This is a genomic window from Nonomuraea sp. NPDC050540 (genome assembly GCF_044457485.1).
GTDB lineage: Bacteria > Actinomycetota > Actinomycetes > Streptosporangiales > Streptosporangiaceae > Nonomuraea.
In genome coordinates, this window is sequence record NZ_JBITHA010000018.1 from 100,282 (window position 1) to 157,682 (window position 57,401).

46 protein-coding genes (2 of these 46 only partly in view) are annotated in these 57,401 nt (G+C 72.7%); 14 read left to right on the top strand and 32 right to left on the bottom strand.

Features of this window, described 5'->3' with window-relative positions:
- From ACIBI5_RS43160 to ACIBI5_RS43170, 3 genes are all read right to left on the bottom strand, one after another.
- A protein-coding gene (locus ACIBI5_RS43160; protein ID WP_397255922.1) for an ammonium transporter crosses the window boundary here: on the bottom strand, positions 1-1,176 show its 5' portion. The gene continues 39 nt to the left of window position 1, outside the view; the window shows 1,176 of its 1,215 coding nt (coding positions 1-1,176); its start codon is at positions 1,174-1,176; the stop codon falls past the left edge of the window.
- 143 nt (positions 1,177-1,319) lie between these two features.
- Positions 1,320-1,679 (bottom strand): DUF4267 domain-containing protein, encoded by a 360-nt coding sequence (locus ACIBI5_RS43165; protein ID WP_397255924.1) that lies wholly within the window; start codon positions 1,677-1,679, stop codon positions 1,320-1,322.
- The gene (locus ACIBI5_RS43170; RefSeq protein ID WP_397255926.1) at positions 1,672-2,922 is read right to left on the bottom strand and encodes an FAD-dependent oxidoreductase; all 1,251 of its coding nucleotides are present in this window, start codon (positions 2,920-2,922) and stop codon (positions 1,672-1,674) included. Before ACIBI5_RS43170 ends, ACIBI5_RS43165 begins: the two co-directional genes overlap by 8 nt.
- 89 nt (positions 2,923-3,011) lie before the next feature.
- Between ACIBI5_RS43170 and ACIBI5_RS43175 the strand changes: the two genes are divergently transcribed.
- Positions 3,012-3,641 carry a TetR/AcrR family transcriptional regulator gene (locus ACIBI5_RS43175; RefSeq protein WP_397255928.1) on the top strand — a complete coding sequence of 210 codons (630 nt, stop codon included), beginning with the start codon at positions 3,012-3,014 and terminating at the stop codon, positions 3,639-3,641.
- A gap of 3 nt (positions 3,642-3,644) precedes the next feature.
- Here ACIBI5_RS43175 and ACIBI5_RS43180 read toward each other — a convergent pair whose 3' ends face one another.
- The 6 genes from ACIBI5_RS43180 to ACIBI5_RS43205 form a co-directional block, all read right to left on the bottom strand.
- A complete protein-coding gene (locus ACIBI5_RS43180; RefSeq protein ID WP_397255929.1) occupies positions 3,645-3,863 on the bottom strand; it encodes a hypothetical protein in 219 nt (72 codons plus the stop codon).
- A gap of 128 nt (positions 3,864-3,991) precedes the next feature.
- Positions 3,992-4,729 (bottom strand): lytic polysaccharide monooxygenase, encoded by a 738-nt coding sequence (locus ACIBI5_RS43185; protein WP_397255931.1) that lies wholly within the window; start codon positions 4,727-4,729, stop codon positions 3,992-3,994.
- Positions 4,730-4,819: 90 nt separating this feature from the next.
- Complete coding sequence (locus ACIBI5_RS43190) at positions 4,820-6,088, bottom strand: M20/M25/M40 family metallo-hydrolase (RefSeq protein WP_397255933.1); 1,269 nt, start codon at positions 6,086-6,088, stop codon at positions 4,820-4,822.
- Positions 6,085-7,938 carry a prolyl oligopeptidase family serine peptidase gene (locus ACIBI5_RS43195; protein WP_397255935.1) on the bottom strand — a complete coding sequence of 618 codons (1,854 nt, stop codon included), beginning with the start codon at positions 7,936-7,938 and terminating at the stop codon, positions 6,085-6,087. Before ACIBI5_RS43195 ends, ACIBI5_RS43190 begins: the two co-directional genes overlap by 4 nt.
- 4 nt (positions 7,939-7,942) lie before the next feature.
- Positions 7,943-8,938, bottom strand: a complete 996-nt coding sequence (locus ACIBI5_RS43200; RefSeq protein WP_397255937.1) for a C39 family peptidase — start codon at positions 8,936-8,938, stop codon at positions 7,943-7,945.
- A gap of 44 nt (positions 8,939-8,982) precedes the next feature.
- The gene (locus ACIBI5_RS43205) at positions 8,983-9,570 is read right to left on the bottom strand and encodes a TetR/AcrR family transcriptional regulator (RefSeq protein ID WP_397255939.1); all 588 of its coding nucleotides are present in this window, start codon (positions 9,568-9,570) and stop codon (positions 8,983-8,985) included.
- A gap of 77 nt (positions 9,571-9,647) precedes the next feature.
- On the opposite strand from ACIBI5_RS43205, the gene ACIBI5_RS43210 reads away from it, so the two are divergent.
- Positions 9,648-10,970, top strand: a complete 1,323-nt coding sequence (locus ACIBI5_RS43210; RefSeq protein ID WP_397255941.1) for an MFS transporter — start codon at positions 9,648-9,650, stop codon at positions 10,968-10,970.
- Between the two features lie 7 nt (positions 10,971-10,977).
- Here ACIBI5_RS43210 and ACIBI5_RS43215 read toward each other — a convergent pair whose 3' ends face one another.
- Complete coding sequence (locus ACIBI5_RS43215) at positions 10,978-11,742, bottom strand: IclR family transcriptional regulator (protein WP_397255943.1); 765 nt, start codon at positions 11,740-11,742, stop codon at positions 10,978-10,980.
- A 99-nt stretch (positions 11,743-11,841) separates the two neighbouring features.
- Here ACIBI5_RS43215 and ACIBI5_RS43220 point away from each other — a divergent pair, with 99 nt between their 5' ends.
- The 3 genes from ACIBI5_RS43220 (at position 11,842) to ACIBI5_RS43230 (ending at position 15,778) form a co-directional block, all read left to right on the top strand.
- Positions 11,842-12,993 (top strand): kynureninase, encoded by a 1,152-nt coding sequence (locus ACIBI5_RS43220; protein ID WP_397256107.1) that lies wholly within the window; start codon positions 11,842-11,844, stop codon positions 12,991-12,993.
- A 99-nt stretch (positions 12,994-13,092) separates the two neighbouring features.
- On the top strand, positions 13,093-14,784 hold the full coding sequence (locus tag ACIBI5_RS43225; protein ID WP_397255945.1) for a hypothetical protein: 1,692 nt from the start codon (positions 13,093-13,095) through the stop codon (positions 14,782-14,784).
- Between the two features lie 22 nt (positions 14,785-14,806).
- Positions 14,807-15,778, top strand: a complete 972-nt coding sequence (locus ACIBI5_RS43230) for a magnesium transporter CorA family protein (RefSeq protein ID WP_397255947.1) — start codon at positions 14,807-14,809, stop codon at positions 15,776-15,778.
- On the opposite strand, the gene ACIBI5_RS43235 is transcribed toward ACIBI5_RS43230, so the two are convergent.
- The 5 genes from ACIBI5_RS43235 to ACIBI5_RS43255 all read right to left on the bottom strand — a co-directional run bounded on the left by ACIBI5_RS43235 (position 15,673) and on the right by ACIBI5_RS43255 (position 21,013).
- Complete coding sequence (locus tag ACIBI5_RS43235; protein WP_397256109.1) at positions 15,673-16,224, bottom strand: DUF1850 domain-containing protein; 552 nt, start codon at positions 16,222-16,224, stop codon at positions 15,673-15,675. The genes ACIBI5_RS43230 and ACIBI5_RS43235 overlap by 106 nt on opposite strands.
- Complete coding sequence (locus tag ACIBI5_RS43240; protein WP_397255949.1) at positions 16,221-17,165, bottom strand: TAXI family TRAP transporter solute-binding subunit; 945 nt, start codon at positions 17,163-17,165, stop codon at positions 16,221-16,223. Before ACIBI5_RS43240 ends, ACIBI5_RS43235 begins: the two co-directional genes overlap by 4 nt.
- A complete protein-coding gene (locus ACIBI5_RS43245; RefSeq protein ID WP_397255951.1) occupies positions 17,162-19,126 on the bottom strand; it encodes a TRAP transporter permease in 1,965 nt (654 codons plus the stop codon). Before ACIBI5_RS43245 ends, ACIBI5_RS43240 begins: the two co-directional genes overlap by 4 nt.
- A gap of 103 nt (positions 19,127-19,229) precedes the next feature.
- The gene (gene thrS / locus ACIBI5_RS43250; RefSeq protein ID WP_397255953.1) at positions 19,230-20,405 is read right to left on the bottom strand and encodes a threonine--tRNA ligase; all 1,176 of its coding nucleotides are present in this window, start codon (positions 20,403-20,405) and stop codon (positions 19,230-19,232) included.
- A 140-nt stretch (positions 20,406-20,545) separates the two neighbouring features.
- Positions 20,546-21,013 carry an adenylyltransferase/cytidyltransferase family protein gene (locus ACIBI5_RS43255; RefSeq protein ID WP_397255955.1) on the bottom strand — a complete coding sequence of 156 codons (468 nt, stop codon included), beginning with the start codon at positions 21,011-21,013 and terminating at the stop codon, positions 20,546-20,548.
- A 161-nt stretch (positions 21,014-21,174) separates the two neighbouring features.
- On the opposite strand from ACIBI5_RS43255, the gene ACIBI5_RS43260 reads away from it, so the two are divergent.
- The gene (locus tag ACIBI5_RS43260) at positions 21,175-21,603 is read left to right on the top strand and encodes an ATP-binding protein (protein ID WP_397255957.1); all 429 of its coding nucleotides are present in this window, start codon (positions 21,175-21,177) and stop codon (positions 21,601-21,603) included.
- Here ACIBI5_RS43260 and ACIBI5_RS43265 read toward each other — a convergent pair.
- A complete protein-coding gene (locus ACIBI5_RS43265; protein ID WP_397096777.1) occupies positions 21,592-22,551 on the bottom strand; it encodes a response regulator transcription factor in 960 nt (319 codons plus the stop codon). The genes ACIBI5_RS43260 and ACIBI5_RS43265 overlap by 12 nt on opposite strands.
- 131 nt (positions 22,552-22,682) lie before the next feature.
- Between ACIBI5_RS43265 and ACIBI5_RS43270 the strand changes: the two genes are divergently transcribed.
- Positions 22,683-23,267: a hypothetical protein gene (locus ACIBI5_RS43270; RefSeq protein WP_397255959.1), complete on the top strand. Its 585-nt coding sequence runs from the start codon at positions 22,683-22,685 to the stop codon at positions 23,265-23,267.
- A gap of 53 nt (positions 23,268-23,320) precedes the next feature.
- Complete coding sequence (locus ACIBI5_RS43275; protein WP_397255961.1) at positions 23,321-24,040, top strand: DUF427 domain-containing protein; 720 nt, start codon at positions 23,321-23,323, stop codon at positions 24,038-24,040.
- Here the strand turns inward: ACIBI5_RS43275 and ACIBI5_RS43280 are convergent.
- From ACIBI5_RS43280 to ACIBI5_RS43290, 3 genes are all read right to left on the bottom strand, one after another.
- On the bottom strand, positions 24,037-24,951 hold the full coding sequence (locus ACIBI5_RS43280; RefSeq protein WP_397255963.1) for a hypothetical protein: 915 nt from the start codon (positions 24,949-24,951) through the stop codon (positions 24,037-24,039). The genes ACIBI5_RS43275 and ACIBI5_RS43280 overlap by 4 nt on opposite strands.
- Positions 24,948-25,286, bottom strand: coding sequence for a PadR family transcriptional regulator (locus tag ACIBI5_RS43285; protein WP_397255965.1), 339 nt, complete (start codon positions 25,284-25,286; stop codon positions 24,948-24,950). Before ACIBI5_RS43285 ends, ACIBI5_RS43280 begins: the two co-directional genes overlap by 4 nt.
- A gap of 62 nt (positions 25,287-25,348) precedes the next feature.
- On the bottom strand, positions 25,349-26,242 hold the full coding sequence (locus ACIBI5_RS43290) for a TIGR03620 family F420-dependent LLM class oxidoreductase (protein WP_397255967.1): 894 nt from the start codon (positions 26,240-26,242) through the stop codon (positions 25,349-25,351).
- 90 nt (positions 26,243-26,332) lie between these two features.
- Between ACIBI5_RS43290 and ACIBI5_RS43295 the strand changes: the two genes are divergently transcribed.
- Complete coding sequence (locus ACIBI5_RS43295) at positions 26,333-26,896, top strand: TetR/AcrR family transcriptional regulator (protein ID WP_397255969.1); 564 nt, start codon at positions 26,333-26,335, stop codon at positions 26,894-26,896.
- 34 nt (positions 26,897-26,930) lie between these two features.
- On the opposite strand, the gene ACIBI5_RS43300 is transcribed toward ACIBI5_RS43295, so the two are convergent.
- The 4 genes from ACIBI5_RS43300 to ACIBI5_RS43315 all read right to left on the bottom strand — a co-directional run bounded on the left by ACIBI5_RS43300 (position 26,931) and on the right by ACIBI5_RS43315 (position 31,180).
- Positions 26,931-28,262 (bottom strand): erythromycin esterase family protein, encoded by a 1,332-nt coding sequence (locus tag ACIBI5_RS43300; RefSeq protein WP_397255971.1) that lies wholly within the window; start codon positions 28,260-28,262, stop codon positions 26,931-26,933.
- A gap of 116 nt (positions 28,263-28,378) precedes the next feature.
- A complete protein-coding gene (locus ACIBI5_RS43305) occupies positions 28,379-29,620 on the bottom strand; it encodes a YibE/F family protein (protein WP_397255973.1) in 1,242 nt (413 codons plus the stop codon).
- Between the two features lie 64 nt (positions 29,621-29,684).
- Positions 29,685-30,662, bottom strand: coding sequence for an NAD(P)-dependent alcohol dehydrogenase (locus ACIBI5_RS43310; RefSeq protein WP_397255975.1), 978 nt, complete (start codon positions 30,660-30,662; stop codon positions 29,685-29,687).
- Positions 30,663-30,709: 47 nt separating this feature from the next.
- A complete protein-coding gene (locus ACIBI5_RS43315; RefSeq protein WP_397255977.1) occupies positions 30,710-31,180 on the bottom strand; it encodes an AAA family ATPase in 471 nt (156 codons plus the stop codon).
- Positions 31,181-31,233: 53 nt separating this feature from the next.
- Here ACIBI5_RS43315 and ACIBI5_RS43320 point away from each other — a divergent pair, with 53 nt between their 5' ends.
- A complete protein-coding gene (locus ACIBI5_RS43320; protein ID WP_397256110.1) occupies positions 31,234-32,061 on the top strand; it encodes a MerR family transcriptional regulator in 828 nt (275 codons plus the stop codon).
- A gap of 60 nt (positions 32,062-32,121) precedes the next feature.
- On the opposite strand, the gene pruA is transcribed toward ACIBI5_RS43320, so the two are convergent.
- Together pruA and ACIBI5_RS43330 are read right to left on the bottom strand one after the other, a co-directional pair.
- Positions 32,122-33,747, bottom strand: a complete 1,626-nt coding sequence (pruA, locus tag ACIBI5_RS43325; protein ID WP_397255979.1) for an L-glutamate gamma-semialdehyde dehydrogenase — start codon at positions 33,745-33,747, stop codon at positions 32,122-32,124.
- On the bottom strand, positions 33,748-34,665 hold the full coding sequence (locus tag ACIBI5_RS43330) for a proline dehydrogenase family protein (protein WP_397255981.1): 918 nt from the start codon (positions 34,663-34,665) through the stop codon (positions 33,748-33,750). It lies immediately after the preceding gene.
- A gap of 76 nt (positions 34,666-34,741) precedes the next feature.
- On the opposite strand from ACIBI5_RS43330, the gene ACIBI5_RS43335 reads away from it, so the two are divergent.
- The 3 genes from ACIBI5_RS43335 to ACIBI5_RS43345 are packed head-to-tail and all read left to right on the top strand — an operon-like array spanning position 34,742 to position 37,897.
- Positions 34,742-35,806, top strand: a complete 1,065-nt coding sequence (locus ACIBI5_RS43335) for a PucR family transcriptional regulator (RefSeq protein WP_397255983.1) — start codon at positions 34,742-34,744, stop codon at positions 35,804-35,806.
- A gap of 22 nt (positions 35,807-35,828) precedes the next feature.
- Positions 35,829-36,851: a FecCD family ABC transporter permease gene (locus ACIBI5_RS43340; RefSeq protein WP_397255985.1), complete on the top strand. Its 1,023-nt coding sequence runs from the start codon at positions 35,829-35,831 to the stop codon at positions 36,849-36,851.
- Complete coding sequence (locus ACIBI5_RS43345; RefSeq protein ID WP_397255987.1) at positions 36,848-37,897, top strand: FecCD family ABC transporter permease; 1,050 nt, start codon at positions 36,848-36,850, stop codon at positions 37,895-37,897. The genes ACIBI5_RS43340 and ACIBI5_RS43345 overlap by 4 nt, the downstream gene beginning before the upstream one ends.
- A 70-nt stretch (positions 37,898-37,967) precedes the next feature.
- On the opposite strand, the gene ACIBI5_RS43350 is transcribed toward ACIBI5_RS43345, so the two are convergent.
- Entirely contained in the window at positions 37,968-38,996 is a 1,029-nt protein-coding gene (locus tag ACIBI5_RS43350; protein ID WP_397255989.1) for an ABC transporter substrate-binding protein, read from the bottom strand.
- Between the two features lie 81 nt (positions 38,997-39,077).
- On the opposite strand from ACIBI5_RS43350, the gene entS reads away from it, so the two are divergent.
- Positions 39,078-40,325, top strand: a complete 1,248-nt coding sequence (gene entS, locus ACIBI5_RS43355) for an enterobactin transporter EntS (protein ID WP_397255991.1) — start codon at positions 39,078-39,080, stop codon at positions 40,323-40,325.
- A gap of 2 nt (positions 40,326-40,327) precedes the next feature.
- Here the strand turns inward: entS and ACIBI5_RS43360 are convergent, their stop codons facing one another.
- The 6 genes in view from ACIBI5_RS43360 to ACIBI5_RS43385 are tightly spaced (at most 51 nt apart) and all read right to left on the bottom strand, a layout consistent with a single transcriptional unit that may run on beyond the window.
- Positions 40,328-41,284 (bottom strand): ankyrin repeat domain-containing protein, encoded by a 957-nt coding sequence (locus ACIBI5_RS43360; protein WP_397255993.1) that lies wholly within the window; start codon positions 41,282-41,284, stop codon positions 40,328-40,330.
- A 51-nt stretch (positions 41,285-41,335) separates the two neighbouring features.
- On the bottom strand, positions 41,336-41,542 hold the full coding sequence (locus ACIBI5_RS43365) for an MbtH family protein (RefSeq protein WP_397255995.1): 207 nt from the start codon (positions 41,540-41,542) through the stop codon (positions 41,336-41,338).
- Positions 41,539-53,088: an amino acid adenylation domain-containing protein gene (locus ACIBI5_RS43370; RefSeq protein WP_397255997.1), complete on the bottom strand. Its 11,550-nt coding sequence runs from the start codon at positions 53,086-53,088 to the stop codon at positions 41,539-41,541. Before ACIBI5_RS43370 ends, ACIBI5_RS43365 begins: the two co-directional genes overlap by 4 nt.
- Complete coding sequence (locus ACIBI5_RS43375; RefSeq protein ID WP_397255999.1) at positions 53,085-56,090, bottom strand: amino acid adenylation domain-containing protein; 3,006 nt, start codon at positions 56,088-56,090, stop codon at positions 53,085-53,087. The genes ACIBI5_RS43370 and ACIBI5_RS43375 overlap by 4 nt, the downstream gene beginning before the upstream one ends.
- Positions 56,087-57,373, bottom strand: a complete 1,287-nt coding sequence (locus ACIBI5_RS43380) for a lysine N(6)-hydroxylase/L-ornithine N(5)-oxygenase family protein (RefSeq protein ID WP_397256001.1) — start codon at positions 57,371-57,373, stop codon at positions 56,087-56,089. Before ACIBI5_RS43380 ends, ACIBI5_RS43375 begins: the two co-directional genes overlap by 4 nt.
- On the bottom strand, positions 57,367-57,401 hold the end of the coding sequence (locus ACIBI5_RS43385; protein ID WP_397256003.1) for a GNAT family N-acetyltransferase. It continues 538 nt past the right edge of the window; 35 of the gene's 573 nt are visible here — the last part of the coding sequence; its start codon lies beyond the right edge, outside the window; its stop codon occupies positions 57,367-57,369. The genes ACIBI5_RS43380 and ACIBI5_RS43385 overlap by 7 nt, the downstream gene beginning before the upstream one ends.

Sequence of the window (57,401 nt, forward strand, 5' to 3'; positions counted from 1 at the left end):
CTCGCTCGCGCTGGCGCGGAGGCGGAAAAGGCGGTCCACGGCCTTGCCGATGAGAAACGTCAGCACGAAGGAATAGGCGCCGACGGCGAGAATGGCGACGATCTGCTTGCCGAGCAAGGCGATCGAACCACCGAAGAACAATCCGGCGATCGGGCTCCCGTACTGGCCGGTGGCGAAGAAACCGAGCAGCACGAGGCCGACGATGCCGCCCGCTCCGTGAATGCCCACGACGTCCAGGGTGTCGTCGTAGCCGACCGTGGTCTTGATCTCCACGGCGTACGCGCAGACCACCGCGGCCACGATCCCGATGACCGTCGCGCCGAAGAGGTTGACGTACCCGCAGGCCGGCGTGATCGCGACCAGGCCGGCGAGCGCGCCGGTGGTGCCGCCCAGCCGGGAGAACCGGCCGAAACGCCGGCGTTCGAGGAGCATCCAGACGATCATCGCCACGCAGGCGCACATCATCGTGTTCGTCACCGCGTTGGCCGCCAGGGCGCCGTCCGTCAGCGCCGACCCGCCGTTGAACCCGAACCAGCCGAACCACAACAGGCCCATGCCGGTCATCACCATCGGGATGTTCTCCGGCTGCGGCGGCCCTTCCCGGCGAAAGCGCAGCGACGGGCCGAGCACCAATGCCAATGCCAGCCCCGCCACCCCCGAATTCAGCTCGACGAGCAGGCCGCCCGCGAAGTCGAGCACTCCCCAGCGGTTGATCCAGCCGCCCTTGGAGAAGACCCAATGCGCGATCGGCACGTAGACCAGCGTCATCCAGACGACGCCGAAGACCATCCACGGTCCGAGCCGCACCCGGTTGGCCACCGCGCCGCTGATCAGCGCGAGTGTGATGATCGCGAAGACGAGCTGGAAGAGGGAGAAGACGTAGAGCGGGATTCTGCCGTAGGGGACGGACGGGCTGATCTGGAAGAACTCCCAGTCGCCCCAGCCGATCAGCCCGGCCCCGCCCAGGTCCCTGCCGAACGCCAGGCCGTAGCCGTACAGGAACCAGATCACCGTCACCACGGCGATGGAGACGAAGCTCATGTACAGCACGCTGATGACGTTCTTCGCGCGGACCATGCCCCCGTAGAAGAGCGCGAGGCCAGGCGTCATGAGCAGCACCATCGCGAAACTCACCAGCACCCACGCGGAGTCCCCGGTATTCAACCCATCCGCCATGTGAGAGCTCCTTCTCAATCGCGGGCCGCCCAGGGAATATGACCCCCGCCCGGCGACCGAAAACGCGCACTGAACTGTTTCTGCGGACGGCTTGATTATCGCGACAATTCTTTTACCGAATGGCAGGCAAAAGGCGGCTCGGCCTACGAGTCGCGGTGCAGCCACCACAGCGACCCGAACGCCACCGCCGCCAGCACCCCGGCGGACACGACGGCCGGGCTGCCGTTCAGCGCGTGGATCGCGGCGTCGCCCAGCTGGGTCAGCCCGCTCGCCCACAGCAGCGCGGTCAGTGCACCGCGCGCGCCACGGGCCAGTGACACCAGCAGCGCGCCGCCCACCGCCAGCGACCGGACCGCGCAGGCCCGCGCGAACGTGTCCACCCCCGGCGTGATCTCGGTCCCCGCGGGCAGCGCGAGGCCGGGTTCGGCGATCACGAGGACCGAGACCGCGAGGGTCACCAGCGTCGCGAGCGCGTTGAGCGTGACGAACACCCGGCTACGCATGGCTCAGCGGCTCCAGCGGCCCGGTCAGCCGCTCGGGGCGCAGGCCGAACGCGACGATCCGCCCGAACAGGTGCGGGAAGCCGCGCCAGTGCCGCAGCGTGCGCAGGGGTTGCGGGATGCGCAGCGGAGGCCCGCCGGTGCCGGCGGCGTCGATGCGGGCGGCCACGAAGCTCTCCTGCGCCCGCCGCTGGGCGAGCTGGGTGAGCACGGTCGGCCATTGGCGGCGCCGTTGCACACGGGCCAGGTCCCGGTCGGTGACGTGGCCGCGGCGCAGGGCGGGCAGCAGGATGCGGGCGGTCGCGACCGCGTCCTGGATGGCCAGGTTGATGCCGACGCCGGCGATCGGGGACATGGCGTGCGCGGCGTCGCCGATCAGCAGCGCGCCGGGCGCCCACCAGCGGTCCAGCCGGTCGATGCGGATCTGCAGGGCCGCGATGTCGTGCGGGTCGAGCGCGGCCATCCGGTCCTGCGTGTACGGCGCCAGCCGCGCGATGGTCCGGCGCACCCAGGCGGCGTCGTCGGCCCGTGCGGCGTCGGCCGTGCCCTTGCCGATCAGCAGCGCGACCTGCCAGTAGTCACCGCGGTTGATCATGATGAGGCCGCCGGAGGAGGAGAAGCGCAGCATCGTGCCGTCCGGGTCGCCGGCGGCGCGCGGGACGCGTACGTACAGGCAGTCGTGCGGGGCGGTGGCGGCGCGCGGACGCAGCCCGAGCAGGCGGCGCACGGTGGAGTGGCGTCCGTCGGCCGCCACGACCAGGGGCGCGTCGAGGCGGTGGGTCAGGCCGGTGTCCTTGTCCAGGTAGCGCACGCCGCCGACCCGGCCCTCCGTCGTGATCAGGTCGGTCACCTCGGCGTTCTGTGCGAGGTGGAAGGCGGGTGCGGCGCTGGCGGCTTCGGCGAGCAGGTTGAGGAAGTCCCACTGGGGCACCAGCGCGATGTGCTGGTGGCGGCCGGGCAGGCGGGTGAAGTCCTCGGTGACGGCGCCGTCGTCGAAGCGCATGCGCAGCCGGCGTTCGCGTTGCTGCGGCAGCCGGGCGAAGCGCTCGCCCAGGCCGAGCTGATCCAGCAGGCCGAGCGTGGAGGCGTGCACCGTGTCGCCGCGGAAGTCGCGCAGGAAGTCGGGGTACTTCTCCAGCACCGCCACCTCCACGCCCGACCGTGCCAGCAGCAGGCCGAGCACCATGCCCGCGGGGCCGCCGCCGGCCACGACGCAGGAGAGCGAGGTTCTCGCGATGGATCCCATCTCACTCCTTCACTAAATGGGGATAAATTCCCCGGTTAGCTCGGACTGTAACATAACCGGGGAGAGTGTCCACGGTTAGGGAGCGGTCCGTGAAAGAGCTACGCGCCGACGCCAGGCGCAACAGGGAGCAGATCCTGCGCGCCGCGCACCTGGCCTTCCTGGAGCAGGGGCCGGAGGCTCCGCTCGACCAGATCGCCGAACGGGCCGGCGTGGGCAACGCCACGCTCTACCGGCACTTCCCCACCCGCCTGGAGCTGATCAGGTGCGTGGCCTTCGACCACATGGGCCAGATGGCCGCGCTGGCGGCCGGCACCCTGGCCGCCGCGCCCACCGCCCGGCGGGCGCTCACGGTCTTCGCCACGCGGGTGGTCGAGCGGGGCGACGTGGCGATGCTGCCCATCCTCGGCGGCCACGTCGAGACCGACCCGCAGTTCCAGACGGCCCGCGCCGAACTCCTGGACGCGCTGGAGGCGCTGGTCGCCGCGGCCCGCGCGGAAAGGGCGCTGCGCGACGACGTGGGAGCGGCCGATCTGGTGATGTTCCTCGCCGTCCTGACCCGGCCGCTGCCGACGATCTCCGGGCAGCTCAACGACGCGGTACGCGCACGCATGCTGACCACGCTCCTGGACGGCCTGCGCCCGCAGGAGGCGACCCCGCTGCCCGGAGAGCCGATCAGCGCCGACCGGATCACGGCCGACCTGGCCACGGGCAGGGGCTAGAGATCAGGGCGGCCCCGCCCAGTGCAGGGCGATGAACGGCTCGGCCTGACCCCAGTAGCGCACCCGTTCGCGGGTGATCCGGTACCCGGCACGCCGCTCGGGCTCGCCCGGCCGGCCGGGCGGGACGGGGATGTCCAGGACGCCGATGTCCTGGTCGACGTGGGCGAGCACGCCATGGCACGGCCCGCCGAGACAGATGGCGTTGCAGCCGGACAGCGTCACGACCACCAGTTTACATTCCGCATTCTCCACCCCGAAGCCCCCTCTTTCCTGGCAGCCGCTGCATGATCCAGCGCTGTGCCCTGGCATCCGCCGGTGCCCGGGTTCACCGGGCACCGGCGGGTGTCAGGTCAGGTCCGGCGCCAGAGGGCGGGGACGTTCGGCGGCTCCCAGCCGGGAATCGCCGTGTGCGCCTGCAGGCACTGGTAGGTGGCGCCGTTGTAGGTCACCCGCGTGCCGGGGGTGTAGGAGGTGCCCGCCGCCCAGCTCCCGGCGGGACCGGTGGCCGTGGGCGTCGGAGTGGGGGTGGCCGTCGGGGTCACGGTGGGAGTCGGGGTGGGGGTGGGCTCGCCGGGGCCGCTGCCGATCTGGAGGTCGACGCAGTTGTAGAAGGCCATCTGGGTGTCGGCGATGTTCCAGATGGCCAGCAGCTTGATGCGGCCGGTCCGGTTGCCGAGGTCGACGGTGTGGGTGAGCGTGGACGGCGGCTGCCTGCCCCGGTCGTTGAACACCGCGACCCGCTCGGTGCCGACGTAGTACTCCCAGGTGCTGGTGGAGTGCGGGACCGGGATGTACCACGTGAAGTTCACCGTGCTGGTGACGGTCGTGACCGGCCACGGCTTGGAGTCGTCGCTGAGCGGGGCCCAGCGGGCGTCGCCGGCGTGGCAGTTGCGCTGGCCCTTGGGCCCTTCGACGCTCTGCGGCTCCCAGACGATCTGCCCGCAGTTGGGGACCTTGCCCGCGTGGCAGTTGGCCTGGCGGCTGGGCGGGTTGGTGATGAAGCCGTGCGCGGAGGCGGGCGAGGCGTTGTACACAACGGTGGTTGTGGCGACGACCGCCATGGCAATGAAGGTGATCAACCTTCGCATGTCATGCTTCCTCTACGGTGGCTAGGGGGATGCTTCCTCCTTCATAAAAAAGGAAAGTTTCCTATTAGTGAAGTCTCTGGTCGGGAAAGGTCAGTTTCCCCGCAGGAGCCGGGTGAGCACCCGGGTGCCGAACTCCAGGCCCTCCACCGGCACCCGCTCGTCCTTACCGTGGAACATGCCGAAGTAGTCCAGGTCCGGACGGAGCATCAGCGGCGCGAACCCGTAGCCCTCGATGCCGATCCTGGCGAACGACTTGGCGTCGGTGCCGCCGCTCATCAGGTACGGGACGGGCCTGGCCTTCGGATCCTCGGCGAGGAGCGCGGCGGCCATCTCGTCGAAGAAGGGCGAGGGGTAGGGGGCGGCGGGAGCGTCCTCCAGGTTGACGAACTCCCGGGTGATCTTGGGGCCGAGCAGGTCGTCGATGGTGGCCAGGAACTCCTCCTGCAGGCCGGGCAGGTAGCGGCCGTCCACGTGGGCGGAGGCGGTGGAGGGGACGACGTTGACCTTGCAGCCGGCGTCCAGCATGGTCGGGTTCGCGGAGTTGCGGATCTGGCCTTCGAAAAGGGTGCCCAGCACGCCCAGGCGCTCGGCCTCCTCGTCCAGGCGGCCGAGGTCGACGGGGCCGCCGGTGATCTCGGACAACGACTGGATGAGGGCCTTCACGGCCGGCGTCAGGCGTACCGGCCACTCGTGGGCGGCCACGCGCGACAGGGCGTGGACGAGGGTGGCGACCGGGTTGTCGATCGCGGGGCGGGAGCCGTGGCCGGCCACTCCGTGGGCGGTGAGCTTCATCCAGGCGGTGCCACGCTCGCCCACGGCGACCGGGTAGACGCGCTCGTCTCCGGCCGGGACGCTGAAGCCGCCGGACTCGCTGATCGCCTCGGTGACGCCGTCGAACAGCTCGCGGTGCTCGGTGACGGCGTGGCGCGAGCCGTACTCGCCGGTGGCCTCCTCGTCGGCGAGGAAGGCCAGGACCAGGTCGCGCCTGGGGCGCTCGCCGCGCGCGGCCATGCCGAGGACGGTGGCGAGCGTCATCGAGCAGGAGCCCTTCATGTCGACGGCGCCGCGGCCGTAGACGCAGCCGTCGGTGACCTCGCCGGAGAAGGGGTGCATGCGCCATTCGGCGGGGTCGGCGGGCACGACGTCGAGATGGCCGTGGATGAGCAGCGCGTCGGGCGAGTCCCCGTCGATGCGCGCCACGACCGTGGTGCGCCTGGGCGCCGACTCGAACACCTCCGTGGCGATGCCGCCGTCCTCCAGCAGCGTGGCCACGTACTCGGCGGCCGGGCGCTCGCCCGAGCCCGGGTTGGTGGTGTCGAACCTGATCAGGTCCGAGCAGATCTCGGCGACGCTCTTCACTTGGCCCCCCGAAGGTCGAGTGCGGTCACTTCCGGCGTGTCGAAGTGGAAGATGCGGCCGTAGAAGGCCAGTTCGGCTTCGAGCGCCGCGACGATAGTCTCCTCCCGGCGCCAGCCGTGCTGCTCGCCGGGGAAGGTGAGCAAGGCCCACTCTTTGCCGTGCCTGTCCAGTTCGGCGACGAAGCGCTCGGCCTGGCCCACATCCACGATCTTGTCCTCCAGGCCGTGCATCATCAGGCACGGGCCCGAGGCGCGGCCGGCGTGCAGCAGGGGCGAGCGCTCGCGGTAGCGCTCCCCGGTCTCGGGCAGCGGGCCGATGAGACCGTCCAGGTAGCGCGACTCGAAGTCGTGCGTCTCGCCCGCCCAGGCCGCCGGGTCGGTGATCGCGTAGTGGGCCACGCCGCCGGCGAACACGTCGCTGTGCACCAGCGCGGCCACGGTGGTCCAGCCGCCGGCGCTGCCGCCGCGGATGGCGAGCCTGGCCGCGTCCGCGCGCCCCAGCTCGACCAGGCCGCGCGCGACCTTGGCGCAGTCGTGCACGTCCACGACGCCCCACTGGTGCCGCAGCCGCTCCCGGTAGGCCCTGCCGTACCCGGTCGAGCCCCCGTAGTTGACCACGGCCACGCCCAGCCCGCGCGAGGTGAAGTAGGCGATCTCCAGGTCGAGCATCAGCGGGTGCATGCCGGTCGGACCGCCGTGCACGAAGACGACGTAGGGGGCGGGGCCGGCCGCGGGCGGGTAGAGGTGGGCGCGCACGCCCTCGATCACGACGCTCTCGGGCGTGGGCAGCAGCTCGCGGGGAGGCAGCGGCTTGGGCGCCGACACGACGGTGTGCGCGCCGTCGGCGAGGCTGACCGCCGTCACCTCCATCGGCGTGTACGGCGAGGCCGCCACCCCGGCCGCGATCCCGCCCGCCGCCGACACCGTCGAGGCCCAGTGGGTGGCGTCGCCGCCGAGGTCGCGGATGGCGCCGCCGGCCGGGTCGAGCAGCCCGAGCCGGCGATCGTCGGGCGAGCCGTACACGACGACCAGTCCCTCCCCCGCCACCGCGAACCACGTGGCGCCCGGCTTCCACACCGCGTTGCCGAACTCCAGCTCCACCGGCGTCAGGTTGCGCGAACGGGAGCCGTCGCGGGCGATCTCGTGCAGGTTCCACCAGCCGGTCGGGTCGGTGACGGCGTAGAGGGTGTCCGGGTCGCGCCATTCGGCCTGCACGACCGATTCGCGCTCGCCGCCCGCGACCACCCGGTACGGCCCCGCCGCCCCCTCCCCGTCGAGCTCGGCCACGCACAGTTCGGTGCCGTCCCAGGGCATGCTGGGGTGTTCCCAGCCGATCCAGGACAGGTGCCGCCCGTCCGGCGACAGGCGGGCGTTCATGAGGAAGTGGTGGGCTTTGACGATCACCCGCGGCTCGCCGCCCTCCAGCGGGACCGCCACCAGGTCGCGGGCGGCGCCGTTGGTCTCCCTGACCGCCCAGACCTCCTCGCGGCCGGGCGGCAGGTAGAGGTCGCCGTAGTGGTGGGGGCCCTCGGGCGTCAGGGGGATCGGGTCCTTCTCCGGATGGAGCAGGTACAGGCGCTGGTCGGCCCAGTGGGTGAAGACGAGGGCGCCGCCGGGCAGCGGGCGCCAGGACCGCCCGCCGTACTCGATGAGCCGGTTGCGGGCGTTCCACCCCCGCGGCAGGACGTCGTGGCGCGAGCCGTCCGGCAGGCGGCGCACCACGCAGCGGCGCCCGCCCTCCCGCGGGCGGGGCTCGTCCCACCACACCTCGACGCCGTCCGGCGTCGGGACGGCCTCCACCCACTGGGCGGCGCCGTCGGTTCTGGCCACGTCGATCGCGCTGATGCTCATCTGGTCACCAATTGCCGTGGGAAGGGGGAAGCACGTGCCCGGGCGGGTGCAGGACGTAGACGATGCCGCCGCTGCCCGAGCTCCGGAGCCAGACGTTCTCGAACGCCGCCCTCGGATAGATCCTGCGCACCTCCGGCACGGCGGGATCGTTGACGACGACGTCGCCCGCGGCGGTGAACCCGGCGACGACCAGGATGTGGCCGCCGGTGGAGTAGCCCGAGCCGGGCAGCTCGTGCTCCTTGAACGACAGTGACGTGATCACCGGGACGCCGGCCCTGACGAGCGTCTCCAGTTCCAGGGCCGAGCGGAGCCTGGTGACGAAGCCGTCCAGGCCGTAGCGGCCGGCGTAGGCGACGCTGAAGGGCCAGTTCCCGGTGCCCTGGTAGCTCTGGTCGTACATGCCGCGGGCGGCGTGGTCGACGGCGGGGCAGGGGTCGCCGGGGGTGACCCACGACAGGTCGGCGGGTTCCGGGCCGCTGCCCCAGTAGGCCAGCACCATGGCGACCGAGGCGGGGCTGCACCAGTTGGCGCCGCCGCCGTCCCATTCGGGGTAGTGGCCGGTGTGCTCGCGCTGGGAGTAGCGGGGGACGTCGAGTTCCACGGCGGCGGCCGTACCCGCAGGGGTGGGCGCCACGCTCGGGCGGTGCGGGATCGCCGAGGCCAGCACGCCGAGCGACCTGACCCGCGCGCCCGCGCCGTGCGTTTCCACGCGCACCCGGCAGGCGGTCACCGGCGCCTTCGCCACGAACGTGTCGACGGCCACGTCGCCGTGCTCGTCGCCCTGGCCCGGCACCGACGTACGGCCGGGCTCCTCCGACCATCGGCCCATCACGTACCACTTGGTCGGCTCACCGGAGACCAGCCTGGCCTGCAGCGCGACCTCGATCCACGAGCCGTCCGGGGCGCTCGCGGTCCACGAGGGCACCAGTTCGGTCGCGGCGAAGCCCAGCTCGGTGAAGGCGGTGCGGCCTTGGGCGAGCCGGGTGTAGGAGACGGGCACCGGCACCATTGTGGTTTCGGCCCGGGGGGAGCGCATCGGAAGGTTTACGTACTGGTGGCGGCGAGGGCGGCGATCCAGGCGGCGAGCATCTCCACGACGTCGTCGAAGGTGTCCTCTTCCGAGGGCATCTCCCGGTGGGCCGAGGCGCGGGCGCGCCAGCGCTCGATCTCGCTGTGCCCGGCCACGACGGCGATCGTCTGGCGCCAGGCGCGGTGGGCTTCGCGGGGCGGCAGGCCGAGCGCGGCGAAGAAGGCGAGCATGGCCTCGTTGGAGCGCCGGGTGTTCTCGTGCACGTCGAGCGCGGTGGTCTCGGCCAGGCGCAGCGCCGCCGGGTGGCGCCGGTAGAGGTCGAGCAGGCCGAGGCAGAGCTCGCGCAGGCTGTCGCGCCACCGGGCCGGGTCGAGCTCGGGCAGGAGCCATTGGCTCTGGAGCTGGTCGGCGGCCAGGCGTACGGCGTCGTCGCGGTCGGCCACGTACTTGTACAGCGCCCGCGGCGTGACCTCCAGGTGCGCGGCGAGCGCGCGCATGGTCAGCTCCGCGTCGCCGAGTTCGAGCACCGCGCGCCCGATGGCCTCGCGGGTGAGCGTCGGCCGCCCCTTGCGGAACTCGGGCCGCTTCCTGGTGCGCTCCATCGGGCGGCAGCTTATCAGCCTTGAAGTTCACACGTGTGGACTTTAAGGTGAGGGCAGCCTTCCCTAAGGAGTTCCCCTTGGCCGTCCTGATCATGACGATCGCCGCGACCGCGCTGCTCGTCATCGACATCACGATCGTCTCCATCGCGCTGCCGGCCATCCAGTCCGACCTCGGCGGCGGGCTGGCGGCCGCGCAGTGGATCATCATCGGCTACACCGTCACCTTCGGCGCCCTGCAGCAGCCCGCCGCCTCGCTGTCGGACCGGCTGGGCCGGCGCACGATGTTCACGGCGGGCATCACCGTGTTCACCGTGTCCTCGCTGGCCTGCGGCCTGGCCCAGTCGGCGCTCGCCCTGGACCTGGCCAGGCTCGCCCAGGGCGCCGGGGCCGCGCTGATCATGGCCAACGCGCTGCCGATGCTCGCGCAGACCTACGAGGGCCAGCGCCGCAACATGGCCATCGCCGTCTGGGGCACCACGCTCGGCGCTGCGGGGGCCGCCGCGCCGGTGCTCGGCGGCATCCTGCTCGCCGTGGCGGACTGGCGCGCGTTGTTCCTGGTCAACGTGCCCGTGGGCATCGTGGCCCTGTTCCTGTGCCGCCGCGTCCTGCCCGCCGACGCCGCGCGCGGCACCGCGCCGATCGACTGGCCGGGCGCGGCGCTGCTGCTGCTCCTTCTCACCGCGGCCAACCTGGCCCTCACCCTCGCCCAGTGGTGGTACGGAGCCGCCGCCGTCCTCCTGCTGGCCGCCTTCCTCCTGGTGGAACGCCGGGCCGTGGCCCCGGTCCTCGACCTGTCGCTGTTCCGCATCCCGACGTTCGTGGCCGCCTCGCTGCTGGCGTTCGTCTCCCGGGTGGCCACGATCGGCAGCTCGGTCTACTACGTCCTGTACTTCGAACGCGAGCTCGGCCTCACCCCGCTGGCCACCGGCCTGCTCATGGCCGCCATCCTCATCCCCCAGCTGCTCACCGGCCTGCTGGCGGGCAAGCTTCTGGCCCGGTTCTCTCCGTCGTTCCTCATCGCCGGGGGGTCGGCCGTCCTGGGGCTCGGCGGCGTCCACATGGCCATGACCTTCGCACCGGCCGCGAGTGCCTGGGACTTCCTGCCAGGCCTGATCCTGTGGGGCGTGGGCGGCGGCCTGGCCGCGACGCCCAAGACCACGCTCGCGGTCAACGTGGTGGAGAAGGAGCGGGCCGGGATGGCCTCCGGCATGGTCAACACCATGCTGGCCATCGGGGCGGCGGCCGGTGTGGGCCTGCTCGGCATTCCCTACGCCGCTGGCGGCGCCTCCCTGGTCATGTACACGGCCGCGGCGCTGTCGGTCGTGACGGCGGTCATCGCGCTGGTGCTGGTCCGCCCCCAGGACCTCGTGACCGGCGCCCCGGTCACCCGCTCGCCGTAGGGGAGGGTCAGCGGAGGGTGGAGCGGGTCAGAGCCCGGGAGACGCCCAGGGCGGCGGTCTTGACCGCGGGGGCCAGGCGTGTCGGGTGGAAGCGCGACAGCGGGACCGACACCGAGAGCGCGGCCACGACCGTGCCCTCGCGGAAGATGGGCGCGGCGATGCAGGCGCCGCCGATCTGCGCCTCCTCCCGCTCATAGGCGAGCCCGGCCACCTGGATCTGGCCGATCGCCTCCTCCAGCCGCTTGGCGTCCACGATGGAGTGCGCGGTGAGCCGGCGCAGGGGCCGGGCGAGCACCTCGTCGATGAGGCCCTGCGAGGAGTAGGCCAGCAGCGCCTTTCCCACTCCGGTGCAGTTCAGGGGCAGGCGGCCACCGACGCGCGAGGGCAGCGCGAGCGACTCGTGCGCCCGCAGCTTCTCGACGTAGACGACGTCGAGTCCGTCGCGGACCCCGAGGTGGATGGTCTCGCGCGTGGCTTCGTACAGGTCGTGCATGAACGGCAGCGCCGCGTGCCGCAGGTCGCGCTCCAGCGGAACCGTACTGCCCAGCTCGAACAGCCGCCGCCCCAGGACGTAACCGCGCTCGCGGCGCTCGACGGCGCCGATGGCGGTCAGGTCGGTGAGGAGCCGGTAGGCGGTGGTCTTGGGGAGCTGGCAGCGCTCGGCGACCTCGATGAGGCGCAGCGGGCCGCCGGTGGGGCGGAAGGCGTCCAGCACGAGCCAGGATTTCTCCAGCATCGAGAGACGGTCCGGGTTCCGTGTCACGGAACGCATTCTTGTCTATCGCCCACCAGGGGTTCTATACCAACATAGGCGTTAAATGTGCATTTATTGAGGAGCTGACCAGTGGTTGATCGCCTGGCCTGCCTGGCCATGGACCAAGAAGACCCGCTGCGCGCGTTCCGGGACGAGTTCGCGCTGCCGGAGGACGAGATCTACCTGGTCGGCAACTCGCTGGGGGCGCCGCCGCGTACCGCGGCCGAGCGCGTGCGGCAGGCCGTCGAGGACGAGTGGGGCCGCCACCTCGTCGGCGGCTGGAACGAGGCGGGCTGGTACGCCCAGCCCCTGACCACCGGCGACCGCCTGGCCCCGCTGATCGGCGCCGGACCCGGCGAGGTCGTGGCGGGCAACACCACCTCCATCGCCGTCTACCAGGCCGTCAACGCCGCCATGCGCCTGCGCCCCGGCCGTGACGTGATCGTCGTGGACCGCGGCAACTTCCCCACCGACAACTACATGATCGAGGGCCTCGGGGAACTGCGCGACATCGGTGAGGGCCGCTTCGACGACGCCGCAGCCGTCCTGCTGTCGGAGGTGGACTACCGCACCGGCGCCCGCTACGACGTGCCCGAGGTCACCGCCCGCGTCCAGGAGGCGGGCGCGCTGATGATCTGGGACGTCTGCCACAGCGTCGGCGCGCTGCGCGTGGACGTCTCGGCCGCCGACTTCGCCGTCGGCTGCACCTACAAGTACCTCAACGGCGGCCCCGGCGCCCCCGCCTTCCTCCGCGTCCATCCACGCCACCAGGCCGCCGCGGAGAACGTCCTGTCCGGCTGGTACGGCCACGCCGAGCCGTTCGCGTTCGAACCCGGCTTCCGGCGGGCCGACGGCATCCGGCGCTTCACGGTCAGCACCCCGCACGTGCTGTCGTTCGCCGCGCTGGAAGCGGCGCTGGACATGTGGGAACGAGTCGACCTCGACCAGGTCCGCGCCAAGAGCATGGCGCTGACCTCGCTCTTCATCGACCTGGTCGGCGCCAGGCTGGAGCTGGCCTCCCCGCGCGACCCCGAGCGCCGCGGCAGCCAGGTGAGCTTCTACCACCACGACGGCTACCCGGTGATGCGCGCGCTCATCGACCACGGCGTGCACGGCGACTTCCGCGCCCCCGACATCCTGCGCTTCGGCTTCGCCCCCCTCTACACCCGCTACGTGGACGTCTGGAACGCCGCCCAGACCGTGGCCGAGGTGCTGGAGAAGGAAGTGTGGCGCGAGGAGAGGTACGCGGTCCGCCTGGCCGTCACCTGACGCACGCCGCGCGGCCGGTTCCGCGCGGTGGAACCGGCTCTTGGGAACATGAGCGGTGATCGGCACTCTTGGCGCATCCCCCACGAAAGGCACCCCCCGATGCGCCGACTCCTCCACCGCGCCCTCGCCACGGCGAGCGTGGCCGGTCTGCTGACAGTCCCTCCGGCCACGGCGCAGGCCGCCGATGACGGCGTCCCCACGGTGTGCGGCGACCGCCGCCCCGGCGACCCCGGCCCCGGCACGTACGGCATGCAGCTCGACGGCTCTTTCCGCCACCCCGACCTGACGCCGCCGGGCGAGGAGCGCGTCTCCTTCCCCGGCGGCGCGAAGGACCTGTTCCCGAAGACCAAGGGTTACGACCCCCGCTCCTACACCGAGGGCCCGATCAAGGTCGAGGCGGCCTACCGAGGCCCCGACTTCACCCCTGACTACTTCCACACCTGGCAGAACGTGGTCGACTTCGGCGGGCGCCGCTACCTGTTCCAGTACGACCGCACCGAGGCCCGGGTCTACGACGTCACCGACGTACGCAGGGTGCGGATCGTCGAGCGGCTCACCGGCAAGGACTGGAAGCAGGCCGACTACTGGGGCGCGGCCACCATCCAGTGGCGCGACGGCCACTACGTGATGATCCAGTCGTTCGAGCAGAAGCGGCAGGTCGAGGAGCTCGGCGACAGCCCGGAGCGCTCGAAGTTCGGCAACCCGGAGGGCGTGGCGAAGCTGCGCGCGCAGACGACGTTCAAGGGCTTCAAGGTCTACCGCCTGGACGGCCCGCGCAGGAAGGACTGGACGCTGCTGTCCACGGTCACCACCGACCCGACGCTGAGCGGCCCGGAGCCGGGCGTGCAGCAGGGCTCAGGCTCCCTCGACGTGCCCTACTGGACCGGCGGAAAGTACATGTACGTCGCCGTCGCGCCGCTGGACAGCTGGAGCAACACCGAGGTCCCCACCTACCTCTACTCCCCCGGCTACCAGGCCTACGACATGTCCGATCTGACCAGGCCGCGCCTGGTCGGCGAGTGGCACCGCAAGGGCCAGGTGGCGGGCGAGGAGGCCGCCTACGCCAAGAACCCGCGCTGCGGCAACCGCACGTCGTGGATGGGCGCCCGGATGCCGTTCTTCGTCGCCGGAAAATACGGCTTCGCCGCCATGGGCGGCTACGGCCTGTCGATTCTCGATATTTCGGATCCGTCCAAGATGCGGGAGATCGCGCATCTGGACCTCCCCGTCTCCTCCGGCGGCACCGAAGCCGACAACGTCGACGTCTCCCAGTACGAGAAGACCGGCATGGTCTACGTCTCCGGCTACCCGCTCGGCGAGGACTGCCACGAGCCCTACAAGGACGTCTTCCAGGTCGACGCCCGCAACCCCGCCAAGCCCAGGATCGTCGGCGCGCTGCCCCGCCCGAAGCCCGCGCCCGGCGCCCGGTTCGGCGACTACTGCCAGCGCGGCGGCAGTTTCGGCCCCAAGCGCTCCGGCTCCTACACCTCGCCAGGCGACCCGGCCCAGGGCCTGCTCGCCTACGCCTTCTACAACGCGGGCGTGCAGTTCTTCGACACGCGTGACGTGCGCCGGCCGAAGATCGCCGCCCAGTTCGTGCCCGCGGGATACAGCGCCGCCGTCCCCGACTACGCGCTCGGCAACCAGACCCATGCCATCTACACCGAATGGGACAGGAAGATCGTGTGGGTGTTCACCAACGACGGCATCTACGCGCTCTCGTCCGGGAAACTGCTGGGAACGCCGAACCTGGGCGGGCCCGCGAAGCCGTTCCGGAACAGCGCCCGCTAGGCGATAGGCCATAATGCGGTAAATGCGCACCCGGTTGTATAAAGACGGCGTCGTGGTGAAGAAGGGTTTCCCCATCGCCGACGTCTCCGAGTACGTCTGCGACGACGACTGCGTGGTCTGGTTCGACCTGTGCTCCCCCACCCCCGGCCAGCTCGGCGTCATCAGCGAGGAACTGGGTCTGCACGAGCTGGCCGTGGAGGACGTGCTCAACGACCACCAGCGGCCCAAGCTCGACGTGTACGACAGCCACCTGTTCATCACCGTGTACGGGATCTACCTGGACGAGGAGGGCGACCTCGACCCGGTGGAGATCAACGTCTTCGTGACGAAGAACGCGCTGGTGACCGTACGGGAGAACGACCGCTTCACCATCGACGACGTGGTCGCCCGCTGGGACGCCAGCGGGGAGCACACCGCCCGCCACGGCGTGGCCTTCCTGCTGCACGGGCTGCTCGACTACGTCGTGGACGGGCATTTCGACCTGGTGCAGACGCTCGACGGCCAGGTCGAGGAGCTGGAGGACGCGCTGTTCGGCGAGGCCGGCAACAACCGGGAGCTGCAGCGGCGCACGTTCCGGCTGCGCAAGAACATGGTGCGCTTCCGCAAGGTCACGCTGCCCATGCGCGAGGTGCTCTCGACGCTGGTGCGCCGCGACCGGCAGGTCCTGGTCAACGCCGAGATGGGCCCCTACTACCAGGACGTCTACGACCACGTGCTGCGCGTGACCGACTGGGTCGACTCGCTGCGCGAGCTGATCAGCAACCTGCGCGAGACCCACCTGGCCCAGCAGGGCTTCAAGCTCAACGAGATCATGAAGCGGCTGACCGGGTGGGCTGCCATCATCGCGGTGCCGACCGCGATCACCGGCTTCTACGGGCAGAACGTGCCCTATCCGGGCGAGGGCCAGCCGTGGGGCTTCTGGATGTCGACCATGGTCGTGGCGGGCGCCTCGGTGGCCCTGTACACCGTCTTCAAGAAGAAGGACTGGTTGTAGCACGGGGCCGCGGCGGCGCCGCCCGGCTGGGCGGCGCCGACGGCCAGCCGTACCCGCGCGGCGCCGGAGGCGGGGTAGAGCGGCAGGCAGCGGCCGCCCGCCACGAGCGTGCGGCGGCCGACGGGGCTGGCGATGAGCTCCAGGCCGTCGTAGGTGACCGGCGCCGACAGCCGCAGCACCCACAGGCCGCCCTCCGTGCGCGAGCGGGCGCCGTCGAGGGCGTAGTAGTCGAGCACGCCGGCGCTCTCGGAGATCACCGCGCGCATGGTGAAACGGCGGCCCTCCACGGAGAAGATCTCCGCGGAGGGCGCGTGGTACATGGAGTGCACGTAGGTCAGGGCGAAGCCGCCCCGGCCCAGGGCCAGGCCGTGGACGGCGGGGCCGCCAGCGGCGGCGCCCGAGCCGAGCGCCAGGGCCGCGAGCAGCGCGAGCAGGAGCCTGATCAGCCCTGGGTCTCCTTGAAGTAGCGGGCCGCGCCGGGGTGCAGCACGACCGGCTCGACCTGCTGGCCGAGCTTGGGGTCGAGCTTGTTCGCCTCCGAGTGCACCTTGACCAGCTCGGCCTTCTTCTCGAACAGGGTCTTGGTGATGTCGTAGGCGAGCTGCTCGTCCATCTTGTCCGGCACGAGCAGCACGTTGCCGACGGCCATCGTCTTGATCGCGCCGGTGAGCTTGTAGGAGCCCGCCAGGTCCACGTCGAGCGTCACGTACTGCTTGCCGAACTTGGTCTGCATGCCGCTCAGCACGTCGCTGGTGTCGAGCATCTTCATGTCCGGCTTGCTCGTGGCCAGGTCCACGATTCCGGCGGTGGGCACGCCGCCGACCCAGAAGAAGGCGTCGATGGTGCCGTCCTTGACCGCCTGCACCGACTCGTTGATCGACAGCTGCGACTTGGTGACGTCGCTGTCGGGGTTGAGCCCGGCCGCCTCCATCATGCGGCGGGCCATGACCTGGGTGCCGGAGTTGGGCGGGCCGAGCGAGACGCGCTTGCCCTTCAGATCGGCGACCTTGGTGGCGGCCACACCGGGCGCGACGACGACCTGCGCGTAGTTGTCGTAGATGCGGGCGATCGCCTGGATCGGCTGCTTCTCGGTGAACGAGCCGACGCCGTTGACCGCGTCGGCCGCGGTGTCGGTCTGGGAGAAGCCGATGTCGGCCTTGCCGGTGGCCAGCAGCTTGATGTTCTCCACCGACGCCGAGGTGACCGAGGCCGTGGCCTGGGTGTTGGCGACGTTGGCCTGGATCTGCTTGGCCAGGCCGCCGCCGTAGACGTAGTAGACGCCCGTGGTGCCGCCGGTGGCGATGGACAACCTGTTGCCGCCGCCGCAGCCCGCGGCCGCGGCGAGCGCCACGACAGCCGCCGCCAGGGTGATGAGCACACGTTTCACGCTGGAGTTCTCCTTTTTCGAATGAGATGTACGGCTGTCGCCACGGCCAGAACCGCGAAACCGGCGACGATCGGGACAGGTTCGAGGAAGAGCAGGAGGATTCCGGCGACCGCCGCGATCACGCGCTCGGGCCACCCGGTGAAGCCGCCGGTGGCCATCGCCAGCGCCAGGACGGCGACCCCGGAGACGGCGGTCAGCGCCAGGATGGTCCCGATCGGCCCCTGGGCCAGCAGCGCCTGCCCGTTGGGCGTGAGCACGAAGGCGAACGGCACCAGGAAGGCGGGCAGCGTGTAACGCCAGGTCATCATCATCGTGCGGTAGCTGTTGCCACCGGTGATGGCCGCCGCCGCGACGGCCGACAGCGCCGTGGGCGGGCTCACCTCCGACAGCACCGCGTAGTAGAAGATGAACATGTACGCCTCGGCCTTGTCGACGCCGAGCGTCATGAGCGCGGGGGCGATGATGACCGCGGCGATGATGTAGCTCGCGGTCACGGGCACCGCCAGGCCCAGCAGCATGACCGCCAGGCCCGCCATGATCGTGGTGAAGATCAGGTTGCCCGCGGCCACGTCCACGATGATCGAGCTGAGGTTGAGCCCGAGCCCGGTCTGGGTGATGACGCCGACGATGATGCCCGCCGCCGCGCAGACCGCGGTGACCGGCAGCACCTCCAGCGTGCCCTTGGCCAGCGCCTGCCCGACGCGCTTGGGCCCCATGCGGTGGGCGGGGTCGAGGAAGGACAGCGCGAACGCGACGAGGGTGGCGATGACGACCGACTGGAAGGCCGAGCGGTCCAGCGCCATCAGCACGATGATGAGGATGAGCGAGCTGAAGTGGTAGCCGAAGCGCAGCATGAGCTTGCCGGCCTTGGGCGCGTCCACCTGGACGGCGTGGGTGCCGAACCGCCGCGAGTCGATCTCGATGGCCAGGAAGATGCCGAGGTAGTACAGGATCGTGGGGATCGTCGCGTAGAGCAGCACCGTCAGGTAGCCGACCCCGAGCTGCTCGGCGATGATGAAGGCGGCCGCGCCCAGCGTGGGCGGCGACAGGATCGCGCCGATGCCGCTGGCGGCCAGGATGCCGCCCGCGGCCTCGCGGGGGTAGCCGGCCCGCTTGAGCACCGGCCAGGCCACGCTGCCGAGGCTGACGGTGGTGGCGGTGCCGGAGCCGGAGACGGTGCCGAGCAGGAATCCCGCGGTGGTGACGGTGCGGCCGGGGGCGGCCCGCGACTTGCGGAAGGCGGCGAAGCTCAGGTCGATGAAGAACTTGCTGGCGCCGGAGTAGTCGAGGACCGCGCCGTAGATGGTGAAAAGGATGATGTAACTGGCCGCCACCTGCATCGGGACGCCGAAGAATCCTTCTGTGCCGGTGTAGAGCTGGGAGATGATCTGGCCGAGGTCGAATCCGCGGTGCCCGATCGGCCAGCTGACCGGCAAATAGTTCCCGAGGTAGGCATATACCAGGAAAATTCCGCAAATGATGCTGAGGGCGCTGCCGACCGTGCGGCGTACCGCTTCCAGGAGCAGCACGGTCAGGCCCAGCCCGCCGATGATGTCCCAGGTGCTGAGGTTGGAGCTGGAACCGCGGTCGCGGAAGGCGTCGATGTCGAGCAGCGGGTAGAGCAGGACACCGAGCGACAGCGCGGCGAGCACCCAGTCGAGGATCGTGGGCGCCTCGCCGCGCTGCTGCTCAACGGGCTCCTGCCGGCGCAGGCGCCGCACCAGGGAGACCAGGCCGGAGCGGTAGCGCAGGAAGACCAGCGGCAGCGCCACGGCCAGGAACGTCATCCGGTGCTGCACCGGCTCCACCGGCTGGAAGACCACGACGAGGGAGTAGGCCGACAGGAGGCCGCCGATGATCCAGACGCCGAGCCGTAACGGCCCGGACAATTCACGGGCCGGACGTTCCCCCTCCGCGGCCGAGACCAACTCGGCCGCACGCTTGTCACTTACTTCGGTCACGTTCTTGCCTCCCCGACATGGCGTTGGGGGGGACTTTACGAGCCTGTTTAGGTCCCTGGGAAGGGTCCGTTATCTCATTGATTTCTCGACGATAATTCAGCGGTCAGAAAATCGGGCGGGAACGCGCGGCGAGCTCGGCGACGGGCACGTTTCCCTCCTGCCCGCCGTCGCGCCGCCGCACCGCGCACGATCCGTCCGCCGCCTCGCGCGGCCCCACCACCAGCTGGTACGGCACCAGCCGATGCGCCCGGATCCTGGCCCCGAGGCTGCCGCGGTCCGGGTGGGCCAGCTCGGCCCGCAGGCCCGCCTCGACGCAGCGCCGTACCAGGTCGTGGGCGGCCGGCAGCTCAGCCTCCGACAGCGGCACCACCACCGCCTGCACCGGTGCCAGCCAGGCCGGCAGCGCGCCGCCGTGCGCCTCTACCAGGTGGGACAGCAGCCGTTCCATGCCGCCGACGACGCTGCGGTGCACCATGGCCGGGCGCCCACCGCCCACGTAGGACAGCTCGAAGCGCCCGGGCATGTAGAGGTCGACCTGGACGGTGGACAGGGTCGACTCGCGGCCCGCCGGGTCGGCTATCTGGATGTCGATTTTCGGGCCGTAGAAGGCGGCCTCGCCGTACTCCTCGTCATAGGACCGGCCGCGCGCGTGCAGCACCTCGCGCAGCACCCGCTCCGAGCTCGCCCACAGCGCGGGGTCGTCGACGAACTTGTCCGACGAACCGCCCAGCGACAGCCGGTAGCGGGCGGCCTTGATGCCGAGCTGGGCGTGGGCGGCCTCGATGAGGTCGAGCGCGGCGGCGACCTCGTCGGCGGCCCGCTCGGGAGGGCAGAACACGTGGCCGTCGTTGAGCTGGATCGAGCGCACCCGGTTCAGGCCGCCGAGCACGCCGGACATCTCCGAGCGGTACTGCCCGCCCAGCTCGGCCAGGCGCAGCGGCAGCTCGCGGTGGCTGCGCCGGCGCGAGCGATAGATGAGGGCGTGGTGGGGGCACAGGCTCGGCCGCAGCACGAAGCGCTCGCCGCCCACCTCCATCGGCGGGAACATGTCCTCGCTGTAGTGGGACCAGTGGCCCGACAGCTCGTAGAGCTCCTGTTTGCCGAGGACGGGCGAGTTGACGTGCTGGTAGCCGTTGCGGCGTTCGAGCTCGTGGACGTAGTCCTCGACGGCCTTGCGGACGGCGGCGCCCGCGGGCAGCAGGTAGGGCAGTCCCGAGCCGATGAGCGGGTCGGTGCCGAAGATGGCGAGTTCGCGGCCGAGCTTGCGGTGATCGTTCATGGTGGTTCCCCTGGATGGAAGGGGGCGAACGACCTTCGAGCGCGTCTCCGGGCGTTCGCCCGGAGAGCAGGAATCAGCGCGCCGGGACGGGGTCCGGCGTCGTCGTGACGTGAACGCGCTGCATGGGGCTCACCGTAGCATCAGCGTCCCTGGGCCGCATTCACGATCCGGGTGGTGGAGCGGCCGGGGATGGCCTCCAGCTCCCAGCACTCGGCGCCGAGCAGCGCCGCGGCCGCGCACCGGCCGCCCGCGTGCGGGTCGCCCGCGGTGTGGGCCAGCGCGCCGGGACGCATGGGCGCCATGAGGTCGATGTAGTCCTCGGGGCCGTGGGCCTCGGGCGGGCCGGTCACCACGAACACGCCGCTCACGCAGCGCAGCGCGGCCAGCACCTCGGCCCGCTCGGCGGCGGGGTTGACCGGGCGTGTGGGTCCCTTCCACGCGCGTACGCGGGGATCGTCCTCGACGCCGATCACCAGCGGCAGCCCGCGGGCGGCCACGGCGTCGAGGTAGCGCACGTGGCCGACGTGCAGGATGTCGAACACACCGGTCACGTACGCCGCGCCCGGCTGGTCGTAGGGTCGCACCCACACGGCCTCGAGGCTGCTCACCCGTGCTCTCCTCCGTCGGCGGACTCGTCGATCGCAGCGTACTTGGTCATGGCAAACGGGCGCGCAGGCGACCATGGGAAAGGGCATTCCTACCTTTTCGCGATAATCTGCGACCCCCTCCTCGCGCGTCTCATGAGGTCAGCGAAATCGGGGAGGTCGCCATGGCAGCGCCGGACTTTCACAGCCAATCGGTCGTCCGGCTACCGGGGGCACCGGCCCAGGTCGCACGGGCCAGGAACGCCGTGACCAGCGCGATCGGGCGCGATCACCCTTTACACGACGAGGCCGTGCTGCTCACCAGCGAGCTGGCCACCAACGCCGTCCTGCACACCCAGTCGGGCGCCGGGGGCACGTTCACCGTCAGCGTCCGGGCCACCGGCGACCTGGTGCGGGTGTGCGTGGAGGACGCGGGCTCCGACGCGCCGCCGTGCGCCTGCCGCGCCGGCGGGCTGACCACCGGCGGACGGGGCCTGCCGCTGCTGGAGGCGCTCAGCCACCGCTGGGGATTCGAACGTTCCAACGGGGCCAACCGCGTCTGGTTCGAGCTGCTGCTGGTCACCGTCCCCGAGGTCTGGGCGTTACAGGTCTAACCGGCACAGCCCCTCGGCCAGCGCCTTGGTCGTCAGCCGGGTGCGGCTGTCGCAGCCGAGCTTGGTGAAGATGTGCTCCAGGTGCGTGGTGACCGTCCGCACGCTCAGCACCAGCGCCGCGGCGATCTGCGGGTTGGAGTCCCCCGCGGCCACGCGGGTCAGCACGTCCACCTCACGCCCGGTCAGCTCGTACGGCAGGCCGCACGGCCGCTCGGCGACCACCGCCCCCTGCAGGGAGCCCTGGAAGCCGACCCCCGCCCTGATCACGCGCACGTCGCGCCACTGGCCGGCCGCGTCCAGCCACAGGCCGCGCCTGCTCAGCTCGCGCGAGTCGATGAAGGCGCGGGCGAAGGCGGCCAGGCCGGGCTCGCCGTACAGGGCGGGCGAGGGCTCGGTTCCCGGTACGGCCCGCCGTACCCCTGCCCGGTCGAAGGCGACGGCGCGGTAGCCGGCGGGCGGCGCGGTGGGGGCGACCACGCACCGCGACAGGTCCGTGACGTGGGCCAGCGTCGGCGCGGCCGCCTCGACCAGCGCGTCCGCGCCCTCGGGCGGCGCCTGGCGGTAGGCCAGGTGGAGCAGGCCGGTGTAGCGGCCCTCGGCCAGGAACAGCGGCGCGGTCAGGCCCGCGCGCCAGCCGTATGGCTCCAGGTGGCGGCGGAAGTAGCGGCGGGTGCCCGGGTCCGGCATGGCCAGCGGGGCGCGGGCGGCCATCGCGCGCTTGTAGGCGTCGAGGGCGGCGTACTCCTCCGCGGCGTCGCGATCGATGCGCTCGTGGCCGCTGGAGACGACGCTGCGGTGGCGGCCGGTGTCGGGGTCGTAGGCCACGAACTCGTAGGCGTCGACGGGGACGACCCGGCGCAGCGCGGCCATGGCGCCGTGGGCGCCGCCTCCGCCCGCCACCTGGTAGCCGACCTCGGCGAACGCCTGTAGCAGGGGGATCTCGGCCACGGCTCTTTATACCACTGGGCGGAATTCATGAGCTTTTGTGCTGCGCACTCGGCATCGGTTTCCCCAAGTCTCCAGAAAACCGCCCGGCCCCACCTGAAGACCGATTCGGCCGTCATGTCATGATCGCTGGCATGACGGCCGATCTCGTCGCCAGGAAGGTGACCGACCTGCTCGCGCCGCAGGTCCTGGTCATCGCGATGCCGCCGCTGGTGGGCCTGGTCTCCTCGGGCTGGGAGGGGGCCGGGTGGGGCGTGCTCGCCGCGGCCCTGTGCGGCGGCGTCCCGGCGGCGGTGATCGCCGCGGGCGTGCGATCGGGCCGCCTGGACTCCCACCACATCGTGGACCGGGCCCGCCGTACCGGCCCGCTGCTCAGCGCCGTGGCGGCGGTGCTCGCCGCGCTGATCCTCCTCATCGCCCTGGGCGCCCCGACCCTGCTGGTCGCGACCGTCACCGCGATGCTGGCCGCGCTGGCGGTGACGATCCCGATCACGCTGCGGTGGAAGATCTCCTTCCACGCCGCCGTGTGCGCGGGCACCGTGGTCGTCATGGCCTACGTCCTGCCCGCCGTACCGACCGTCCTGATCGGGGGCGCGGTGGTGGCGCTGGTGTGCTGGGCGAGGGTACGCCTGTCCCACCACACGCCCGCCCAGGTGAGCGCGGGCGCCGCCGCCGGCCTGACCACCACCCTCGCCACCCTGACCGCGTTCGGTCTCTGATCGGCCGGAATAGCGGGGCGGCGCGTGCGGTTGCCGAAGCTATGAAGAGCCGGTTGAGAGTCGAGCCGACGGCCAAGCGGGTACGCGCCTACCTCGGTGGACAGGTGGTCGCCGACACCACCAGGGCCCTGCTGGTCTGGGAAAGCCCGCACTACCCGACCTACTACCTGCCGCTCGACGACGTGGCGTCCGGGGCGCTCAAGGCGAGCGGGGCCACCAGCCGGTCGCCGAGCCGGGGTGAGGCGGTCGTGCACGCGGTGAGCGCGGGGGGCAAGGTCGCCGAGAACGCCGCCCTCACCTATCCCGACTCGCCCATCGAGGAACTGCGCGGGCACGTGCGGCTCGACTGGGACTCCATGGACGCCTGGTTCGAGGAGGACGAGGAGGTCTACGTGCACCCGCGCGACCCGTACAGCCGCGTGGACATCCTGCCCAGTTCCCGGCGGATCAGGGTCGAGGTGGACGGCGTCACGGTGGCCGACTCCACCCACGCCATGATCCTGTTCGAGACCGGGCTCCCCGCCCGGTACTACCTGCCCAAGATCGACGTCCGCCTCGACCTGCTGGAGCACACCGACTCGGCCACGAGCTGCCCGTACAAGGGGACGGCCGAGTACTGGACGGTCAACGGCCGCAAGGACCTGGCCTGGTCCTACCGGACGCCGCTGCCCGAGAGCGAACGGGTCGCGGGCCTGATCTCCTTCTACAACGAGAAACTCGACATCTACGTCGACGAGGTGCTCCAGGACCGCCCCAGGACGCCGTTCTCCTAGATCTGCTCGCGGCCCTCGTCGGGCGGCGCGCCCGCGTCGTCCTCCAGGCGGCGGCGCAGGCGCTTGAGCCACCATCGCGGCGCCGACACCAGCGAGAAGCGCAGCACCATCAGCGCGGCGATCGTGATCGCCGTGAGCAGCAGCGGCTGCCAGAACGTGGTCAGCCGCTCCCCCAGCACCGCGCCGAGCCCCACGCCGGTGTAGGAGCCGAGGAAGGCGGCGGTGCGCATGCCGTGGGCGTTGTCCCGGTCGCGCCCGAGCAGCAGGTTCATGAGCCGGGCCCGCAACGGCTCGCGCCGCTGCTCGGGCCTGCGCACCACCGGCGCGCGCAGGAGCAGCATCCTGTGCGTGGCGCCCCTGAGGCCGTTGGCCAGGACCAGGGTGAGCGCGAGGCCGACGATCGTGCCGAAGGCGACCGTGAGCGCCCACGTCAGCACCACGCCGAGCGCCGGGGTGATGCTGAGGATCTGGGGGACGAGCAGGCCGACCAGCACCCCGGCCGCCGCCGACAACGCCAGCCCGGTGATCAGCACGCAGGCGTTGGCCGGGAAGCGCAGGAGGTCGGCCAGCGCCACCCACCGGTCGTGCTCGGCCTGCAGCGTGACCCGCCGGTTGCGGATCGAGGCCACCACGTTGGCGGTCCTGATCAGGCCGAGGCTGAACCTGACGCCCGTCACCAGCCGGGTGATCGGCCTGGCGTCCTCGCCCTTGAGCACCTCCTGCAGCTCCGGGTACCACTCCTCGTCGTGCAGCGGCACCCGCATGTCCTCGGGCAGGCGCCGCCTGGCCAGGCGCAGGAGCCCTTCCGGGATACGGTCGAGGCGGCCGCGGATCTCCTCGCTGACCAGTTCGGCCAGTGCGGTCCCGAGGATCGCCCCGATCGCGGCGGCGATGGCGATGAAGGTGTTCACGCGTATCCGCCCTCGGGCCGGACGGCGCCACGCGGCGGCGGCGGGGTGAGGCGGGCGCTCAGCTCGGCCAGCGCCTGCCTGGCCGAGGCCGCGCCGCCACCGGTGAGCAGGTACAGCCGGCGCGGCGGCCGTCCCTCGTGCCGCGCGTCGACGACCTCGCGCCGCCCCTCGATCCAGCCGGCCGCCTCCAGCCGGGCGAGAATCGGGTAGAGCGTCCCGCTCTGCACTTTGGCGTGCTTCATCAGCTCGAAGCCGTAGCGGGGCTCGGAGACGTCTTCGAGGAAGATCCGGAGCACGGTGGCCACCGTGGTGGTCAGACGGACTTCGGAGGGCATGCCGAGAATCTACATAGGGTACGCCGCCCGTAGCCCTGTCCCCCGGGTGACAGAACCGGGACTCAGAGCGCCGCCAGCTCCCGCCACTCGGCACGCGGCATCTCGCCGGGACGGGCGGTGAGCACCTGCAGGCACACGTGGTCGGCCCCGGCGTCGACGTGCTCGCGCACCCGCTTCTCGATGGCCGCCATGTCGCCGTAGGCCACGATCGCGTCCACCAGCCGGTCCCCCACCTGGCTGATCTCGTCCTCGCCGAACCCCAGCCGCCGCAGGCTGGCGATCTGGTGCGGGGCGGCGCCGGCGTAGAAGCCGACGTGCTCCCTGGCCACCTCGCGCGCCCGGCTCACGTCCGTGTCGAGCACCACGGCCTGCTCGACCGCCAGCAGCGCGTCCGGCCCCATGGTCTCCCGGGCGCGCGCGGTGTGCTCCACCGGCACGAAGTACGGGTGCGCGCCCAGCGTGCGCCCGGCCGCCACCGCCAGCATCTTCGGCCCGAGCGCCGCCAGCACCCTCCTCGGCGGGTACGGCGAGGCCGCCGAGGTCAGCGGGATCGCGTCCATGGCGTCCAGGTAGGCGCTCATGGAGGCGACCGCCCTGCCCTTGCTGGGGATGGAGTAGCCGTCCATCTCGATCGGCTCGTCGCTGATCCGGTGCCCGCCGAGGCCGAGCACGTACCGGCCCGGGTACGCCTCGTTGATCGCCCGCTCCGCGGCGGCCATGGAGATCGGGTCGCGCAGCGCGATGTTCGCGATCCCCGCGGCCACCGTCATCCGCCGCGTGGCCGACAGCAGCAGCCACGACTGGCTCACCGAGTCGCGCCCGAACCCCTCGCCGAACCACAGCGTCCCGTACCCCAGTTCCTCGATCTCGGCCGCGGCCTCGCGCACCTCCGACGCGGGGCGCCCGTCGAAGGCGAAGGTCCAGACGCCGATCCTGCCGAGGCCGTGGTCCGTCATGATGCTCCTCCTCTATCCGGAGAACCTCTCCGGATACTGCGGGACTATAATCGGAGAAGTTCTCCGTTTTCAACTCGCCCGGAGGTGCCCGTGACGTTGCGCGCCGACGCCCGCCGTAACCGCGACCTGCTGGTGGCGGCGGCCATCGCGGTGGTCGCGGAAGAGGGTCCCGACGCGTCCCTGAACGAGATCGCCCGGCGCGCCGGCGTCGGACCCGGCACCCTCTACCGGCACTTCCCCACGCGGGACGCGCTGCTGGCCGCCGTGTTCGAGGGCCGCCTGTCGAGGCTGTGCGAGCAGGCGGAGGAACTGGCCGCGGCCGGGCCACCGGGCGAGGCGCTCATCGCCTGGCTACGCCTGCTGACCGTCCACGCCATGACCGACCAGGGCCTGGGCGCCCGCATGATGCTCCCCACCTCGGCCGCCGGCGTGGACTGCTGGGCCATGCTCCGCACCGCCGCCGACCGCCTCCTGCTCCCCGCCCAGAGCGAGGGCGGCCTGCGCCCCGACATCGACTTCACCGACCTGGTCGAGCTGACGGCCGGCATCGCCCAGTCCGCACCCGACCCGGCCCGCGCCGACCGCCTGCTCACCCTGACCCTCGACGGCCTCCGCTCCGGCCACACGAACGGAAGCCCGAAGCCAAGCGCCTGACACACCCGGGCCGTCGCCGAGGCCCGCGCGCCGGTCACGGACGCCGGTGGGTGGCCTCGCTGATGGCGTCGAGGTGAACGAGGACGTCGAAGGAACGGCCGAGCGCGACGTTCTCCGGCGGGAACGGGTACGCGATGCCGATGCCGCGCGTGGGACGGGCGACGTCCAGCCAGGCGCGCGCGGCGGCCGGGGCGGTGCGGAGGTCGAGGTAGTAGTCCCGGTGGCGCACCTTGTCCAGGGTGTACTCGTTCATCCCGTGCTCGGCCGTACCCACGGTGAACTTCTTCCACTCACCGCCCAGCCTGCCGTCCGTGGCCAGGAACGAGCCCCGGCCGAAGGTGAAGCCGATCGGCAGATACCCCTCGCCCAGCGCGTCACGCAGGTACGCCCCCTGCGTCTTGGGGTACAGCGCGGGGTTCGCGGCCACGTAGGCCACGTGGGTGTTGTGCGCCGACACCAGCACCTTGCCGCCGGTACGGCGCTGCCACCAGGCCGTGTTGTCGGCCATCACCTGGTCGCGGAACCGCTGCGCCTCCGGCAGCGAAGCCCGGTCCGTCAGGTCGAAGGCGAGGAACGTGGCCGTCTGCGAGATGGACCGCGCGTTCTGGACGGCGAGCTCGAACGCGTCCGTGCCCTTGCCCTCCAGGCCGCCGACCAGTTCCAGCGCCTGCCGGGCCTGGGCGGCGAGCCGCTGCCGCTCGGCGAGCGGCTTGCGCAGGTAGGCGAACGCGTCGTCGATCGGGCGCAGGCCGGTGTACAGCTCGTCGAGCCGCCTCAGCGAGTCCGGATGGTCGCGCTCCACGTATCCGGTGACACGGCCGAAGAACGCGTCGCTCACCTTGGGCGCGCCGACGTCATCGCCGATGAAGTGGACCATGCGGCCGGGGTTGCGGCGGTTGTGGTCCCGCATCCACGCGATCAGGCTGACGAACTCCTCCCGGTCCCACGGCGAGTTCGCCAGCGCCGCCTTCGTGACCTCGCGCACGTCACCCTCGCCGGTCCGCAGGTAGTCGTCGATCTCCAGCCCCGCCGGCCAGCTCACCTCCAGCGCGAACGTCCGGAAGCCCTTCTTCTCGACGAGGTGGCGGAAGACCCGCTCCTTCATGGTGAAGAACTCGTGCGACCCGTGCGTGGCCTCCCCGAGCCCCACCACCTTGGCGTCGCCGATGCTCGCGCCGAGGGCCCGCAGGTCGGCCGTGTGCCCGCCGGGCTCGGTCGAGCGGAGGGGGTGGGCGGCCCGCTCCAGGGCGCGTACCGGATCCTGCCCGCCCCCCGGCGTGACGGCGACGGCGGCGGCCGCGGGAGCGAGCACCGCCCCCGCCACGATCGCCGCCAGCAGTCCTGTGCGGCCGATGCGCTCGGTCATTCGGTCTTGCCCCTCGCTTGTCGAGGATCTCGTGGTGAGATCCGGCTTCACGAGGCTATGGGCGCACCGCCGCCGCACCCATGACGCTGACCAGCGTCTTCGTGGTAGGGCGGCCCCTACTGGTGGTGGGCGGCGTGCCTCGCGCGGCGTGGGGGCCGGGGCGGGGCGGGGTCGGCGGTACGGCGGGCCACCAGGGCGGCCAGCGCGGTGGTGATCGGGACGGCCGAGATCAGCCCCAGCGTGCCCACCACGCTGCGGACGATCTCCTGGGCGATCACCGGGTTCGTCAGAACCTGGCCCAGCGGCTCCCGTCCGACGCTGATCAGCAGCAGCAGGGGCAGCGACGCCCCGGCGTACGCCAGGATGATGGTGTTGATGACCGAGGCGATGTGGGCCCTGCCGACCCGGCCGCCGGCGCGGTACAGGCGGCGGAAGCCGTAGCCGGGATTGGCGTGGGAGAGTTCGGCGACGGTCACGGCCTGGGTGACGGTGACGTCGTCCAGGACGCCCAGGGAGCCGATGATGATGCTCGCCAGCAGCAGGCCCTGGGTGTCGATGTCGTAGCTCATGCCGAGGTTGAAGGCGGCCTCGTCGGTGATGCCGGCCAGGTGGGCCAGGTCGAGTGACACGTACGACAGGGCGCCGGTGATCACCAGGCTGGTCAGGGTGCCCAGGACGGCCATCGCGGTCGGCAGCGTGAAGCCGTGTGTCAGGAACAGCACCGTCAGCATGATGGCCGCCGAGCCCACGATCGCCACCAGCAGCGGCGGCTTGCCGTCCAGGATGCCGGGCAGCACGAATAGCAGCAGCACCGCGAACGTCACCCCCAGCCCGAACAGCGCGCTCAGTCCCCGCCACCGGCCGAACGCCACGACGGCCAGCGCGAACGCGGCGCCGAACAACCACAGCGGCGTCGAACGGTCGTGGTCGGACAGGCGGTACGGCGACACGTCGAGCGTGGGCTCGGGCGCGTAGACCACGATGACGTCGTCACCGGCATGGAAGATCTGCGCACCCGGCCCGCTGGGCAGCTGGAGCTTGGCCTCCTTGCCGGGATTGGGGCCGCTGGTGAGCTTGACCACGGCGTCGCCGCAGGTGGCGGGGTCCGGCGGGGGGAGTTTCTGACCACCGTCGACCGGCGGCTCCTCGGGGCACGGGGTCAGGGTGACGGCCTGGATGGTGGCGGTGTAGCGGGCCAGGCCGCTTTCCGGCGAGGCGGGCGCCTCGGGAGGTGAGGGCCACAACCACACGAGCGCGGCGACGGTCGCGACCGCCAGCGGAACCAGCACGGCGAGCGCCGCCAGCACGGCTCTCTTCGACGGGGGTACGGCGGGGCCGTGGGAGTGGTTGGCGCCCATGGGCGGGTGTTTCTCCTCAGCGGGAAAGGGGGTTCCGCCAGGAAGGTTACCGGGGCCGCGCTGGTCAGGCGGCGCCGATGGTCACGACGATCTTGCCCCGCCCGTGCCCGCCCGCCACCTCCGTGACCGCCAGGGCTGCCTCCTCCAGCGGGTACGTGCGGCTGACCACCGGCCTGACCCGTCCGGAGGCGGCCAGCGAGGCCAGCTCCCGCAGATCCTCGGCCCGGGTGACGGCGAACAGGGCATGGAGGGTCTGCCCGGTGACCGGGTTCAGCAGCGCCGCCCGCAACTGCCGCTGCAGACCGCTCAGCCACCGCCCGCCACCCTCCCCGCCGACGATGACGAGGTGACCCCGCGGCGCGAGGACCCGACGCAGCCGCGACAGCGGCCGATTGCCCGCCGTGTCCACGATGAGGTCGTAGCGGAGCGAGCCGGCGGTGACGTCCTGACGGGTGTAGTCGATGACGTGCCCGGCCCCCAGCGACCGCACCAGTTCGGCCTTGTCCGCCCCGCACACCCCGGTGACCTCCGCCCCCAGGTCCTTGGCGAGCTGGACCGCGAAACTCCCGACCCCGCCTCCGGCGCCGATGACCAGCGCCTTCTGCCCGGGTGTGACCCGCCCGCGCACCGCCTGCAGCGCCGTGACCCCGGACGACGGAAGGGCGGCCGCCTCCTCGAACCCCACCTCGCCGGGCTTCGCGGCGAGCTTGTCCTGCCGGGCGACGGCGTACTCGGCGAAGGCCGCGTCGCAGACGCCGAACACCGCGTCACCGGCCCGGAACGCGCTCACCCCCGCGCCCACCGCCTCGACGACGCCCGCGAGGTCGCTGCCGCGCACCTTGTTCCTGGGCGCGCGCAGCCCGAGCATCGGCCTGATGAGATACGGCTCGCCCTTCATGAGGTGAACGACCCCGGCGTCGACCCCGGCCGCCCTGACCCGTACCAGCACCTCCCCGTCGCCGGGCACCGGGCGGGGCAGCTCCGTCATGCCCAGGACGCCGGCGCCGCCGTAGCGGTCCTGGGTGATCGCCTTCATCGTCATGCCGCCAAGGTAAAGCAAACTCGACATCATGTCTAGTTTTCTTTACTTCACCGGGCGAGGGCCTCCAGCCGTCCGACGACCTCGTCGAGCGGTGCCCGGGTGTCGATCTCCAGCGTGGCGCCGCCGCGGAGGAGGGGTTCGATCATGGCCAGGTTGTCCAGGATCTCCTGGCGTTCCCCGGGACGCCTGCCGTACGGGTTGTCCGTCCGCGCGGCGACGCGGGCCAGAATGACGTCAGCGGGCGCGCTCAACAGGACGATGTGGTCAAAGTCCGGGTAAAAAGTGACCTGGTTGGAGGTGCAGCCCGACACGAAAAGGGCGCCCTCGCGGTGCCCGGCCAGCAGGTCCGCGATGGCGTCCTCGCGCCACACCCACTCGCGCTCGCCGTCCTCGCCGGTCACCCAGTGGTTCCACGGGCCGTAGTCGGTGTCGACCGTACGGTGGCCGCGTTCGCCCAGCAGTCGCAGGGCGGCGGACTTGCCGGTGCCGGACATGCCGGTGATCAGGACTTTCGTCATAGCGGCGAGGGTAACTTGAGTCTCCACCAAGGGGAGGCGCGAGAGTGAGCGGCATGGACGGCTACACGATCGGCGACCTCGCGCGCCGTACCGGGCTGACGGTCAAGACCGTGCGGTTCTACTCCGACAAGGGGATCGTGCCGCCGTCCGGACGCAGCCACTCCGGTTACCGGCTCTACGACCTCGACGCCCTCGCCCGCCTGGACCTCGTGCGAACGCTGCGCGAACTCGGCCTTGACCTGGCCACGATCCGCAAGGTCGTGGACAGGGAGCTGTCGCTGCCCGAGGTCGCCGCCGCGCACGCCGAGGCGCTGGAGGTCCAGATGCGCACGCTTCGGCTGCGGCGCGCGGTGCTGACAGCGGTCGCCAGGCGTGGATCCACCCCTGAGGAGACGGACATCATGCACAAACTTGCCAGACTTTCCGAGGACGAGCGGCGCCGGCTGATCGACGACTTCCTCGACGCGACGCTCACCGGCGTCCACGCCGGCGTCCGGTGCTCGCTCACGCCGGAACTCCCGGACGACCCCGAGGTCGAACAGGTCGAAGCCTGGGTGGAACTGGCCGAGCTCACCCAGGACGCCGGCTTCCGCGCCGCGGTGCGCCTGCTGGCCGAGCACTACCCGGCGGGCGCGTCCGTGCCGCGCCCCGATCCGGTCGCGATCATCCGCTCCCGGGTACGGCAGGCCATGGCGGCCGGAATCGACCCGTCCTCGCCGGAGGCCAAGGCGCTGGTGGCGGCACCCGTCCCGCACCTGGAGGCGACCGCCGACCCGCGCTGGAACCGCTATCTTCAGCTGCTCTCGATCGTCAACGGCTGGCCCCCGCCCGAGGACCCGGCCCCGCTGCACGAGTGGTACAGGAAGGCGTCCCAGGCCTAGAACGGCGTACGCCCCCGGAGCAGCACAGGAACCGGGGGCGTACGTCGATGGGCCGGCAGGTCAGCCCATGTGGGGATAGCGGTGGTCGACCGGCGGGACGAAGGTCTCCTTGATCGTGCGGGCGTTCACCCAGCGGATCAGGTTGAAGATCGAGCCGGCCTTGTCGTTGGTGCCCGAGGCGCGGGCGCCGCCGAAGGGCTGCTGCCCGACGACCGCGCCGGTGGGCTTGTCGTTGACGTAGAAGTTCCCGGCGGCGAAGCGGAGCTTCTCGCTGGCCGTAGCGACGGCGTAGCGGTCCTGGGCGATGATCGAGCCGGTCAGCGCGTACGGCGAGACCGACTCCATCTGGCCGAGGACGGTGTCGTACGCGGCGTCGTCGTAGACGTGGACGCCGAGGATCGGGCCGAAGTACTCCTTGACGAAGATCTCGTCCGCCGGGTCGTCCGACAGCAGGATGGTCGGCTTCACGAAGTAGCCGGTGGAGTCGTCGTAGGAGCCGGTCAGCAGCTCGATCCCGGCCGAGGAGCGGGCCCGGTCGATCGCCGCCTTGTGCTTGGCGAAGGCGCGCTCGTCGATGACGGCGCCCATGAACGTCGACAGGTCGGCGGCCACGTCGCCCACGGTCAGCGACTCGGCGGTGCCCACCAGGTCGTCCTTGATGCGGTTCCAGACCGAGCGCGGGATGTAGGTGCGCGAGGCGGCCGAGCACTTCTGGCCCTGGTACTCGAACGCGCCGCGGATCAGCGCGGTGGTGAGCACGGCGGGATCGGCGGAGGGGTGGGCCAGGACGAAGTCCTTGCCGCCGGTCTCGCCGACCAGGCGCGGGTAGCCGTGGTAGCCGGTGATGTTGGCGCCGACGGTCGCCCACAGGTGCTGGAAGGTCGCGGTGGAGCCGGTGAAGTGGATGCCGGCGAGCGCGGGGTGGGTCAGGGCGGCCTCGGAGACGGCGGCGCCGTTGCCGGTGACGAGGTTGATGACGCCCGGCGGGAGACCGGCCTCCTCCAGCAGCTTCATCGTGAAGTGCGCGGCGAACTGCTGCGTGGGCGACGGCTTCCAGACAACAACATTGCCCATCAAAGCGGCAGAAGTCGGCAAATTTCCGGCGATGGCGGTGAAGTTGAACGGCGTGATCGCCAGAACGAAGCCCTCCAGCGGCCGGTACTCCATCCGGTTCCAGACGCCGGGCGAGGAGACGGGCTGGTCGGCGTAGAGCTGCCGGGCGTAGGCCACGTTGAAGCGCAGGAAGTCGATCAGCTCACAGGCCGCGTCGATCTCCGCCTGCTGCGCCGACTTCGACTGCCCGAGCACGGTCGCGGCGTTCAGCGTCGCCCGCCACGGCCCGGCCAGCAGGTCGGCCGCCTTGAGGAAGACCGCCGCCCGCTCGTCGAACGACAGCGCCCGCCACGCGGGAGCGGCGCGCAGCGCCGCGTCCACCGCGTCCTTCACGTCCTGGGCCGTAGCGTCGTTGATACGCCCCAGGACGGAGGCCTTGTTGTGCGGCTGCACCACGTCGATCGGCGCGCCGCCGCCCATGCGGGACTTCCCGTCGATGGTCATGGGCAGGTCGATGGAGCTGCCGGCCAGCTCCTTGATCCGGTTCTCCAGGGCGGTGCGCTCGGCGCTGCCCGGGGCGTAGCCGAACACCGGCTCGTTGGCCGGAGCGGGAACGTTGCTGATGGCGTCCATTTACTTGCCTCCAAGGGCACGAAGGAAGAAGGCGACGTTGGCGGGGCGTTCGGCGAGACGGCGCATGAAGTAGCCGTACCAGTCGTCGCCGTAGGGCACGTAGACGCGGACCGTGTGGCCCGCTCCGGCCAGGGCCTCCTGCCTGTCGGTCCTGATCCCGTAGAGCATCTGGTACTCGTAGTCACCTATGGCGCGGCCGAAGCGGTCGGCCAGCAGCTCGGTGATGGAGATCAGGCGGTCGTCGTGCGTCGCCACCATGGGGTATCCCTTCCCCGCCATGAGGATCCGCAGGCATCGCACGTACGCCTTGTCCACCTCGGCCTTGCCCTGGTGGGCGACCGAGGCGGGCTCGTTGTAGGCGCCCTTGACCAGCCGTACCCGCGAGCCCTCGGCGGAGAGCTCGCGCAGGTCGTCCTCACTGCGGAACAGATAGGCCTGGATCGCGACACCGGTCGACGGGTACTCCTCGCGCAGCTTGCGCAGGATGCCCAGCGTCGAGTCGACGGTGGTGTGATCCTCCATGTCGAGCGTCACGGCCGAGCCGTTGGCGGCCGCGGCGGCGCAGATGTCGCGCACGTGCTCCAGGGCCAGGTCGTCGGAGAGCTCCTGACCGACGGCCGACAGCTTGACCGACACCTCCGCGCGCTCGCCGAGCTCCAGCGGGCGCAGCGTGTCCAGCAGCGTCACGTAGGCCTCGGCGGTGGCCGCGGCGGCGCCCGCGTCGTGGGTCTCCTCGCCGAGGTGGTCGACGGTGACGGTCAGTCCGCCGCCGACCAGCCGCTCGATCGCCGCGCGCGCCTCGTGGGCGCTCTCGCCTGCGACGAAACGGTCGACCACCTTGCGGGTGAGCGGGAAGCCGGACACGGAGCGGCGTACGAGCCTGCTCCGTGACGTGGCGAGTAGCAGTTGACCGAGCATGCATCCAGCCTAAAACTCCTGTTCAGACCACAGCCATCGACGTCCGTAACGCGGGATGTGGCAGGCTGTCATACAAATGCACAACACCGCCGATCTCCAGGAGACCGTCGACGAGATAGCCCGCGTTCTCGGGGCTTCCGCGACGCTGGAGGACCGCTCGTTCCGCCTGCTGGCCTACAACGCGCAGCACGGGGAGATCGACGCGGTCCGCCAGGAGTCGATCCTGCGCCGCCGCGCCACGGGCGAGGTGCGCGACTACTTCGAGCGCTTCGGCATCGCCAAGGCGCACGGCCCCGTCCGCATCCCCGCCGACCACGACCTGAAGGCGCGCATCTGCTGGCCGCTGCGCCATCGCGAGGTGACCTACGGCTACCTCTGGCTGCTCGACTCCGGCGCCCTGTCCGACGAGGTGCTCGCCCGCGCAGGGGGCCTGGTCGCACGGGCCGCGAGCGCGCTGGCGCACGAGGCGCGCAGCCGCCAGGACGCCGGGCGCGGGCTGCGCGCCCTGCTCTCGGCCGACCCCGAGGAACGCGCCACCGCCTCCACCGGAATGCCGGGCCCGGTGGCCGCGCTCGCCGTCAGGGAGTCGCCCGACCGCGTGGCCGCCCTCTGGACCCTGCCGCGCGGCGTGCTCGCCCTCGCGGGCTCGCCGGTGGCGCTGCTGTCCCCCGCGCACCTGGCCGCCGAGGTCGCGCACACCCTCCAGAGTGTGTACGGCACCGCCGCCGGCATCGGAGCCCCCCGGCAGGACCCGGCCGACGCCTGGCAGAGCTGGCGGGAGGCCCAGCAGGCGCTGCGCATCGCCGAGCACTTCACCCGCTTCGCCCCGGTCGCCCGCTGGGAGGACCTGGGCGTGCACCGGCTGCTGGCCCGCCTGGGCCGGGCCGACCTGCGGGAGCTGGCCGCGGAGGTGGCGGGGCTCGACGGGGAGCTGGCCCGCACGGTCGAGACGTACCTCGATCTGGGCGGGCACGCCCAGAAGGCGGCGGCGGAGCTGGGCGTGCACCGCCAGACGCTCTACTACCGGCTCGGCAAGGCCGAGCGCGCCCTCAACCGCGACCTGGACGACGGGGACGACCGCCTGGTCGTCCATCTCGGCCTCAAGGCGGCGCACCTGTCGGATCCCTCGCCATTGGGATAAGGCTTGGCTAACCTAAGGTGACGTGACGTCCCTCACCGTCCGGAAAGGCCGCACCGCCCACGCGCGCAACCTCACCCTCGCCCTGGCGGTGCTGGCGGCCGTCTGCGCGGCGAGCATCGCGCTGGGCTCGGCCGAACTGTCCCCCTCCGCCCTCCTCGACGCGCTGCTGCGCCGCGAGGGCGCGGAGGGGGTGACCGCGATCTGGGAGTTGCGGGTGCCGCGCACGCTCGTGGGCCTGGGGGTGGGGGCGGCGCTCGGCCTGGCCGGCGCGATCATGCAGTCGCTGACCCGCAACCCGCTGGCCGACCCGGGCATCCTCGGCGTCAACGCGGGCGCCGCCACGGGCGTGGCGCTCGCCTTCGCCGTCTTCGGGCTGACCGACCTGCGGGGTTCGGTGTGGTTCGCCTTCGCGGGCGCCGCGGGCGCCACGGTGCTGGTGTACACGCTGGGTTCGCGCGGGTACGGCGGCGCCACCCCGATCCGCCTGGCCCTGGTCGGCACCGCCGCCGACGCCGCGCTCCTGTCGATCGTCTGGGCGGTGCTGCTGCTCGACTCCGACACGCTGCACCGCTACCGGTTCTGGTCGGTGGGCTCGCTGGCCGCGGTCGACTCCGCCGCCCTGGGCCAGATCTGGATGTTCCTGGTGGCGGGGGCGGTGTTCGCGCTGGCGCTCGGGCCCGCGCTCAACGCGCTGGCGCTGGGCGAGGACGCGGCCCGCGCGCTCGGCGTCCACGTCGGGCGGGCGCGCCTGCTGGCCGTGACCGCCGTGACGCTGCTGTGCGGGGCCGCGACCGCCGCGGTGGGCCCGATCTTCTTCCTCGGGCTGGCGGTGCCGCACATCGTGCGCGCGCTGATCGGTCCCGACCAGCGGTGGCTGCTGCCGTACTCGATGGTGATCGCGCCGTCGCTGCTGCTGGCCTGCGACGTCCTCGGCCGGATCATCGTACGGCCGGCCGAGCTGGAGGTCGGGATCATCACGGCGTTCGCCGGCGCCCCGGTGCTGATCGCGCTGCTGCGCGGCAGGAGGCGGGTGGGCGAGCTGTGACCAGGACCCTGACGGAACGCCCGGTCAAACGGTTCAGGCTGCGCGCGGGCGGCTGGTCGTATCGGCTGTCGCTGCGCGCGGCCGTGGTGACCTGCGCGCTGGTCGTGGTCACGCTCGCGGTCGGCGTGGTCAGCCTGGGCAGCGGCGACTACCCGCTCTCACCCGCGCAGGTCATCGCGGCGCTGACCGGCGACGGCGGCGCGGCCGGTCAGTTCGTGGTGATGCGGCTGCGGCTGCCCCGGTTGCTGGTGGCGCTCGGGGTCGGGGCGGCGCTGGCGGTGGGCGGGGCCGTTCTGCAGACGCTGACCCGCAACGCGCTGGGCAGCCCGGACATCATCGGCCTGGACCGGGGGGCCGCGACGGGCGCGCTGCTCGGCATCCTGGTGTTCGGCGGCGGCTCGGCGGCGATCGCCGGTTCCGCGGTCGCAGGCGGGGCGCTCGCGCTGGTGGCGGTCTACCTGCTGGCCTTCCGCGGCGGGCTGCGCGGCGCCCGGTTCGTCCTGGTGGGGGTGTGCGTGGCGGCGATGCTCGGCGCGGTCAACGCCTACCTCATCACCCGGGCCGATCTCTGGTCGGCCAACCAGGCGGCCACCTGGCTGGTCGGCAGCGTCGCCGGGAGCCGCTGGGGCCACGTGGCGGCGATCTGGATCGCGTGCGGGGTTCTGCTGCCGGTGCTGGCCGCCATGTCCTCGCGGCTGCGGCTGCTGGAGATGGGCGACGAGGTCGCCGTCGGGCTGGGCGTGCGCGCCGAGCGGGCCCGGCTGGCGGCGCTGGCCTGCGCGAGCGCGCTGACCTGCGTGGCCATCGCGACGGCCGGGCCGATCCTGTTCGTGGCGCTGACCGCGCCGCAGCTGGCCCGGCGGCTGACCGGGGTGGCGGGGCCGCCGATCTGGGCGAGCGCGGCGATGGGGGCGCTGCTGATGGTGGTCAGCGACCTGGCCGCCCAGCGGCTGTTCGGCCAGGCCCAGCTGCCGACCGGGGTGGTCACGGGCGCGATCGGCGGCGGCTACCTGCTCTGGATGCTGGGCCGCCGCCGCACCACCTGAGGCTTCACAACTGGGCCGCGGCCGCAGCACCTGAGGCTTCACAGCTGGGCCGCCCCGCGCCCGCCTGAGGTCACAGGGGTTTGAACGCCGACAGCTGCTCGTTCAGCTTGTCCAGCCAGGCGGCCTGGCGCTGGTAGCTGTAGGGGGTCTCCACCACCCAGGGGATCACCTGGCCGGCCTTGACCGCCGGGATCTCGGCGAAGGTGGCCTTCTTCTTCATGTCCTCCAGCGTCAGCCACTGGCTGCGCGCGTCGTAGAGGACGACGTCGGCCTCGTACTTGGCCGCCTGCTCCCAGCTCAGCGTCTCGTACAGCGGGTCGTCGCCGGCGCCCTTCTCCATCGCGAGGCCGAGGGAGGCCAGGTAGGTGAGGTCGGTGTAGCCGCCGGCCCCGGCCCTGGCCACCCAGAACTGGTCGGGGCCGCCGGCGACCGCGAGGACCTTCAGCCCCTTCTCCGCGGTCTTGGCCACCCTCTCCGAGGCCTCGTCGAAGGCCTTCTTGCCCTGGGCGACGGCGGGCGCGGCGGGGTCGGCGCCCAGCGAGACGGCGAGTTCCTCGAAGCGGGCCAGGACCTTCTTCAGGTCGGTGCCCTTGACGGTCTCGATCGCGACCAGCGGGGCCAGCGCCTCGATGTCGCCCATCTGCTTCTCCGGCACGTACCAGACCAGGTCCTTGAACTTGGTGGTCACCAGCAGCTCGGGCTGGAGCGAGGCGTACTTCTCCACGTTGAACTCGCCGTAGCCGGTACCGATCGAGGTCGCCTTGGCCAGGTCGACGTCCCCGGCGAGCGGGTCCTTGGAGCCGTTCTTGAGCGTGGTGGAGCCGAACAGGCCGACCGACGGGACGCCGAAGTCCCACAGCGCGGCGGCCGCGCCCACGTAGGCGACGATCCGCTTGGGGGCGGCGGGCGCCTCCGCCTTCTTGCCCCGGTCGTCGGTGAACGACCATGGCCCCGCCGTACTCGCCGCCTTGGACGCCGCGCCGGCGGGCGCGGCCGGCGCGCCGCCGGGGTCGGCGGTGCCGCACGCGGCGGCGAGGGCTCCGAGCGTGAGGAGGGAACCGCCGCGGAGGGCCTGACGACGAGTGATGCCGGATGCCATGAAACTACCCTTCTCAGAAGTTAGGTAAGGCTTCCCTTTTTTAGGGTAATCTAACGTCATCTTGACCGTCTGGGGAGACTCGTGCGCCTGGGACACGTGGTCATCGACATCACTCCGCTGCGGACCGGCCGCGACTTCCGCTATGTCTTCGCCGCCCGGATGGTCTCCCTCCTCGGCATCGGTGTGACCGGTGTGGCGCTGGCCATGCAGGTGTACGCGATGACCGGTTCGTCACTCCACGTCAGCCTGATCAGCCTGTCGCTGGGCGGGCCGTTGCTCGCCGGCACGCTCGCCGGAGGCGTGCTCGCCGACCGGATGGACCGGCGGCTGCTCATCGTGGGGTCGCGGGCGGGGGCGGCGGCGGGGTTCGCGGTGCTCGCGGTCAACGCCTTCCTGCCCGAGCCGCGGCTCGGGGTGATCTACCTGAGCGCCGGGCTGATCGGGCTGGCCGACGGGCTCAGCGAGACCGCCCTCATGGCCGCCGTGCCCGCGCTCGTCGGCCGGGACAAGCTCGCCGCCGCCGAGGCGCTCACCTCCATCACCACGCAGGTCGGGACCATCGCCGGGCCGTCATTGGGCGGGCTGCTTGTCGCCGGGCCGGGGTTCGGCGCCTGCTACACGCTCACCTGCGCCACCACCGTCGTGACGACCGTGCTGCTGTGGATGCTGCGCCCGCTGCGGCCCGGCGGGGGCGGGAACGCCCATCCGCTGCGGTCGATCGCGGAAGGGGTGCGCTTCGCCCGGCGCGACCCGGTGATCGCCGGGGTGATCCTGCTCGATCTCAGCGGGACGCTGATGGCCACGCCGTACGCGCTGTTTCCCGCGTTCGTTGCGGCACACTACGGCGGCGACGCGGCCACGGCCGGGCTGCTCTACAGCGCCCCCGCGGCGGGAGCGCTGCTCGCGGCGCTGGCCAGCGGCTGGATCGGCCGGGTACGCCGTCCCGGGCGGGTGCTGATCGGCGCGGTGGCGCTGTGGGGGCTGGCGGTGGCCGGGTTCGGCGCCAGCGCGTGGCTGCCGGTGAGCCTGCCGTGGGCGCTGGCGTTCCTCGCGCTGTCCGGGGTCGGGCAGGTGGTCTCCGAGGTGCTGGCCGGGGCGCTCATCCAGTCACGCACGCCCGACCGGCTGCTCGGGCGGGTGTCGAGCCTGTGGCTGACCGAGGCGACCGTCGGCCCGGCCCTGGGCAACGTGGTCGCCGGCGGCCTGGCCCGCCTCGCGCCGCCGGGCGGCGCGGCGGTGATCGGCGGGCTGGCCTGCGTGGCCGGGGTGGCCACGCTGGCCGTGGCCACCCCCTCCCTACGCCGCGCCCGCCCACTGCCCGCCGGCTGACATCAGGCCCAGAGGTCGCCGTCGGGCAGCTTCAGCCACAGATCGGGCTCGACGGTGATCGCGCGCGAGTCGGGCGGCAACAGGCCCGCGCGGGCGAAGGTCTCGGCTTCCGCGTGGCCCTGGAGCAGGTACTTCAGCAGGATCGTCTCCGCCGGCTCCGACTCCTCGACCTGGCCGCCGCCCGGGTGCGTGTCCCATTCGACGACGGCGCCGTCGACGGCGGCGCTGCCCTGGTTGCCGCTCGCGGGGTTGGAGTAGAGGCCATAGCAGCTTGTGCCCGCCGACAGGGCCTTCTGGACACCGGTCGTGAAGGGTGCGTACCCCCAGGGCTGGGCCACGACGCAGCCGCCCGGCACGTCGGTCACGCCGACGAACCTGAGGCTTTCCTCCATGTCGTCGAAGGGGTCCTCGAAGATCTCCTCGATCTCCTCCTCGGTGGCGGGCGTGGCATCCAGCCTGCGCATTGCTTCCGCCGCGTCGATCCCGGCCATGCACGCGATGCTGTGCCCGTCGTCCTTGAAATCCGCCAGGGCGGCGACCACGCTTCCCGCCCGGGAGACGAAGGCGCTCTCCTCGTCGGTGAGGCCCGGCTCGCCGTCCGGCCTGGGGAACAGACCGGGGGTGGGACCGGCCAGCGCGAGGCGGCCGGGCGGCCAGCCGTTCATCATCGGCCGCCACGGGTTCGCCCCGGCCTCGGCGAGGGCACGGGCGTTGTCGGCGCGGCCGGCGTAGACCGCGCACCACAGCGCGGTCCTGCCGTCGACCTCGGCGTCCACGTCGGCGGAGCGGGCGGCCAGTTCGGCGACCACCTCGGGTGATCCCGCCTCGGCCGCGATCCACAGCGCCGTCCGGCCGTGGCGGGCATCGGCGTCCGGAGACGCACCCGCCGCCAATCTGGCGCGAACCGTGCCCAGGTCGCTCCAGGCGTCCCCTCCCATGCCCGACCAGTCAGCACTCATCCGCCATCCTTTCTCCGTTCAACGACCGGGACAGGATGGCAGACGGGTACGTCAATCCATGGCGCGGATGAGGCTGGCCGGGCGCATGTCCGTCCAGGTCTCCTCCACGTACTCCAGGCAGGCGTCGCGGCCCGCCGGGCCGTACGCCTGGGTCCACCCGGCGGGGGCGGGCAGGCGCTGCGGCCACAGGGCGTGCTGGTTCTCGTCGTTGACGAGGACCACGTACACGCCGTCGGCGTCCTCGAACGGGTTGGTCATCGCGGTCTCTCCTTCATGATCGCGGCGATCCGGGCCAGTGGCCCCGGGTCGGCCAGTTCGTAGTGCTCGCAGTCGATCTCGTGCTCGTCGATGGCGCCGGTGACGAAGGGGCGCCAGCGGGCGGCGTCCAGCGTGGTACCGGCCTTGTCGGCGGTCGCGGTGACGAACAGCAGGTCACCCTCGAACACCGGGTGCGCGCCCGGCCGGATGAGGTTCTCCGCGTTCACCGCGACGTCGATCATGGCGCCGACCGTGGCCTCGTCCAGCTCCGCCAGCAGGCCGCCCCGCCTCCTGAGCGTGGCGACGACCTCGCGCCGGTCGACGGGCCGGTCGGGCTCGGGCAGTCCGGCCAGGCGCAGCAGGAAGCGCAGCGCGTCCTGCTCATTGTCGCCGGTCTCCGGCTCTTCGCCAGGGCTCAGCGGGTAGGAGTCGAGCATGGCGAGGAGGTCGACGCGCTCGCCGCGCCGTACCAGCTCGGCGGCCATCGCGTGGGCGACCACCCCGCCGAACGACCAGCCCATCAGGCGGTAGGGGCCGCTGGGCTGGACCTCGCGGATCCGCTCGACGTAGTCGGCCGCCATGGCCTCAAGCGTCCCAGGCAGCGGGTACGGCCCCGCCGGCCCGCGTGCCTGCACCCCGTAGACGGGACCGTCCATGAGCCCGGCCAGCCCCATGAAGCACCAGGCCAGCCCGAACAGCGGATGCACGCAGAACAGCGGCGGCCCGTCCCCGCCCGTCCGGATCGGCAGCAGCCCGTCGAGCGCCCCGCCCTCGCGGGGTCCGGGAGCGCCGAGCCTGGCGGCCAGGCCGGCCGGGGTGGGGGCCTCGAACAGGTCCCGGATCGTGACGGGGGCGCCGAGTTCCGCGCGGATCCGGTTGACGAGCTTGGCTGCCAGCAGCGAGTGGCCGCCGAGCTCGAAGAAGTTCGCCTCGTGCTCCGGAAGGGCGCCGCCGGCTCCGTGGAGTGACTCCGCGAACAGTTCGGCCAGCCGTTCCGCCACGGCCGGATCGTGCCCGCCGGACGCGATGACGTCCGGACGGGCGACGGCGGACGCGAGCGCGTCCGGGCGGGCGACGGCGGGCGGGTGCTCGCCGGGAGTGGAGGCGTCCGGGCGGGTGAAGGGGGGCGGGTCGGGCAGGAGGGCCGACAGGCGGGCGGCCGGGTCGGCGGCGGCACTGGCCAGCAGGGCGGCCAGGGCGTCGGCGAGTTCCTCGGCGCGCCGCCGGGTGAACAGGTCGGTCCGGTACTCGATCGCCCCGGAGCCGTCCTCCCCCACGGCGACGGCCAGGTCGAACTTGGCCGTGCCCGTCCCCGCGCCGATGGGCTCGACGTCCAGGCCGGGCAGGGGTTCGAGCGGCGGCTGTGCCGCGTGGTGGGCGATCATGACCTGGAAGAGCGGGTGCCAGGCGAGCGTCCTGGCCGGCGCGGTTTCGCGGACGACCCGGTCGAAGGGGAGGTCGGCGTGCTCCAGCGCGGCGAGGTCGGTCTCGCGCACCCGTTCCAGGAGTTCCAGGAAGGTCGGGTCGCCGCCGGTGTCGGCCCGCAACACCACCGTGTTCACGAAAAATCCGACCAAATCAGCCAACGCCTCGTCCGACCGGCCCGCCACCGGCGTCCCCAGCGGGATGTCCGTCCCCGAACCCAGCCGGGTCAGCAACGCCGCCACCGCCGCGTGCACCACCATGAACGGCGTCACCCCGCTCCCCCGCGCCAGCCCGAGCAGGCCGTCGGCGTCGACGCCGAAGGCGACCGAGCCCCCTTCCGGCGAGGCGACGGGCGGGCGCGGCAGGTCGCAGGGCAACGGCAGGCGGTCCGGGGCCCCGTCGAGCGCGGCCCGCCAGAAGGCGAGCTGCCGCGCGGCGAGCTCGGTGGGGGCCTCCTCGTCGCCGAGCAGGTCGCGCTGCCACAGCGTGTAATCGGCGTACTGCGCGACGAGCGGCTCGGTGTCCGGCGCCCGTCCCCGCAGCCGGGCGGCGTAGGCGGCGGACAGATCCGCCCACAGCGGGCCGACGGACCACTCGTCGCTGGCGATGTGGTGCAGCACCAGCAGCAGTTCGTGCTCGTCGCCGCCCACCGCCCGCGCCCACACCCGGATCGGCAGCTCGGCCGCCAGGTCGAAGGGCAGCTCTGGCTCGCCCTCCCCGTCGCGCACGACCAGCCGCCGCCGTGCCTCGCCGGAGTCCAGGATCAGCTGGTACGGCTCGCCGTCCCGCTCCCCGATCAGCGTCCGGAGCGCCTCGTGCCTGGCCACCACGTCCCCGAGCGCCGCCCGCAGGACGTCGTGGTCCAGCGGCCCGCGTACCCGGACCGCGAACGGCACGTTGTAGGTGGCCGTGGCGCCTTCCAGCTGCTGCAGGAACCACAGCCGCCGCTGCGCGGCCGACAACGGGACGACGTCCGGTCGTTCCGCCCGGACCAGCGGCGGCCTGCCGTCGTCCTGACCGGCGCCGGACGCGTGCCGGGCCAGGGCCGCGACCGTGGGAGCCTCGAAGACCGTCCTGACCGTGGTGGCGGTGCCGAACTCGGCGGCGACGCGCCCGGCCAGGCGTACGGCCAGCAGGGAGTGGCCGCCCAGGTGGAAGAAGTCGTCCAGCGCGCCCACCTCGGGCACGGCGAGCACGTCGGCGAAGATCTCCGCCATCCGGGTCTCGACCGGTCCCCGCGGTTCCCGGCGCAGTGCCGTGGCCGCACGGCGGACGGCCACGGCCCGCGCCCGGGAGGCGGAGCCACGCGACGACAGGCCCGGCTCGCCCGGGGGGAGGTCCAGTTCGGCCAGGCGCAGGCCGGGTTCGGCGGCCACCTGTTCCAGCAGCGCGGCCAGCGCCGCGGCCAGGGCGTCGCCGGGCAGTCCTTCCCGGTACTCGACCAGCACGTCGAGCGCCTCGGCCGTCTCGGTGAAGGCGAAGGCGAGGTCGAACTTGGCCTCCTGCCCGGTGTCCGGCTCCTCCACGGCGAGCGCGGTCTCCAGGGCGTGCTGGTAGGCGATCATGACCTGGAAGAGCGGGTGCCGTCCCGGCGCGCGTTCCGGGTTGACGGCCTCGACGACCAGGTCGAACGGCACGTCGGCATGGTCGAAGGCGGCCAGGTCGCTCTCCCGGACCCGCTCCAGCAGTTCCAGGAACGAAGGATCCCCGTCGAGGTCGGCCCGCAAAACCACCGTGTTCACGAAAAATCCGACCAAATCAGCCAACGCCTCGTCCGACCGGCCCGCCACCGGCGTCCCCAGCGGAATGTCCGTCCCCGACCCCAGCCGCGCCAGCAACGCCGCCACCGCCGCGTGCACCACCATGAACGTGGTCACACCGGCCCGCCGCGCCAGCCCCCGCAGCCCGTCCGCGCCGAGGCGGAAGCCCACCGAGCCACCGGCGCCGGGCGCGCGCGGCAGCACGATCTCCTCCGGCATCGCGTCCAGCGCCCGCCGCCAGAACGCGAGGCCACGGCCCAGCGCGCCGTCCTCCCCGAGCGCCCGCCGTTCCCAGAGCGCGTAGTCCGCGTACTGCACGGGCAGCGGCGCGAACTCCGGCTCACGCCCGGCCAGCCGCGCCTCATAGGCCGACGACAGGTCGCGCAGCAGCGGCCCCATCGACCACTCGTCGGCGGCGATGTGGTGCAGCACCAGCAGCACCTCGCCGCCGGTGGGCAAGGAGGCCCGGATCGGCAGCTCGGCGGCCAGGTCGAAGGGCGCGCCGGGGTCCGCCTCCCCCACGGCGAACCGCCGTAGCGCCTCCTCCACCCCCAGCACCACCTGGTACGGCTCGCCGTCCCGCTCCCCGATCACCGTCCGCAGCACCTCATGTCGGGACACCAGGTCCCGCAGCGCCTCCAGCGCGGCCGGGGCGTCGCCCAGCCGTACCCGGATCGGAATGTTGTAGGCCGCCGAGGCCCCCTCCATCCGCTGCAGGAACCACAGCCGGCGCTGCGCCGACGACAACGGCACCGGCGACGGCCGGGCGGCGGGGACGAGCGCGGGGCGGGCGCCCACGGTGCCGAGGTGCTGGAGCGCGGCGGCCAGCGCGGCGGGTGTGGAGGCGCCGAACAGCGTGCCCAGCGGCAGCTCGGTGCCGAAGCGGGCGCGGATCCTGGCGGCCAGCCGTACCGCGAGCAAGGAGTGGCCGCCCAGGTGGAAGAAGTCGTCGTCGATGCCCACGCGCGCCGGCCCGAGCAGGTCGGCGAAGATCTCGCACAGCGCCCGCTCGGCGGCCGTGCGCGGTGCGCGCGCGGCCACGGCGGCGGCGCCGCCGGACGGGGCGGGCAGGGCCTTGCGGTCCACCTTGCCGTTGACCATGAGCGGGAGCGCGGGCAGCGTGACGTAGGCGGCGGGGACCATGTGGGCGGGCAGCCGGCCGGCCACGTGGGCCCGCAACTGTGCCGGGTCGTCCTGGGCGCCGGTGACGTAGGCGACCAGGCGGGTGTCGCCGGGGGCGTACTCGTGCGCGGCGACGACGGCCTCGCGCACACCGGGGCAGGCCAGCAGGGCCGACTCCACCTCGCCCGGCTCGACGCGGAACCCGCGGATCTTGATCTGGCCGTCGGCCCGTCCGCCGAACTCCACGGCCCCGTCGTGCCGCCAGCGGGCCAGGTCGCCGGTGCGGTACATGCGCTCGCCCGGCTTGCCGAACGGGTCGGGCACGAACCGCTCGGACGTCAGCCCCGGCCGGTCGAGGTAGCCGCGGGCGAGACCGGCTCCGCCCACGTACAGCTCGCCGGTGACGCCGGGGGGAACCGGGCGCAGCCGCCCGTCCAGGATGTAGACGCGTTTGCCCACGTCGGGGTGGCCGATGGGGACGCTGGTCAGGTTCTCCAAATCTCCGGCGGCCTCCCAGAGCGTGGAGTTGACCATGGCCTCGGTGGGACCGTAGGCGTCGAAGAGGCGGTGGCGGTCCGTCCAGCGGCGGACGAGTTCGGGGGTCACGGTCTCGGTGCCGACCAGCAGCGTCGAGCCCTCGGGCAGCAGGCAGTCCGGGGGCAGTGCCGACAGCAGCGCGGGCGGCAGGGCCAGGTGGGTGACGCGGTGCTCGTTGACGTAGCCGGTCAGCTCGGGCCCGGCCACGCGCCGCTCGGCGGGCACGATGACCAGCGTGGCGCCGGTGCACAACGACATGGTCATCTCCCAGAACGCCACGTCGAAGCTGATCGAGGCGAACTGCAGCACCCGGCTGCCGGGCCCGACGCCGAAGCGTTCGACGGCGGTGGCGACGAGCTGCCGCACCCCCGCGTGCTCCAGGACGACGCCCTTGGGCCGCCCGGTGGAGCCCGAGGTGAAGATCACGTACGCGGGGTTGAGCGGCAGCGGCGGCACGGGCGTGCCGGACCCGTCGTCACCGGGATGGACGACGGGCACCGGCCCATCGGGCAGGCTGTCCGGGGTGGCCAGCACCAGCACGGGCTCGGCGTCCTGGAGCATCATGGCGATCCGCTCGGCCGGATAGGCCGTGTCGATCGGCAGGTACGCGGCTCCCGCCTTGGCGATGGCCAGCACCCCGGCGACCTGGCCGATCCCGCGCGGCAGCGCGAGCGCGACCACCCGTTCGGGGCCCGCGCCCCGGGCGGCGAGCGTGCCGGCGAGCCGGTCGGTGAGCGCGTCGAGCTCGGCGTAGGTGAGCGACTCCTCCGCGCAGACGACGGCGACGGCGTCCGGGGTGGCGGCGGCCTGGGCGCGGAACAGCTCGGGCACCGTGGCGGGCGGGCCGTCGGCGGCCTCGCCGTCCCCTGTGGCCAGCACCTCGCGCAGTTCGCCGTCGGACAGGAGTTCCAGGTCGCCGAGCCGGGTGGCGGGGTCGGCGGCGACCTGGGCGAGCAGCCTGGTGAGGTATCCGGCCAGGCGGCGCACGGTGTCCTCGCGGAACAGCCCGGTGCGGTACTCGATCAGCCCGGCCAGGCCGTCGGCCGTCTCGGTGAAGGCGAAGGTGAGCGGGAACTTGGCGCTCGCGTGCCCGACCGGCTCCTCGGTGACCGTGACCCCGGGCAGGCGCAGCCGTGCGGCCTGGCCGCTCTGGTGGGCCACCATGACCTCGAACAGGTCTCTGCCGGAGGCGTTGACGGCCTCGACGACCTGGTCGAAGGGGGTGTCGGCGTGGTCGAAGGCGGCCAGGTCGGCCTGCCGTACCCGCTGGAGGAGGTCGAGGAAGGAGGGGTCGCCGTCGAGGTCGGCCCGCAACACCACCGTGTTCACGAAGAATCCGACCAAGTCCGTCAGGGCCTCGTCCGACCGGCCCGCCACCGGCGTGCCCAGCGGGATGTCGGTTCCGGCGCCGAGTCTGGACAGCAGCGCCGCCACCGCGGCGTGCGTCACCATGAAGGCGGTGGCGCCGGCCCGCCGCGCCAGGGTGGTCAGCCCGTCGTGTACCCCGGCGGGCACCGCGAACTCCACCGTGCCGCCCCGGTGGTCGTCGGCCCGCGGCCGGTCGGTGGGCAGTTCGACGCGGTCGGGCAGCCCGGCCAGCGTCCGCGTCCAGAAGTCCAGGTCGACGGGGCGGTCCGCCTGCCAGAGCGCGTAGTCGGCGTACTGCACCGGCAGGGGCGCGAACTCCGGCTCGTCTCCCTTCAGCCGCGCCGCGTAGGCGAGCGACAGGTCCTCCAGCAGCGGCCCCATCGACCACTCGTCGGCGGCGATGTGGTGCAGCACCAGCAGCAGCACGTGCTCGTCGGGCCCGTCCGCGCGCAGCCACGCCCGGATCGGCAGCTCGCCGGCCAGGTCGAACGCATGGCCGGGATCGCCCGCCCCGTCGAGCACCGCGAGCGGCGCCCGCTCCGCGTCGAGGATCACCTGGTACGGCAGGCCGTCCTCCTCGCCGACCAGCGTGCGCAGCGCCTCGTGCCTGGCCACCACGTCGCCCAGCGCCTCACGGAGCGCCTCGGCCCGGAGCGGCCCGCGCAGCCGGAGCGAGATCGGGATGTTGTAGGTGTCGGACGGCCCCTCCAGCCGGTGCAGGAACCACAACCGGCGCTGCGCGTGCGACAGCGGCACCCGCTCCGGCCTGACCGCGGGCACCGGCCCCGGGTCGCGGGCCGGGACGAGCCGACCGGCCAGCCCGGCGGCGGTCGGATGCCGGAAGACCTCCCGCAGCGCGACCTCGGCGCCGAGCGCCGCCCTGATCCGGCTCACCAGCTTGACCGCGAGCAGCGAGTGGCCGCCGAGCTGAAAGAAGTCGTCGTGCGCTGCCACGTGCGGCACGCCGAGCACCTCGGCGAACAGCCGGGAGAGGGTCCGCGTCTGAGGGGTGTCCGGCGGCTCGCCGCCGCCGGGGACGGCCGCGGGGACCGCGGCGGAGTCCATGGCCGTGACCGCGAGCTCGCCGATCGGCCGATCGGGCGCGGCCACGACCTGCTCCAGCACGTCCGCCAGCCGCTCGGCGAGCCCGTGGGCGGTGGCGGCGTCGAACACGTCGGCGCGGTACTCGACCTGCCCGGCCAGTCCGTCGCCGGTCTCGGTGAAGGCGAAGGTGAGGTCGAACTTGGCGACGTCCAGCCCGACGTCCCCGGCGGTGGTCTCGGCGGCGTGCTGGTAGGCGATCATGACCTGGAACAGCGGGTGCCGTCCCGGCGCGCGTTCCGGCCTGACGGCCTCGACGACCAGGTCGAACGGCACGTCGGCGTGGTCGAAGGCGGCCAGGTCGCTCTCGCGCACCCGTTCCAGGAGTTCCAGGAAGGTCGGGTCGCCGCCGGTGTCGGCGCGCAACACCACCGTGTTTACGAAAAAACCGACCAAATCAGCCAACGCCTCATCCGACCGGCCCGCCACCGGCGTCCCCAGCGGGATGTCCGTCCCCGAACCCAGCCGGGTCAGCAGCGCCGCCACCGCCGCGTGCACCACCATGAACGTGGTCACACCGGCCCGCCGCGCCAGCTCGTCCAGGCCGTCCGCGTCGAGGCGGACGTCCACGCTCGCGCCCCGCCACGACATCTCCGCGGGCCAGGGACGGTTCACCGGCAGCTCGATCGCCGCCGGTGCGCCGTCGAGCGCCTGCCGCCAGTAGGCGAGCTGCCTGGCGAGGGGGCTGGCCGGATCGTCGGCCGCGCCCAGCCAGCGCCGCTGCCACAGCGCGTAGTCGGCGTACTGCACCGGCAGCGGCGCGAACTCCGGCTCCTCCCCCTCCAGCCGCGCCGCGTAGGCCAGCGACAGGTCATCGAGAAGCGGGCGCATCGACCACTCGTCCCCGGCGATGTGGTGCAGCACCAGCAGCAGCCGCCGCCCGTCCGCCCAGGCCCGGATCGGCAGGTCCGCCGCCAGGTCGAAGGGCGCCGCGGGGTCGCCCTCCCCGTCGCGCACGACGAGCCGCCGCCGTGCCTCGGCGGAGTCCAGGACCACCTGGTACGGCTCGCCGTCCGCCTGCCCGATCACCGTGCGCAGCGCCTCGTGCCTGGCCACCACGTCCCCGAGCGCCGCGCGCATGGGGCCGGTCTCGATCGGGTCGTCCAGCAGCAGGGTCGCCGGCATGGCGTAGGTGGCCGACGGGCCTTCCAGCTGCTGCTGGAACCACAACCGGCGCTGGGCGTGCGACAGCGGCAGCCGTTCGGGACGATCCTGCGCGACCGGCGCGGGACGCTCGCCCGATGGCCCCAGCCTGCCCGCGAGCCCGGCCACGGTCGGCGCGTCGAACACCGCGCGCACCCGCACCGTGGCGCCCAGCTCGGCCCGGATCCTGCTGACCAGGCGGGCGGCCAGCAGCGAGTGCCCGCCGAGCGCGAAGAAGTCCTCCTCGACCCCGACCCGATCGAGGCCGAGCACGTCGGCGAACAGCTCGCACAGCCGCCGCTCGACGGCGTCCCTCGGCCCGCGTCCCGCCGCCGTCCCGGACGCGCCGGGCGCCGGGAGCGCCTGCCGGTCCACCTTGCCGTTGGGCAGCAGCGGCAGCCCGTCCAGGACCACGAAGGCGGCGGGCACCATGTACGCGGGCAGCCGCGCCTCCAGGTAGCCGCGCAGCTCCCGCTCGCCCACGCCGTCGCCGGCGGGCACCGCGTAGGCCACGAGACGGCGCTCGCCCGGCCGGTCCCGCCGGACCGTCACCACGGCGTGGGCCAGCCTGGGATGCCCGGCCAGGACGGACTCCACCTCGCCCGGCTCCACCCGGAACCCGCGGATCTTCACCTGGTCGTCGGCCCGCCCGGCGAACTCCAGCACGCCGTCCTCCCGCCAGCGGGCCAGGTCGCCCGTGCGGTACATGCGTGCTCCCCCCGGCCCGAACGGGCAGGGTACGAAGCGCTCGGCGGTGAGCCCGGCCCGGCCGAGGTAGCCGCGGGCCAGACCGGCGCCCGCCACGTACAACTCGCCCGTCACCCCGGCGGGCACCGGCCGCAGCCGGGCGTCGAGCACGTACACGCGGTGACCGGCGACGGGCGCGGCGGTGCCGTCCTCGCGCCGCTGGTAGGCGTCGACCGCGCACTCGGTCGGGCCGTAGAGGTCCCGGGCGACGAGGCCGGGGGTCGCGCGAAGGCGGCGCCACAGCGGCTCGGCGACGGCCTCGCCGCCGACGGCCACGACGGCGGGCCGGTGGCGTCCCTCGCCGAACACCCCGGCGGCCAGCAGCGGCGGCAGGTAGGAGGGGGTGACGTCGAGGTAGTCGAGGCGGGCGCGCGCGGTGTAGGCGGCCAGCAGCTCGGGGTCCTGGCAGGTCTCCTCGTCCAGGACGTGCAGTTCGTGACCGGCCAGCATCCACAGCAGCGGGTCGACGGAGGCGTCGAACGAGAACGACGCCGCGTGCCCCACCCGCAGCCGCCGCCCGCCCACCGCCGCCTCGGCGCGGGCGATGACGTCGCCGCGGTGCGACTCCAGCAGGTTGGCGACGGCGGCGTTCGGCACGCTCACGCCCTTGGGCGTCCCGGTGGAGCCGGAGGTGTAGATGACGTAGGCCGGATGCTCGGGCAGGCACGGCCGGACGGGCGCCACCGGGGCCTGGCCGGGGGCGGCGGTGAGGTCCGGCGGGTCGGTGAGGACCAGGGCGGGGCGGGCGTCGGACAGCATGTGGGCGAGGCGGCCGGCCGGATAGCGCGGATCGAGCGGCAGGTACGCGGCGCCCGCCTGCCAGACGCCCAGGATGGCCGCGACCATCCCGATGCCGCGCGGCAGCTGGAGGGCGACCACGTCCTCGGCGCCGATGCCGCGGGCGGCCAGCGTTCCGGCCAGCCGGTCGGCGGCGGCGTCCAGCTCGGCGAAGGTGAGGGCGGCACCGTCCGGGCCGACGACCGCGACCGCATCGGGGGTGGCGCGGGCCTGGGCGCGGAACACCTCCGCGAGCGTCGCCGGCGGCGCGGCCGGGCGGGTGCCCGCCCAGGTGGTGAGGATCGTGGCGCGTTCGGCGTCGGGAAGGACGTCCAGTTCGCCCACGGGCCGCTCGGGGTCCTCGGCCATCCGGGTCAGGGCCTGGACGAGGTAGCCCATGATCCGTTCGATCGCCGCGGGCTCGAAGGCGTCCTCGCGGAAGGACAGCTCGACGCGCAGCCGTTCGCCGGGGCGCACGCAGACCGTCAGCGGGTAGTGCGTCGCGTCGCGCTCGGAGGCGCCCGCGACCACGAGTCCCCTGGCGCCGCCCAGCCCGCCGACCGGATGGTTCTCGAACAGCAGCAGCGTGTCGAACAGCCCGCCCGCCTGGATCTCGGCGAGGCTCACGTGGAACAGCCCGTTCAGCGCCGCCTGCTCCGCCCTGAGGCCGGACAGCTGGTCGCCGACCGGGGCGTCCGGCCGCAGCCGGACCCGGACCGGCACCGTGTTGATGAACAGTCCCGCCATCCGGTCCACGCCGGGCAGCTCGGGCGGGCGGCCGGAGACGGTGGTGCCGAACACCACGTCGTCGCGGCCGGTCAGCGTGCCCAGCACGAGCGCCCAGGCGGTCTGGGCGACCATGTTCAGCGTGCTCGCGCGTTCGCGGGCCAGCGTGCCGAGCCGCGCGGTCAGGTCCGCTGGCAGCTCGGCGACCACCTCCCGCACGGCTCCGCCGCTTCTGCCCCCGGCCAGGTGGGTGGGGCCGGGCAGGCCGTCCAGGTGCTCGCGCCAGGCCGCGATCGCCGCCTGCCGGTCCTGCGCGGCCAGCCAGGTCAGATAGTCGCGGTACGGCACGGCCGCCGGTGGCTCGGCGCCGCCGTACAGGTCGATGAGCTCGCGCAGCAGCAGGGTCAGGGACCAGCCGTCGAGCAGCAGGTGGTGGTTGGTGACCAGCAGGCGGTGCCGTTCCGGCGCCAGCCGCAGCAGGACGAGGCGCAGCAGCGGCGGCGCGGTCAGGTCGAAGCGCGCGGCCCGCTCGCGGGCGCTGACCAGCTCCGCCTCCGACTCCGGCCGCCCGGTCAGGTCCACCTCGCGCCACGGCACGGCGGCCGTGGCGGCGATCACCTGGACGGGCTCGCCGTTCCTGCGGTGGGTGAAGGCGGCGCGCAGGTTGTCGTGCCTGCGCACCAGCTCCTCGGCCGCCTCCCGCAGTGCGGCCGCGTCGAGCGGGCCGCGCAGGTCGAGCGCGGTGTGCACGACGTACGGGTCGGCCTCGTCGCCGAGGGCGTGGAAGAGCAGGCCTTCCTGCAGAGGGGTCAGTGGCCAGACGTCCTGGACACGGCTCAACGGAGCATCTCCTCGAAGTCGTGAAGTTCGTCCTGGCCGAGGGCGACCAGGGGTTGTGGACGGGCCAGCGCGCCGAGCGCGGCGAACCAGCCGGCCGCCAGGTCGCGCACCGCCCGCTCGTCCATGGACGCCCAGGTGAACGTGGCGTCCAGGCGCGGGCCCGCGGGCGTCTCCACCACGGCGGCGTCGATCGTCAGCTCGTGGGCGGGCCGCAGGCCCTCGTCGGCGGCGTCGGCCAGCGCGCCGGGCTCGGTGATCATGGCCCAGTCGGCGGCGGACTCGGTGAAGCGGCCCAGGTAGTTGACGCAGATCGCGGGGTGCGGCAGGCCGTCCAGCTCGGGGGAACGGTTCAGGTGGCGCAGGATGCCGTAGCCGATGCCCTTGCGCGGCACCGCGGCCAGCTGCTCGGTGACCCGCGCCAGCGTACGGCCCGCCGTGGGCCCGCCCGCGACGAAGTCGTCCCAGCCGGGGCGGCCCGGGTCGAGCCGGACCGGGAACATGCTGGTGAACCAGCCGACGGTGCGCGAAAGGTCGGCGTGCTCGTCCTCGCGCCCGTGCCCCTCCAGCTCCAGCAGGACGGCCCCGCCGTCCCCGGCTCGCGACAGCGCCGCCGCGAGGCCGGTGAGCAGGAGCTCGGCGGTACCCGTCCGCCCCAGATCGGCCTCCAGGGTGAGCGTCAGCCGCCCCGCGCTCGCGCGCGTGCCGGGTCCATCCGGGGCCGTGCCGGTCAGTGTCGTGATCCAGTGCGGCAGTTCTTCCGCGCGGCCGTGCTCGGGCAGGGCGGTGGCCCAGCGCCGGAAGGACCCCGACCTGGGCAGACTCGCGCCGCTGTAGGCGCGGGCGAGGTCTTCGGCCAGGACGCGCCAGGAGACGCCGTCGATCACCAGGTGGTGGGCGACCAGGCGCAGGACACGCGCCTGGGGCGACCACACGGCCTGGAGCATCACGCCCTCCCGGGGCGCCAGCCGCTTCCTGGCCGCCTCCCCTTCCCCAGCCAGGTCGTCCGGGTTGCCCGCTCCCCCGGCCACATCGTCCGCTTCCCGGGCCGCGTCGTCCGCTTTCCCGGTCGTGCGGCGCAGGATCGTGCTCGCCTGGACGGTTCCGGGGGGCGGTACCTCCAGGTGGTCGTCCACCAGGCGGGCGCGCAGCAGGTCGTGGTGGTCGAGGACGGTCTGCAGGGCCGCGGTGAGGCGGCCTTCGTCCACGTCGGCGGGCAGGCGCAGCGCCACCGACTGGCTGAACCCGTCGATGGGCCCGCCGCGCTCCAGGAGCCTGTGCATGATCGGGGTGGCCGGGACCGTGCCGAGGGCGTGCTCGGGAGGTTCCTCGACGACGCCCGAGCGGGCCGCGGCGGCCAGCGCGCGTACGGTGCCGAGCTCCAGCACCTGACCGGCCGTCAGCGCCAGGTTCTCCAGGCGGGCCCGGCCGACCAGGCTCAGCGCCAGGATGCTGTCCCCGCCCAGCCGGAAGAAGTCGTCACCGGCGCCCACCTCGGGCAGCCCGAGTACCTCGGCGAACAACCCGGCCAGCGTGCGCTCGGCCGCGGTGACGGGGGCTTCGCCGCCGGTCTCGCGTTCGGGCTCGGGCAGGGCGGCGCGGTCGAGCTTGCCGTTCACGGTCACGGGCAGCTCTGCGATGGCGACGAACGCCGGCGGCACGAGGTGAGCGGGCAACCGCTCCACCAGAAACTCCCGCCAAAGCTCGATATTTCCCGAAAAACCAGCCTCCGGGACGACATAGGCGACCAGCTGCACGCCACCGGGAGCTGTACGGGCGACCACGGCGGCGTGCCGCACACCCGGGCACTCGGCCAGCACCGTGGCGATCTCGCCGGGCTCCACCCGGAACCCCCGGATCTTCACCTGATCGTCGGCCCGTCCCAGGTACTCGATCGCGCCGTCGGCCCGCAGCCGCGCCAGGTCACCGGTGCGGTACATGCGGCCGGGCCCGTACGGGTCGGGCACGAAACGTTCGGCCGTCAGCCCCGGACGCCCCAGATAGCCGCGGGCCAGCTGGACGCCGGCGATGTACAGCTCCCCTTCCGAGCCTTCCGCGGCCGGGCGCAGGCCGGGGTCGAGGATGCGGATCGCGGTGTTCCACACGGGCCGCCCGATCGGCACCGGACCCGTTTGACCCGGGCGGCAGGCCCACGAGGTGACGTCCACCGCCGCCTCCGTCGGCCCGTACAGGTTGTGCAGCCGGTCGCCGAGCACCCGGTGGAACTCGGCCGCCAGGTCGGCGGGCAGTTCCTCGCCGCTGCAGACGACCCGCCGCAGCGAGACGCACTCCCGCGCTCCCGGCTCGGCCAGGAACGCCCGCAGCATGGACGGCACGAAGTGCACCGTGGTGATCCGCTCGCGCCGGATGAGCGCCGCCAGGTACGCCGGATCGCGATGCCCGCCGGGATCGGCCAGGACCAGCGTGGCCCCGGTGATGAGCGGCCAGAAGAACTCCCACACCGACACGTCGAAGCTGGAGGGCGTCTTCTGCAGGACGCGGTCGTCCGGCTTCAGCCCGTACTCGTCCTGCATCCAGAGCAGCCGGTTGACGATCGCCTCGTGGGTGATCACCGCGCCCTTGGGCCGCCCGGTCGAGCCGGAGGTGTAGATCACGTAGGCGGGGTTGCGCGGGTCCGTCCGCACGCCGGGCGCCGCCGTAACGGCGGAGAGGTCCACGTCCGAGGGGCGCAGGGTCACGACGGGGCGGGCGTCGGCGAGCATGAACTCCACCCGGTGCGCCGGATACTCCGGATCCACCGGCAGATACGCGGCGCCCGTCTTCAGCACGGCCACCAGCGCCACCACGAGTTCGAGCGAGCGCGGCAGCGACACCGCGACGATCCGCTCCGGCCCCGCTCCGCGCGCCGCCAGCCGGGCGGCCAGCGCGCTCGCCGCCCGGTCCAGCTCGGCGTAGGTGAGCGAGGCGGGCCCGTGGCGCACGGCCTCCGTGCCGGGGGCGGCCGCGATCCGGCTCTCGATGAGGTCCAGCAGCGAGCCGGTCACCGGGCCGGCTCCTCCACCTCGGACCGGGCGTGGGCGCGCAGCGACCGCAGGATCTCCCCCGCCCGCACGGCCGTGGTCGACAGCAGCGTGGAGGTGATGCCGTGCGTGTGCTCGGTCGCGCCCTGCAGGTAGATGCCGCAGCGCAGCTCGGGCGCGGTCTCCACCCGGTGGTCGCGGCCGACCCTGAGCCCGCCGTCCTCCTCGCGCAGGCAGTACTCGCCCGCCGCGCCGAGCAGGTCCAGCGGGTCGGTCGGCCGGTAGCCGGTGGCGTACACGACGGCGTCGGCGCGCAGCGTCTCGGCCTCGCCCGTGACCAGGGACCGCACGCCGACCGACACCCCGGAGCGGTGGGTATCCAGCCCGGCGGCCCGGCACATGTTCAGGATCCGCAGGCGCGGGCGGCCGGCGACCTTCTCCTGGTAGATGCGCCGGTAGAGCTCCTGCAGCAGGTCGAGGTCGACGACGGAGTAGTTCGTGTTGCCGTGGTAGTCCAGCAGCATGCGCTTGACGTCGCCGGGCGCCTCGAAGAAGTGGTCGACGGCCGCCGGGTCGAAGATCGCGTTGGCGAAGGGGCTGTCGTCGGCGGGGCTGTAGCCGTACCGGGAGAAGACCGCGCAGATCTCGGCGGAGGGGAAGCGGCTGTGCAGGTGCTCGACGACCTCGGCCGCGCTCTGCCCGGCCCCCACGACCACGAACCTGCGCGGGTACGGCTCGGCGAACCCCTCCAGCCGGCTCAGCAGTTCCTGGCTGTGCCAGACCCGCTCACCGGCGATGACGCCCTCGGGCAGGACCGGCCGCAGCCCGGCGGCGATGGCGACGCTGCGCGCGCGGTGGGTGACCAGTTCGCCGTCGGCCCGGCTGACGATGTCGAGGCAGCGCGCCACGCCGTCGCGGACGACCGGGTCGACGGTGATGACCTCGGTCCCGTAGCGGGCGACGTGCTCGAAGCGGCCGGCCACCCACTCCAGGTAGTCGTGGAACTCGAGCCGGGTGGGGTACATGGTCTTCTGGTTGATGAACTCGGCCAGCCGGCCCTTGTCGTGCAGGTAGCCGACGAAGCTGTGGGGGCTGGCCGGGTTGCGCATCGTGACCAGGTCTTTCAGGAACGACACCTGCATGGTGGCGCCGTCGATGAGCATGCCGCGGTGCCAGCCGAAGGACTCCTGCTTCTCCAGGAAGATCGCGTCGAGGCCCGCGCCCTCCGGCTCGTTCAGGGCGATGGCCAGGGCCAGGTTGGAGGGGCCGAAACCGATCCCTACCAGGTCGTGGACCGAGTTCACCATGTGGGGAGATCCCCCTCGTCGCGCGGGC

Excerpts from the sequence above, each read along its gene's own strand:
- ACIBI5_RS43165 (WP_397255924.1), bottom strand. The coding sequence starts at position 1,679 with ATGCGTAGCCGGGTGTTCGTCACGCTCAACGCGCTCGCGACGCTGGTG.
- ACIBI5_RS43290 (WP_397255967.1), bottom strand. The coding sequence starts at position 26,242 with ATGACGGACCACGGCCTCGGCAGGATCGGCGTCTGGACCTTCGCCTTC.
- ACIBI5_RS43220 (WP_397256107.1), top strand. The coding sequence starts at position 11,842 with ATGGACCAAGAAGACCCGCTGCGCGCGTTCCGGGACGAGTTCGCGCTG.
- ACIBI5_RS43320 (WP_397256110.1), top strand. The coding sequence starts at position 31,234 with ATGGACGGCTACACGATCGGCGACCTCGCGCGCCGTACCGGGCTGACG.
- ACIBI5_RS43300 (WP_397255971.1), bottom strand. The coding sequence starts at position 28,262 with ATGACCGAGCGCATCGGCCGCACAGGACTGCTGGCGGCGATCGTGGCG.
- ACIBI5_RS43315 (WP_397255977.1), bottom strand. The coding sequence starts at position 31,180 with ATGACGAAAGTCCTGATCACCGGCATGTCCGGCACCGGCAAGTCCGCC.
- ACIBI5_RS43260 (WP_397255957.1), top strand. The coding sequence starts at position 21,175 with ATGGCAGCGCCGGACTTTCACAGCCAATCGGTCGTCCGGCTACCGGGG.
- ACIBI5_RS43360 (WP_397255993.1), bottom strand. The coding sequence starts at position 41,284 with ATGAGTGCTGACTGGTCGGGCATGGGAGGGGACGCCTGGAGCGACCTG.
- ACIBI5_RS43185 (WP_397255931.1), bottom strand. The coding sequence starts at position 4,729 with ATGCGAAGGTTGATCACCTTCATTGCCATGGCGGTCGTCGCCACAACC.
- ACIBI5_RS43270 (WP_397255959.1), top strand. The coding sequence starts at position 22,683 with ATGACGGCCGATCTCGTCGCCAGGAAGGTGACCGACCTGCTCGCGCCG.
- ACIBI5_RS43230 (WP_397255947.1), top strand. The coding sequence starts at position 14,807 with ATGCGCACCCGGTTGTATAAAGACGGCGTCGTGGTGAAGAAGGGTTTC.
- ACIBI5_RS43330 (WP_397255981.1), bottom strand. The coding sequence starts at position 34,665 with ATGCTCGGTCAACTGCTACTCGCCACGTCACGGAGCAGGCTCGTACGC.
- ACIBI5_RS43215 (WP_397255943.1), bottom strand. The coding sequence starts at position 11,742 with ATGCGTTCCGTGACACGGAACCCGGACCGTCTCTCGATGCTGGAGAAA.
- ACIBI5_RS43365 (WP_397255995.1), bottom strand. The coding sequence starts at position 41,542 with ATGACCAACCCGTTCGAGGACGCCGACGGCGTGTACGTGGTCCTCGTC.
- ACIBI5_RS43205 (WP_397255939.1), bottom strand. The coding sequence starts at position 9,570 with ATGGAGCGCACCAGGAAGCGGCCCGAGTTCCGCAAGGGGCGGCCGACG.
- pruA (WP_397255979.1), bottom strand. The coding sequence starts at position 33,747 with ATGGACGCCATCAGCAACGTTCCCGCTCCGGCCAACGAGCCGGTGTTC.
- ACIBI5_RS43225 (WP_397255945.1), top strand. The coding sequence starts at position 13,093 with ATGCGCCGACTCCTCCACCGCGCCCTCGCCACGGCGAGCGTGGCCGGT.
- ACIBI5_RS43335 (WP_397255983.1), top strand. The coding sequence starts at position 34,742 with ATGCACAACACCGCCGATCTCCAGGAGACCGTCGACGAGATAGCCCGC.
- ACIBI5_RS43170 (WP_397255926.1), bottom strand. The coding sequence starts at position 2,922 with ATGGGATCCATCGCGAGAACCTCGCTCTCCTGCGTCGTGGCCGGCGGC.
- ACIBI5_RS43285 (WP_397255965.1), bottom strand. The coding sequence starts at position 25,286 with ATGCCCTCCGAAGTCCGTCTGACCACCACGGTGGCCACCGTGCTCCGG.
- ACIBI5_RS43380 (WP_397256001.1), bottom strand. The coding sequence starts at position 57,373 with ATGGTGAACTCGGTCCACGACCTGGTAGGGATCGGTTTCGGCCCCTCC.
- ACIBI5_RS43310 (WP_397255975.1), bottom strand. The coding sequence starts at position 30,662 with ATGACGATGAAGGCGATCACCCAGGACCGCTACGGCGGCGCCGGCGTC.
- ACIBI5_RS43305 (WP_397255973.1), bottom strand. The coding sequence starts at position 29,620 with ATGGGCGCCAACCACTCCCACGGCCCCGCCGTACCCCCGTCGAAGAGA.
- thrS (WP_397255953.1), bottom strand. The coding sequence starts at position 20,405 with ATGAACGATCACCGCAAGCTCGGCCGCGAACTCGCCATCTTCGGCACC.
- ACIBI5_RS43195 (WP_397255935.1), bottom strand. The coding sequence starts at position 7,938 with ATGAGCATCAGCGCGATCGACGTGGCCAGAACCGACGGCGCCGCCCAG.
- ACIBI5_RS43350 (WP_397255989.1), bottom strand. The coding sequence starts at position 38,996 with ATGGCATCCGGCATCACTCGTCGTCAGGCCCTCCGCGGCGGTTCCCTC.